At 70.7% G+C, this 57036-nt stretch carries 47 protein-coding genes and 1 tRNA gene (2 of these 48 only partly in view); 34 read left to right on the forward strand and 14 right to left on the reverse strand.

The window, feature by feature from the left end; translation table 11 throughout:
- The 4 genes in view from ACTJI8_RS00810 to ACTJI8_RS00825 are tightly spaced (at most 25 nt apart) and all read left to right on the forward strand, a layout consistent with a single transcriptional unit that may run on beyond the window.
- A protein-coding gene (locus ACTJI8_RS00810) for an ABC transporter substrate-binding protein (protein ID WP_440731527.1) crosses the window boundary here: on the forward strand, positions 1–801 show its final stretch. It extends 825 nt beyond the left edge of the window; 801 of the gene's 1626 nt are visible here — the last part of the coding sequence; its start codon lies off the left edge, out of view; the stop codon is at positions 799–801.
- A 25-nt stretch (positions 802–826) separates the two neighbouring features.
- Positions 827–1843 carry an ABC transporter permease gene (locus ACTJI8_RS00815; RefSeq protein ID WP_440731528.1) on the forward strand — a complete coding sequence of 339 codons (1017 nt, stop codon included), beginning with the start codon at positions 827–829 and terminating at the stop codon, positions 1841–1843.
- The gene (locus tag ACTJI8_RS00820; RefSeq protein ID WP_440731529.1) at positions 1840–2652 is read left to right on the forward strand and encodes an ABC transporter permease; all 813 of its coding nucleotides are present in this window, start codon (positions 1840–1842) and stop codon (positions 2650–2652) included. The genes ACTJI8_RS00815 and ACTJI8_RS00820 overlap by 4 nt, the downstream gene beginning before the upstream one ends.
- Positions 2649–4217: an ATP-binding cassette domain-containing protein gene (locus ACTJI8_RS00825; RefSeq protein WP_440731530.1), complete on the forward strand. Its 1569-nt coding sequence runs from the start codon at positions 2649–2651 to the stop codon at positions 4215–4217. The genes ACTJI8_RS00820 and ACTJI8_RS00825 overlap by 4 nt, the downstream gene beginning before the upstream one ends.
- 13 nt (positions 4218–4230) lie before the next feature.
- Here the strand turns inward: ACTJI8_RS00825 and ACTJI8_RS00830 are convergent, their stop codons facing one another.
- Positions 4231–4875 (reverse strand): pentapeptide repeat-containing protein, encoded by a 645-nt coding sequence (locus ACTJI8_RS00830; protein WP_440731531.1) that lies wholly within the window; start codon positions 4873–4875, stop codon positions 4231–4233.
- 408 nt (positions 4876–5283) lie between these two features.
- Here ACTJI8_RS00830 and ileS point away from each other — a divergent pair, with 408 nt between their 5' ends.
- The 4 genes from ileS to ndk are packed head-to-tail and all read left to right on the forward strand — an operon-like array spanning position 5284 to position 10874.
- On the forward strand, positions 5284–8640 hold the full coding sequence (gene ileS / locus ACTJI8_RS00835) for an isoleucine--tRNA ligase (RefSeq protein ID WP_440731532.1): 3357 nt from the start codon (positions 5284–5286) through the stop codon (positions 8638–8640).
- Positions 8637–9992, forward strand: coding sequence for a bifunctional folylpolyglutamate synthase/dihydrofolate synthase (locus ACTJI8_RS00840; protein ID WP_440731533.1), 1356 nt, complete (start codon positions 8637–8639; stop codon positions 9990–9992). Before ileS ends, ACTJI8_RS00840 begins: the two co-directional genes overlap by 4 nt.
- A complete protein-coding gene (locus ACTJI8_RS00845; RefSeq protein WP_440731534.1) occupies positions 9989–10456 on the forward strand; it encodes a DUF4233 domain-containing protein in 468 nt (155 codons plus the stop codon). The genes ACTJI8_RS00840 and ACTJI8_RS00845 overlap by 4 nt, the downstream gene beginning before the upstream one ends.
- A gap of 1 nt (position 10457) precedes the next feature.
- Positions 10458–10874, forward strand: coding sequence for a nucleoside-diphosphate kinase (gene ndk / locus ACTJI8_RS00850; protein ID WP_045272553.1), 417 nt, complete (start codon positions 10458–10460; stop codon positions 10872–10874).
- A gap of 108 nt (positions 10875–10982) precedes the next feature.
- Here the strand turns inward: ndk and ACTJI8_RS00855 are convergent, their stop codons facing one another.
- Positions 10983–11591, reverse strand: coding sequence for a vitamin K epoxide reductase family protein (locus tag ACTJI8_RS00855; RefSeq protein ID WP_440731535.1), 609 nt, complete (start codon positions 11589–11591; stop codon positions 10983–10985).
- Positions 11592–11853: 262 nt separating this feature from the next.
- Here ACTJI8_RS00855 and ACTJI8_RS00860 point away from each other — a divergent pair, with 262 nt between their 5' ends.
- Positions 11854–14346 (forward strand): Rne/Rng family ribonuclease, encoded by a 2493-nt coding sequence (locus tag ACTJI8_RS00860; protein WP_440731536.1) that lies wholly within the window; start codon positions 11854–11856, stop codon positions 14344–14346.
- Positions 14347–14381: 35 nt separating this feature from the next.
- Here ACTJI8_RS00860 and ACTJI8_RS00865 read toward each other — a convergent pair whose 3' ends face one another.
- Together ACTJI8_RS00865 and ACTJI8_RS00870 are read right to left on the reverse strand one after the other, a co-directional pair.
- Positions 14382–15011, reverse strand: a complete 630-nt coding sequence (locus ACTJI8_RS00865; protein ID WP_440731537.1) for a TMEM175 family protein — start codon at positions 15009–15011, stop codon at positions 14382–14384.
- A complete protein-coding gene (locus ACTJI8_RS00870) occupies positions 15008–15307 on the reverse strand; it encodes a DUF4031 domain-containing protein (RefSeq protein ID WP_440731538.1) in 300 nt (99 codons plus the stop codon). Before ACTJI8_RS00870 ends, ACTJI8_RS00865 begins: the two co-directional genes overlap by 4 nt.
- A gap of 272 nt (positions 15308–15579) precedes the next feature.
- Between ACTJI8_RS00870 and rplU the strand changes: the two genes are divergently transcribed.
- The 11 genes from rplU to ACTJI8_RS00925 all read left to right on the forward strand — a co-directional run bounded on the left by rplU (position 15580) and on the right by ACTJI8_RS00925 (position 26197).
- A complete protein-coding gene (gene rplU, locus ACTJI8_RS00875; RefSeq protein ID WP_233309240.1) occupies positions 15580–15888 on the forward strand; it encodes a 50S ribosomal protein L21 in 309 nt (102 codons plus the stop codon).
- A 20-nt stretch (positions 15889–15908) separates the two neighbouring features.
- The gene (rpmA, locus tag ACTJI8_RS00880) at positions 15909–16166 is read left to right on the forward strand and encodes a 50S ribosomal protein L27 (protein ID WP_159575753.1); all 258 of its coding nucleotides are present in this window, start codon (positions 15909–15911) and stop codon (positions 16164–16166) included.
- A 123-nt stretch (positions 16167–16289) separates the two neighbouring features.
- The gene (gene obgE, locus ACTJI8_RS00885) at positions 16290–17852 is read left to right on the forward strand and encodes a GTPase ObgE (RefSeq protein ID WP_440731539.1); all 1563 of its coding nucleotides are present in this window, start codon (positions 16290–16292) and stop codon (positions 17850–17852) included.
- Complete coding sequence (gene proB, locus ACTJI8_RS00890) at positions 17849–18631, forward strand: glutamate 5-kinase (protein WP_440731540.1); 783 nt, start codon at positions 17849–17851, stop codon at positions 18629–18631. The genes obgE and proB overlap by 4 nt, the downstream gene beginning before the upstream one ends.
- A 126-nt stretch (positions 18632–18757) precedes the next feature.
- On the forward strand, positions 18758–19984 hold the full coding sequence (locus ACTJI8_RS00895; RefSeq protein ID WP_440732416.1) for a glutamate-5-semialdehyde dehydrogenase: 1227 nt from the start codon (positions 18758–18760) through the stop codon (positions 19982–19984).
- 48 nt (positions 19985–20032) lie between these two features.
- Positions 20033–20260, forward strand: coding sequence for a hypothetical protein (locus ACTJI8_RS00900; RefSeq protein WP_440731541.1), 228 nt, complete (start codon positions 20033–20035; stop codon positions 20258–20260).
- Positions 20261–20269: 9 nt separating this feature from the next.
- Positions 20270–20866, forward strand: a complete 597-nt coding sequence (gene nadD / locus ACTJI8_RS00905) for a nicotinate-nucleotide adenylyltransferase (RefSeq protein WP_440731542.1) — start codon at positions 20270–20272, stop codon at positions 20864–20866.
- Positions 20867–21000: 134 nt separating this feature from the next.
- Positions 21001–22395: a hypothetical protein gene (locus ACTJI8_RS00910; RefSeq protein ID WP_440731543.1), complete on the forward strand. Its 1395-nt coding sequence runs from the start codon at positions 21001–21003 to the stop codon at positions 22393–22395.
- The gene (gene rsfS, locus ACTJI8_RS00915; protein WP_440731544.1) at positions 22395–22781 is read left to right on the forward strand and encodes a ribosome silencing factor; all 387 of its coding nucleotides are present in this window, start codon (positions 22395–22397) and stop codon (positions 22779–22781) included. The genes ACTJI8_RS00910 and rsfS overlap by 1 nt, the downstream gene beginning before the upstream one ends.
- A gap of 186 nt (positions 22782–22967) precedes the next feature.
- Entirely contained in the window at positions 22968–23855 is an 888-nt protein-coding gene (fdhD, locus tag ACTJI8_RS00920; protein ID WP_440731545.1) for a formate dehydrogenase accessory sulfurtransferase FdhD, read from the forward strand.
- Positions 23852–26197: an FdhF/YdeP family oxidoreductase gene (locus tag ACTJI8_RS00925; protein WP_440731546.1), complete on the forward strand. Its 2346-nt coding sequence runs from the start codon at positions 23852–23854 to the stop codon at positions 26195–26197. The genes fdhD and ACTJI8_RS00925 overlap by 4 nt, the downstream gene beginning before the upstream one ends.
- A 79-nt stretch (positions 26198–26276) precedes the next feature.
- Here ACTJI8_RS00925 and lysA read toward each other — a convergent pair whose 3' ends face one another.
- From lysA to ACTJI8_RS00945, 4 genes are all read right to left on the reverse strand, one after another.
- Positions 26277–27536: a diaminopimelate decarboxylase gene (gene lysA / locus ACTJI8_RS00930; RefSeq protein WP_440731547.1), complete on the reverse strand. Its 1260-nt coding sequence runs from the start codon at positions 27534–27536 to the stop codon at positions 26277–26279.
- A gap of 76 nt (positions 27537–27612) precedes the next feature.
- The gene (locus ACTJI8_RS00935; RefSeq protein ID WP_440731548.1) at positions 27613–28512 is read right to left on the reverse strand and encodes a universal stress protein; all 900 of its coding nucleotides are present in this window, start codon (positions 28510–28512) and stop codon (positions 27613–27615) included.
- On the reverse strand, positions 28509–30011 hold the full coding sequence (locus tag ACTJI8_RS00940; protein WP_440731549.1) for an amino acid permease: 1503 nt from the start codon (positions 30009–30011) through the stop codon (positions 28509–28511). Before ACTJI8_RS00940 ends, ACTJI8_RS00935 begins: the two co-directional genes overlap by 4 nt.
- 60 nt (positions 30012–30071) lie before the next feature.
- Positions 30072–31628 carry an aminotransferase class I/II-fold pyridoxal phosphate-dependent enzyme gene (locus ACTJI8_RS00945; RefSeq protein WP_440731550.1) on the reverse strand — a complete coding sequence of 519 codons (1557 nt, stop codon included), beginning with the start codon at positions 31626–31628 and terminating at the stop codon, positions 30072–30074.
- A gap of 118 nt (positions 31629–31746) precedes the next feature.
- Between ACTJI8_RS00945 and ACTJI8_RS00950 the strand changes: the two genes are divergently transcribed.
- The 5 genes from ACTJI8_RS00950 (at position 31747) to ACTJI8_RS00970 (ending at position 38489) form a co-directional block, all read left to right on the forward strand.
- Entirely contained in the window at positions 31747–32673 is a 927-nt protein-coding gene (locus ACTJI8_RS00950; protein ID WP_440731551.1) for a LysR family transcriptional regulator, read from the forward strand.
- Positions 32674–32782: 109 nt separating this feature from the next.
- Positions 32783–32858 (forward strand) — tRNA-Ala (locus ACTJI8_RS00955).
- A 98-nt stretch (positions 32859–32956) separates the two neighbouring features.
- Complete coding sequence (locus ACTJI8_RS00960; protein ID WP_440731552.1) at positions 32957–34423, forward strand: DUF3375 domain-containing protein; 1467 nt, start codon at positions 32957–32959, stop codon at positions 34421–34423.
- Positions 34420–35136 (forward strand): DUF4194 domain-containing protein, encoded by a 717-nt coding sequence (locus ACTJI8_RS00965; protein ID WP_440731553.1) that lies wholly within the window; start codon positions 34420–34422, stop codon positions 35134–35136. Before ACTJI8_RS00960 ends, ACTJI8_RS00965 begins: the two co-directional genes overlap by 4 nt.
- Positions 35133–38489, forward strand: coding sequence for an ATP-binding protein (locus tag ACTJI8_RS00970; protein ID WP_440731554.1), 3357 nt, complete (start codon positions 35133–35135; stop codon positions 38487–38489). The genes ACTJI8_RS00965 and ACTJI8_RS00970 overlap by 4 nt, the downstream gene beginning before the upstream one ends.
- Before the next feature lie 48 nt (positions 38490–38537).
- On the opposite strand, the gene ACTJI8_RS00975 is transcribed toward ACTJI8_RS00970, so the two are convergent.
- Positions 38538–38774 (reverse strand): hypothetical protein, encoded by a 237-nt coding sequence (locus ACTJI8_RS00975; RefSeq protein WP_440731555.1) that lies wholly within the window; start codon positions 38772–38774, stop codon positions 38538–38540.
- Positions 38775–38859: 85 nt separating this feature from the next.
- On the opposite strand from ACTJI8_RS00975, the gene ACTJI8_RS00980 reads away from it, so the two are divergent.
- Entirely contained in the window at positions 38860–39876 is a 1017-nt protein-coding gene (locus ACTJI8_RS00980; protein ID WP_440731556.1) for a helix-turn-helix domain-containing protein, read from the forward strand.
- Positions 39877–40015: 139 nt separating this feature from the next.
- Positions 40016–41509, forward strand: coding sequence for a sigma-70 family RNA polymerase sigma factor (locus tag ACTJI8_RS00985; RefSeq protein ID WP_440731557.1), 1494 nt, complete (start codon positions 40016–40018; stop codon positions 41507–41509).
- On the opposite strand, the gene ACTJI8_RS00990 is transcribed toward ACTJI8_RS00985, so the two are convergent.
- Positions 41506–41787 (reverse strand): hypothetical protein, encoded by a 282-nt coding sequence (locus ACTJI8_RS00990; RefSeq protein WP_440731558.1) that lies wholly within the window; start codon positions 41785–41787, stop codon positions 41506–41508. The two genes, ACTJI8_RS00985 and ACTJI8_RS00990, sit on opposite strands and share 4 nt — an antisense overlap.
- 169 nt (positions 41788–41956) lie before the next feature.
- Between ACTJI8_RS00990 and ACTJI8_RS00995 the strand changes: the two genes are divergently transcribed.
- Positions 41957–43030 (forward strand): NAD(P)-binding domain-containing protein, encoded by a 1074-nt coding sequence (locus ACTJI8_RS00995; RefSeq protein ID WP_440731559.1) that lies wholly within the window; start codon positions 41957–41959, stop codon positions 43028–43030.
- A gap of 134 nt (positions 43031–43164) precedes the next feature.
- Here ACTJI8_RS00995 and ACTJI8_RS01000 read toward each other — a convergent pair whose 3' ends face one another.
- Entirely contained in the window at positions 43165–44448 is a 1284-nt protein-coding gene (locus tag ACTJI8_RS01000; RefSeq protein WP_440731560.1) for a threonine/serine exporter family protein, read from the reverse strand.
- A gap of 70 nt (positions 44449–44518) precedes the next feature.
- Here ACTJI8_RS01000 and ACTJI8_RS01005 point away from each other — a divergent pair, with 70 nt between their 5' ends.
- Positions 44519–45730, forward strand: coding sequence for a glycoside hydrolase family 3 N-terminal domain-containing protein (locus ACTJI8_RS01005; protein WP_440731561.1), 1212 nt, complete (start codon positions 44519–44521; stop codon positions 45728–45730).
- 154 nt (positions 45731–45884) lie between these two features.
- On the opposite strand, the gene ACTJI8_RS01010 is transcribed toward ACTJI8_RS01005, so the two are convergent.
- Both ACTJI8_RS01010 and ACTJI8_RS01015 read right to left on the reverse strand, forming a co-directional pair.
- Positions 45885–46826 carry a 3-methyladenine DNA glycosylase gene (locus ACTJI8_RS01010; protein ID WP_440731562.1) on the reverse strand — a complete coding sequence of 314 codons (942 nt, stop codon included), beginning with the start codon at positions 46824–46826 and terminating at the stop codon, positions 45885–45887.
- Entirely contained in the window at positions 46823–47881 is a 1059-nt protein-coding gene (locus tag ACTJI8_RS01015) for an App1 family protein (RefSeq protein ID WP_440731563.1), read from the reverse strand. Before ACTJI8_RS01015 ends, ACTJI8_RS01010 begins: the two co-directional genes overlap by 4 nt.
- Positions 47882–48005: 124 nt before the next feature.
- Between ACTJI8_RS01015 and leuS the strand changes: the two genes are divergently transcribed.
- The gene (leuS, locus tag ACTJI8_RS01020) at positions 48006–50615 is read left to right on the forward strand and encodes a leucine--tRNA ligase (RefSeq protein WP_440731564.1); all 2610 of its coding nucleotides are present in this window, start codon (positions 48006–48008) and stop codon (positions 50613–50615) included.
- Between the two features lie 45 nt (positions 50616–50660).
- Complete coding sequence (locus ACTJI8_RS01025; protein WP_440732417.1) at positions 50661–52403, forward strand: GDSL-type esterase/lipase family protein; 1743 nt, start codon at positions 50661–50663, stop codon at positions 52401–52403.
- Positions 52404–52414: 11 nt separating this feature from the next.
- Here the strand turns inward: ACTJI8_RS01025 and ACTJI8_RS01030 are convergent, their stop codons facing one another.
- Positions 52415–53017, reverse strand: coding sequence for an HD domain-containing protein (locus ACTJI8_RS01030; RefSeq protein WP_440731565.1), 603 nt, complete (start codon positions 53015–53017; stop codon positions 52415–52417).
- A gap of 167 nt (positions 53018–53184) precedes the next feature.
- Here ACTJI8_RS01030 and ACTJI8_RS01035 point away from each other — a divergent pair, with 167 nt between their 5' ends.
- From ACTJI8_RS01035 to holA, 3 genes are all read left to right on the forward strand, one after another.
- On the forward strand, positions 53185–53850 hold the full coding sequence (locus ACTJI8_RS01035; protein WP_440731566.1) for a helix-hairpin-helix domain-containing protein: 666 nt from the start codon (positions 53185–53187) through the stop codon (positions 53848–53850).
- Positions 53851–53960: 110 nt separating this feature from the next.
- Positions 53961–56372, forward strand: coding sequence for a ComEC/Rec2 family competence protein (locus ACTJI8_RS01040; RefSeq protein ID WP_440731567.1), 2412 nt, complete (start codon positions 53961–53963; stop codon positions 56370–56372).
- 29 nt (positions 56373–56401) lie between these two features.
- Positions 56402–57036: the 5' portion of a DNA polymerase III subunit delta gene (holA, locus tag ACTJI8_RS01045; protein WP_440731568.1), read on the forward strand. 418 nt of this gene lie beyond the right edge of the window; only the first 635 of its 1053 coding nucleotides appear in the window; its start codon is at positions 56402–56404; its stop codon lies off the right edge, out of view.

Consider the following 57036-nt stretch of genomic DNA (forward strand, 5'->3'; position numbering starts at 1 on the left):
GTCTCGCAGATCAAGGGATCCGCGACCGTGAAGTCCGTGCAGGTGCCGGGCCTGCCGTACTCGCTCTTCCTCAACGAGAAGAACGGGGTCTTCGCGGATCAGAAGGTGCGCGAGGCGTTCACCCGGGCGATCGACGTCGACGCCGCGGTGGACAAGATCTTCTTCGGGCAGTTCCCGCGGGCGTGGAGCATCCTCGGCCCGACCACGCCCGGTTACGACAAGAGCCTCGAGAAGAGCTGGCCGTTCGACAAGGATCTCGCGAACAAGCTCCTCGACGAGGCGGGTTGGACCCAGCGCGGAGCCGACGGCATCCGCACCAAGGACGGGAAGCGCCTCACAGCGGACTGGATCGCCTGGACTCCCGTCTCCGACGACCACGCGGCCCTCGCGAACGCGATCCAGTCCGATCTCAAGGCGGTCGGGTTCGAGATCACGCGCGAGACGCTGGAACCGGGCGCCTACAACGAGAAGTACGGCCCCAAGACCTTCGACATCACGGACTGGGACTTCTCCGGCGTCGACCCCGATCTGCTGCGCAGCCATCTCGCGACCGACGGCTTCCAGAATGCATCATCGGTGAGCGATCCGAAGCTCGACCAACTGCTCAAGGACGGCATCGCCGCCACTGACGCGTCCACGCGCGCCGACGTCTACGCGCAGATCCAGAAGTGGAACGCGAAGGACGACGCGATCGTGCCGCTCTACGTCACCTCGGCGATCACCGCGGTGGGCGACAAGGTGGCCGGCCTGGGCTTCGACATCTACGGGCGGCCGCTCTTCTTCGGCACCAGCGTGAAGTGAGCACGGTTCGCGATATCGTCCGCTCGTGAGGGATCGACCAGGGCCGCCGGACGCGTCTGTGCGCCGATCCGGCGTCGTCGTGCGCCGGATCGGCGGGGCGGCCGCGTCGATCGTGCTCGTGCTGTGGGGGGCGGCGACGCTGTCCTTCCTCGCCTTCCGGGTGCTGCCCGGTGACCCGGTGAGCGTCATGCTCGGCCCGCAGGCCCAGGTGAGCGAAGCGGTCAAGGATCGGATCCGCGCCGACATGGGGTTGGATCGCCCGCTCTGGCAGCAGTATCTGTCGATGCTCTCCGATCTGCTGCATGGGGATCTCGGTACGTCGTATCAGCTGCGGATGCCGGTGAGCGAGGTGATCGGACGCCAGCTCGGCGCCACGCTGCAGCTCACGGCCCTCGCCCTCGCGATCGCGGTGCTGCTCGCGCTCGCCGGGGTGCTGATCGCTCGCCGGCGGTTCGCTCGCGGGCTCGTCGCGACCGGTGAGCTGATCGTGCTGTCCTCGCCGGTGTTCTGGATCGGCCTGCTGCTGTTGACGGTGTTCGCCTTCGGGCTGGGCTGGTTCCCGGTGGCGGGATCGCGGACCGGGGCGAGCCTGGTGCTGCCGGCGGTCACCTTGGCACTTCCCGTCGCGGCGCTGCTCGGCCAGGTGCTGCGCGACGGTGTGGAGGCGGCCGAGCGGCAGCCATGGGCGCTGACGGTGCTCGCGCGCGGCGCCGACCACGCCCGGCTGACGCTGAGGCACACCCTGCGGCACGGTTCGATCGGAGCGCTGACCCTCAGCGCGTACCTCGTGGGCTCGCTACTGGGCGGTGCGGTGCTCGTGGAGACGGTGTTCGCGCGCCCGGGTCTGGGGCGGGTGACGCTGGCGGCGATCACGGGGCGCGACCTGCCGGTGGTCACCGGGATCATCCTGTTCAGCGCTCTCGTCTTCGTCGTCGTGAACACGCTCGTGGAGTTGGCGGCGCCGTTCCTGGATCCACGGCTGCGGGCCTCGGTCGGACGCCCGGCCGAGGCCGCTCCCGCGCGCCCGGAGGCGGACGCATGAGGCTGCTGAGGCGCGTCCTTCTCGCGCTCGCCGCGGTCGTGCTGGCCGTGGTGGTGCTCGCCGCCGTCGTGCCGGGCCTGCTCGCCCCGGGGGATCCGCTGCAGACCCATGTGCGCGATGCACTGCTGCCGCCCGGTCCGGGGCACCCGTTCGGCACCGACCAGAGCGGGCGCGATGTGTACGCCAGGGTCGTGCACGGGGCCGGGCGCTCGCTCGGCATCGGCGTCCTGGCGACAGGCCTGGCACTCGTGGTCGGCCTGATCGTCGGGTCGCTCGCCGGAGTGGCGCCGCGACCGGTTGACGTCGCGCTGATGCGCACGAACGACGTGCTGATGGCGTTCCCCGAGTTCCTGCTGGCCCTGGTCGTCGTCGCGATCCTCGGCCCCGGTGCCGTGAACGTCGCGATCGGTGTGACGCTCGCTGCGATACCCGTGTACGTGCGGCTCGCCCGCGCGCAGACGCAGGTGCTGCGTCGCGCGGAGCATGTGGAGGCGGCGCGCATCCTCGGCGTCGGGGCGTTCACGACGTTCCGCCGGCACGTCGCGCCGGGTGTGCTCGGCGCGCTCAGCGTGCTCGCCACGATCGGGCTCGGATCCAGCATCCTCGCCGCCGCCGGCCTCAGCTTCCTCGGGCTCGGACCCGCCGAGCCGTCGCCGGAGTGGGGGCTCATGCTCGCAGGCGGCCGCAACGTGCTCGGCCAGGCCTGGTGGATCGCCGTGTTCCCCGGGCTCGCGATCACGCTGACCGTGCTGGCGGCGACCTTCCTCGGACGCGCGCTGCGTGCCCGCGCCGAGGGGAGGCGCGCATGAGCGCCGGGAGTGCCGGAGGGGGTACCCGGTCGACGCCGCAGGCAGTTCCGGGGCCCGGTCTTCCGCCCGCGCTCCGCGTGAAGGGCCTGCGGATCCGCATCGACGGGCGTGCCCTCGTCGACGACGTGTCGTTCACGGTCGCGCCGGGGGAGTGCGTCGCGCTCGTGGGGGAATCGGGGGCGGGCAAGTCCCTCACGGTCCGCGCGCTGCTCGGCCTGCTGCCGGAGCACGCCACGGTCTCGGCGGCGATGCTCGAAGTCGACGGTGTGGATGCCGTGGCGTTGCCCGAGCGCGGCTGGCGGACGCTGCGCGGAGCACGCATCGCCCTGGTCTCGCAGGATGCGCTCGTGTCCCTGGATCCGCTGCGCCGCATCGGCGCCGAGGTCGCCGAGCCGCTGGAGATCCACGGATCCCTCCCGCGTGCGGCGCGGGACGCACGCGTGCTGGAGCTGCTCACGGACGTCGCGATGCCGGATCCCGTGCGGCGCGCTCGGCAGCGGCCGCACGAATTGTCGGGCGGGCTGCGTCAGCGTGCCCTCATCGCGAGCGCGCTCGCAGCCGGGCCCGTGGTGCTGGTCGCGGACGAACCGACCACGGCCCTGGACGCGACCGTACAGGCGCGGGTGCTGGCGCTGCTGCGCCGGATCGCCGATGAGGGGACCGCGGTCGTGTTCGTCAGCCACGACATGGCGGCGGTGCGCCGGGTCGCCGACCGCGTCGTGGTGCTCCGGGACGGACGCGTGGTCGAGCGCGGATCCGCGTCTGAACTGCTCGCCGCACCGAAGGATGCGTACACGCGCGAGTTGGTGCTCGCCTCGACTCCGACGCCGCGAACCCCGACCGTCGTCGACGCGCCGGTGCTCGCCACGGTCACTGCGGTGGGCAAGAGCTTCGACCGCCCGGTGCTGCGCGACATCTCGTTCGTGCTGCAGCGCGGACGCACTCTCGGGGTGGTAGGGGAGTCCGGATCCGGGAAGACGACGCTGGCCCGCGTCCTGATCGGAGTCGAGCGCGCCGATACCGGCACGGTCGCCTGGGCCGGCGGCGGCCGACCGCGGATCCAGCTCGTGCACCAGAACCCGCTGGGCGCCTTCGATCCGCGCTGGACCATCGGGCGCTCGCTGCGGGAGGCGCTCGCGGCCGGGTGTGTTCCTCGCGCGCAGCGGGCGGCACGCGCGGCCGACCTGCTGCGTGAGGTCGGTCTGGCTGCGGCGCTCGCCGCACGGCGCCCCGCCGCGCTGTCAGGCGGTCAGCGACAGCGCGCCGCGATCGCCCGTGCGCTCGCCGCCGAGCCCGAGGTGCTCGTGCTCGACGAACCGGTGTCCGCGCTGGACGTCACTGTGCGGACGCGGATCCTCGCGCTGCTGGACCGACTGCAGCGCGATCGCGGGCTGACCATGCTCCTCGTCTCGCATGACCTCGGGGTGATCGCGTCCGTGGCCGACGATCTGCTGGTCATGCAGGACGGTGCGATCGTCGAACAGGGCCTGGCCGGGCAGGTGCTCGGAGCTCCGCAGCACCCGTTCACGCGGGAGCTGCTGGCGGCCTCGGGCCCCTCCGTCTGACCTTCCCTGAGGGTCAGTCCTGCACGTCGATCCCTGCTGCGCGCGCGAACGCGGGAGCCAGCAGCTCGACCTGTCGTTCGGTCATCGTGGTGCCGCGCAGCGCGGTCACGTCGACGAATGCCACGGCCTCGAGCCCGCGCAGATCGAGGGCGTCGGCCCTCAGGCCTCGGGTGTCGACCTCGTCCGCTCGGCAGCGCTCGAACCGCACCCGGGTGGCCGTGGCGGCGGGGATGTCGACGGTGGCGAGGGTGCAGTCGGTGATGAGCGAATCCTGGATCTTCGTCGCCGCCAGCGAGAGGTAGTCGATGCGGGCGTGTTCGAGCATCAGCTCCGCGACGTGCGCGCCGGACAGATCGAGCGTGCCGATCCGGCCGCCCGCGATGCGCAGCCGCCGGATCGTCGCATCCTTGAGGGACAGCACGGGCGTGCGCGCGTCCACGATCTCGACGTCCAGCAACGTCGCCCCGGTCAGGTCCACACGGTCCGCGGTGCCGGACAGTGAGCACTGCTCGAACTGCGCATGCGCGAGATCCTCGGCGAGCGGGATCCGCTGTCCGATGTGGTCGCCGTGCCGGCGGCCCACCGCGTCATCGAGCTCGTCCGGCAGATCGGGCGGTGAGACGCGGGGCGGCTGGGGACGTTCGGTGCTGCGGGCCATGCCACGACCCTAGGACTGGTCGCCGACAGCGGCCCATGGCGCGATGCCCTACACGCCTGTCGCCCGTCATCCCGGTCGAGCCGCCGAGCCTGCGAGCAGTCGAGGATCCCGGGGCAGGATCCGGGCCGGAGCGGATCCGGATCCGGCGGCGTTAGACTGGAGGGTACGAGCATCGATCCGGCCATCACCGGGGAGCTCTCGGAAGAACGCTTCGACAAGCCCAGCGACCGAAGTCAGTAGAACCGAGCGGGGCAGGCCCGTCACAGCCGCAGTGAGAGTGGCAGTTCGGCCCTTCGACAGGCTCAGGGACCGAACCGCACGCGAGGTGGTACCGCGGTCCCCATTGCCGAACAGCACGGGAATCGTCCTCGCAGCAGCATCCGCCCGCCACCGACACTGCGAGACACGATGACCTACCCGCGCACCTCCTCCGCCGGATCCTTCGGCCCCGCCGCCGACGCTTCGACCGGCTCAGCGACCGTCACCCCGAGCCCGCGCTTCCCCGAGATCGAGCGCGACGTGCTCGCGTTCTGGGAGGCCGACGACACCTTCCGCGCCTCGATCGCCCAGCGCGAGGGCGCCGACGAGTGGGTCTTCTACGACGGCCCTCCGTTCGCCAACGGCCTGCCGCACTACGGACACCTGCTCACGGGCTACGCGAAGGACCTGTTCCCGCGCTTCCAGACCATGCTCGGCAAGAAGGTCGACCGGGTGTTCGGGTGGGACACGCACGGCCTTCCGGCCGAGCTCGAGGCGATGAAGCAGCTCGGGATCACCGAGAAGGACGAGATCGAGCAGATGGGCATCGACGTCTTCAACGCGAAGGCGCGCGAGTCCGTGCTCACGTACACGCACGAGTGGCAGGACTACGTCACCCGTCAGGCGCGTTGGGTGGACTTCGAGCGCGGCTACAAGACGCTCGACCTGAGCTACATGGAGAGCGTGCTCTGGGCCTTCAAGACCCTGCACGAGAAGGGCCTCGCCTACGAAGGCTACCGCGTGCTGCCGTACTGCTGGCGCGACGAGACGCCGCTGAGCGCGCACGAGCTGCGCATGGATGACGACGTGTACAAGGAGCGTCAGGATCCCTCCGTCACCGTGAGCTTCCCGCTGTCGGGGGAGAAGGCCACGGCGCTCGGCCTCGAGGGCGTCCGGGCGCTGGCGTGGACCACGACCCCGTGGACGCTGCCCACGAACCTCGCGCTCGCCGTCGGGCCGGAGATCGTCTACGACGTCGTCCCGGTCGGGCCGAACGGGGCATCCGAGGGCGCTCAGGGCGACCGCTTCCTGATCGCGAAGGACCTTCTCGGCGGATACGCCAAGGACCTCGGCTACGACAGCGTCGAGGACGCGCTCGCCGCGGTCTCCTCGACGGCGACCGGCGCGGACCTGGGCGGCGTCCGCTACGACCGTCTCTTCGACTACTACGCCGACGCCGAGACCTGGGGCACCGAGAACGCCTGGCAGATCCTCGTCGACGACTACGTCACCACCAGCGACGGCACCGGCATCGTGCACCAGGCGCCCGCCTACGGTGAGGACGACCAGCGCGTCGCGGGTGCGGCCGGGATCCCCACCATCCTGTCGCTCGACGAGGGCGGGCGCTTCCTGTCGAACGTCACGGACGTCGCCGGCGAGCTGTGGATGGACGCCAACACCCCGCTCGTCCGGCTGCTCCGCGCGAACGGCCGGCTGCTGCGCCTGCAGAGCTACCTGCACTCGTACCCGCACTGCTGGCGCTGCCGGAACCCCCTCATCTACAAGGCGGTCTCGAGCTGGTTCGTGCGCGTGACCGAGTTCAAGGACGAGATGCTCGCGAACAACGAGCAGATCACCTGGGCGCCGGAGAACGTCAAGCACGGCCAGTTCGGCAAGTGGCTCGAGGGCGCGCGCGACTGGTCGATCAGCCGCAACCGGTACTGGGGATCCCCGATCCCGATCTGGAAGAGCGACGACCCCGAGTACCCGCGTGTCGACGCCTACGGATCCCTTGCCGACATGGAGCGCGACTTCGGGCGCCTGCCGCGCAACGCCGAGGGCGAGGTCGATCTGCACCGCCCGTACATCGACGAGCTGACTCGACCGAACCCCGACGACCCGACCGGGCGGAGCACGATGCGCCGCATCGAGGACGTCTTCGACGTGTGGTTCGACTCCGGATCCATGCCCTTCGCGCAGGTGCACTATCCGTTCGAGAACCAGGAGTGGTTCGACTCGCACTCGCCAGCCGACTTCATCGTCGAGTACATCGGGCAGACCCGGGGCTGGTTCTATGTGATGCACGCGCTGTCGACCGCGCTGTTCGACCGCCCGGCGTTCACGGGCGTGAGCTGCCACGGCATCGTGCTCGGCTCCGACGGGAACAAGATGTCGAAGTCGCTGCGCAACTACCCGGACGTCTCCGAGGTGCTCGAGCGCGACGGATCCGACGCGATGCGCTGGTTCCTGATGTCGAGCTCGGTGCTGCGCGGCGGCAACCTCTCGGTGACGGAGGAGGGGATCCGCGCCGGCGTGCGCGAGTTCATCCTTCCGCTGTGGAACTCGTGGTACTTCTTCGCGACGTACGCGAACGCCGCCGCCGGACCCGACGGATCGGGTTATGAGGCGCGCTGGCGCACGGACTCGACGGACGTGCTCGACCGCTACATCCTGGCGCGTACGGGTGACCTCGTGCGTGGCGTGCAGGAGGACCTCGAGAGCCTCGACTCGACGACGGCCGCCGCGCGTCTGCGCGAGTTCGCCGAGGTGCTCACGAACTGGTACATCCGCCGTTCGCGCGACCGGTTCTGGGTGGGGGTGGATGCGAACGACCCGACGACGACCGAGGCCTTCGACACGCTCTTCACGGTGCTGGAGACGCTGACCCGTGTGGCGGCGCCCCTCGTGCCGCTCATCGGCGAACGCGTGTGGCAGGGCCTCACCGGCGGACGCAGCGTGCACCTGACGGACTGGCCCGACGCCGAACTGTTCCCGCACGCCGACGACGTGCGCGACGCGATGGATGCGGTGCGCGAGCTCTCCAGCGTCGGCAATGCGCTGCGCAAGAAGGAGAAGCTGCGCGTGCGCCTGCCGCTGGCCCGCTTCACCGTCGTCTCACCGCATGCGGCTGCGCTGGCCCCGTTCGAGGACATCCTCCGAGACGAGCTCAACGTCAAGGCGGTCGAGCTCGTGGCCCAGGGCGACGGCACCGCGGCGGAGTACGGCATCAGCCACCGCCTCAGCGTCAACGCCCGAGCCGCCGGTCCGCGCCTCGGCAAGGAGGTGCAGCGCGTCATCCGCGCCGCGAAGGACGGCTTCTGGACCGAGGAGTCCGGCGTGGTGACGGCGGACGGCATCGCGCTGGAGCCGCACGAGTACGAGCTGGCGCTGGAGACCTCCGGGCGTCCCGAGGGCGAGGCGCTGGCCGTCGTCCCGACCGGTGGTTTCGTGCTGCTCGACACCGCCGCCACGCCCGAACTCGAGGCGGAGGGCCTGGCCCGCGACGTGATCCGCGCCGTGCAGGACACCCGCAAGAACGCCGGGTTCGACGTGAGCGACCGCATCCGCCTGCAGCTGCGCTTCACCGACGCCGAGGACGGCGCGGCGGTTCGCAGCGCGTTCGGCGTCGCCGGGGTCGCCGAGGAGACGCTCGCGGTCGAGGCGGACGTCCTGGAAGCGGGCGCGGAGTTCGCCGTGGCGGAGTTCGTGGCCGACATCGAGGCGGGCACCTACGCCAACCGCGGCGGATTCGCCGTCGCCGTGAGCCGGATCGGAGACGCATCGTGACCGACGATCGAGAGCGCGCAGACGCCGTCTACTCCGCGTTGCTGGAGCGCGCGGGGGAACGCTGGGTGCAGCCCCGCAAGGAGCGCACCGCGCGCCTGCTCGAGCTGATGGACGACCCGCAGAAGACGTACCGCGTCGTGCACCTCACGGGCACGAACGGCAAGACGTCGACCGCGCGGATGATCGAGAGCCTGCTGCGCGCGCACGGGCTGCGCACCGGCCTGTTCACGAGTCCGCACCTGGAGCGCTTCACCGAGCGGATCATGATCGATGGCGAACCCATCGCCGACGGCGCCGTGGCCGACGCGTGGGAGGAGATCGAGCCCTTCGTCGGCATCGTCGACGCCGAGCTCGAGGCCTCGGGCGACGCACCCCTGACCTTCTTCGAGCTGCTCACGGTGCTCGCCTTCGTGGCGTGCGCGGATGCGCCCATCGACGTGCTCGTGCTCGAAGTCGGCATGGGCGGATCCTGGGACTCCACGAACACGGCCGACGGCGACGTCGCGGTGTTCACGCCGATCGACCTCGATCACGCCGACCGCCTCGGTGACACCATCGCGAAGATCGCCGAGGTGAAGGCCGGGATCATCAAGGACGGCGCGGCCGTGGTCTCCTCGCGGCAGACACCCGACGCCGAGGCGGTGCTGCGGCGCGTCGCGGCCGAGCGCGGCGCGAGCATCGCGTTCGAAGGCCAGGACTTCGCCCTCGTCGAGCAGCGCCTCGCCGTCGGCGGCCAGCAGATCACAGTGCGGGGCCTGGCGGGGCAGTACTCCGAGGAGTACCTGCCGATGTACGGCGAGCACCAGGGGTTCAACGCGGCTCTCGCGATCGCGGCCGTCGAGTCGCTCATCGGGGGAGCGCAGCATGCGATCGTCGGCGACGTGCTCGCGGAGGGGCTGCAGGGCGCGACCTCACCCGGCCGCCTGCAGTTGCTGGGGATCGCGCCGACCGTGGTCGTGGATGCGGCGCACAACCCGCACGGCGCCCGCGCCCTCGCGGCCGCGCTGAAGGACAGCTTCGATTTCGACGAGTGGGGCCTCGTGCTCGGCGTGCTCGGCGACAAGGACGCGGCGGGCATCGTCGAGACGCTGCTGCCGTCGGTCGAGCACGTTTTCGCGACCGCTCCCGACTCCGAGCGGGCGAGCGAGCCCGACGCCATCGCCGATCTGGTGGAGCGGGCCGGAGGCCGGGCCACGGTGCATCCCACCCTGGCCGATGCCGCGGACGCCGCGCGCGAATGGGCCGCCTCGGCCGACCGCCGCGCGGTGATCATCGCCGGGTCCGTCGTGCTCGCCGGTGAGGCGATCTCGCTCGCGGCCGATGAGGACTGGAAGAGCGGATGGCGCGCGTGACCGACGACTCCGCGACCGCGCCCCGTGCCGCGAGTCCCCGCCGCGCCCGGAAGCCGCGGGGACTCGCGCAGAAGCTCGGGTCGATCATCCTCGCGTTCGAGGCGATCGTCGTGGGCCTGGCAGGCCTCACCGTCTACGGGCTGAAGGCGCTCGGCCCCGACATCGAGCCGTGGTGGGGCATCGTGGGTGGCGCTGTGGTCGGCGTCGCGATGCTCGTCGCTGCGGGGCTGATGGGCAGCAGAGCCGGAATCGTGATGGGATGGATCCTGCAGGTCATCGTCCTGCTGTCCGCCATCCTGGTGCCCGCGATCCTGCTGGTCGCGATCGTCTTCGGCGGCATGTGGGCCTACGCGATGATCGTCGGCGGACGCGCGGACCGTGCCGCCGCCTCTGCCCGCCTCGCGCATCCCACCACCCCCACTTCCTCCACCGACACCGCTGGAAAGACGACAGAGAGTGACTGACATGCCCACCGAAGAGACCCTCGTCCTGGTCAAGCCCGACGGCGTCGCGCGCGGCCTCACCGGCGCGATCCTCGCCCGCATCGAGGCGAAGGGATACGCCCTCGTCGACATCCGCCTGGTCGACCCCGACCGCGACCTCCTCGCCGCGCACTACGCCGAGCACGAGGGCAAGCCGTTCTACGAGCCGCTGCTCGAGTTCATGCTCTCGGGCCCCTCCGTGGCGATCCGCCTCGCCGGCAACCGCGTCATCGAGGGCTTCCGCTCGCTGGCCGGCACCACTGACCCGACCACCGCCGCTCCCGGCACGATCCGCGGCGACTTCGGTCGCGACTGGGGCCTGAAGGTGCAGCAGAACCTCGTGCACGGCTCCGACTCGCCCGAGTCGGCCGCGCGCGAGCTCGGCATCTGGTTCGGCTGACCCCGGCGCATCCATCGACGTGAAAGCCCCGGTCCTCTCCGTGAGAGGGCCGGGGCTTTCTGCGTGAGGGATCGGGGGGCCGCACGGATCCGTGATTCCGGATCCGCCTCAGAACATCCGCACGACCTCGCCGATCAGGTCGACGCCGGCGACCTGGGCGAGCAGCACCACGACCGCGAACGCCAGGATCGACGCGAGCGGCACCCAGGACCCGAGACGGCGCGCGGCATCCTGGGCACTCCGGCTGATCGGGAACGTCCCGTTGGCGAAGAGCTGCTGCATGGTGGCCAGGAACGTGGGGATCACGACCAGATACGTCAGGCCGCACCAGGGGCAGAGCGTGTGCAGGTCGAAGAAGCTCTGTCCGATCAGCCACGCGATGAACACGAAGGCGCCGGTGATGCCCAGGCCGAAGAGCGCCCAGAACCATCGCGGGAACCGGGCGCCGGCGAGGATCGCCACACCGACGACGAGCGGGGCCATCCAGCCGGTGAGCCCGATGAGCGGGTTCGGGAAGCCGAACACCGAGCCCTGCCAGGACTCCAGGTTCTTCCCGCACTGCACGAATACGCTCACGTTGCAGCTGAGGTCGGCGGTCGGGTTCTCCAGAGTGGCGAATTTGTCGAGGGTGAGCTGGAAGGCGGCCCACCACCCGACGACGCTCGCGACGATGAGCCAGATGGCGTAGCCGACGGGACGGGTGCGCTGTGCGGACATGCCGCGATTATGGCAGTCGACGTTCTGTGCGGGATGCATGCGCAGGCATCGATTCGCGTCGAGGCGGGCATATCGTCGCGATGGTGCGATAATGGAGGGGTCGAGTCGCCGTGATGGCGGCCGACGGATACAGACTTCGGGGGCTCCGGCTCCCAGCGATCAGAGCACATGCCGATCGCAGACCGATTGAGTTCGCGGCGCCGAGCGTGTCGCACGAGAGAATTCACGGCGGCCTGGCCGCCGTGCAGGGAGTACGCCAGAGATGGCCGACGAGAACAATGACAACGCCCCTACCCTCGATCTCGACGCGCTGCAGGCGCCGGTAGCTCCCGAGCCCGCGGAGCCGACGCCCGCATCGACCGACGAGGACGCGACATCCGCCGACGCGCCTGTCGAAGACGCGATCGTGGCCGCCGAGGCCGAGAGCCCCGATGAGGCCGTGGCCGCAGCTGACGCAGCGGACAGCGAGCAGCCCGACGCAGCTGACGGCGACCAGGCCGACGCGGAGCTGATCGAGACCGCACCCGCCGAGGCCGAGCCCGCAGCGGACGGCGAGGCCGAGGACTCAGGCGCCGGCGCGCAGCCGACCGCTGGTGCCGCGACCGATTCTGTCGCCGTGGTCGCCGCGGACGTGGAGTCCGTCGTGGATGCCGTGCCGGAGGCCGTCACCGCGGTGAGCCTGGGCCTGCTGCCCGAGGTCTTCGTGTCGCGCGTCTCGACGCAGCTGCACTTCCACGCCCCCACGATCGTCCCGCTCCCGGCCCGTTCCTCCCGCAGCGCGCGCGACGTCCGCGAGTCGCGGGACGACAACGACGCCGAGGACTCCTTCGGACGTCGTTCGCGCGGCCGCGGAGACTCAGAGCAGCCGCGCCAGCGCCAGCGGGTCGTCGAGTACATCACAGAGCCGAAGGCGATCAAGGGATCCACCCGGCTCGAGGCCAAGAAGCAGCGCCGTCGCGACGGTCGCGACGCCGGCCGTCGCCGTCCCGTCGTCACCGAAGCCGAGTTCCTCGCCCGCCGCGAGGCCGTCGACCGCGAGATGATCGTGCGCTCCAAGAACGGCCGCACCCAGATCGCCGTGCTCGAGGACAACGTGCTCGTCGAGCACTACGTCGCTCGCAACCAGGACGCATCCCTCATCGGCAACGTGTACCTGGGCCGCGTGCAGAACGTGCTGCCCAGCATGGAGGCCGCCTTCGTCGACATCGGTCGCGGTCGCAACGCCGTGCTGTACTCCGGCGAGGTGGACTGGGACGGTGTCGAGACCGGCAACCAGCCGCGTCGCATCGAGCTCGCTCTCAAGGCCGGCGACCGGGTCCTCGTGCAGGTGACCAAGGACCCGGTGGGTCACAAGGGCGCCCGCCTCACCAGCCAGATCTCGCTGCCCGGCCGCTACCTCGTGTACGTGCCGAACGGATCCATGAACGGCATCTCGCGCAAGCTGCCCGACACCGAGCGTGCCCGGCTCAAGCGCATCCTCAAGGAGGTGCTCCCGGAGTCCAGCGGTGTGATCGTGCGCACGGCGGCCGAAGGAGCCACCGAGGAGCAGCTCACCAACGACGTGCAGCGCCTCACCGCGCAGTGGAGCTACATCCAGAAGCAGGTCGAGAGCCAGCAGGCACCCGCGCTGCTGCACGCCGAGCCGGACCTCCTGGTCAAGATCGTCCGCGACGTCTTCAACGAGGACTTCACCCGGATGCGGATCCAGGGTGCCGACGCGGGCCACACCATCCGCACGTACCTGGAGAGCGTCGCCCCCGACCTGCTCGACCGGGTCGAGGCGTACGAGGACGTCCGCGATCCGTTCGACGTGTTCCGCGTGACCGAGCAGATCGAGAAGGCACTGGACCGCAAGGTGTGGCTGCCGTCGGGCGGATCGCTCGTGATCGACCGCACCGAGGCCATGACCGTCGTCGACGTCAACACCGGCAAGTTCGTCGGCTCGGGCGGAAACCTCGAGGAGACGGTCACCAAGAACAACCTCGAGGCCGCGGAGGAGATCGTCCGCCAGCTGCGCCTGCGCGACATCGGCGGCATCATCGTCGTCGACTTCATCGATATGGTGCTCGAGTCCAACCGCGACCTCGTGCTGCGGCGCCTCGTGGAGTGCCTGAGCCGCGACCGCACGAAGCACCAGGTGGCCGAGGTCACCTCGCTCGGCCTCGTCCAGATGACCCGCAAGAAGCTCGGCCTCGGCCTGCTGGAGACCTTCAGCGAGCCCTGCGAGGTCTGCGCCGGCCGTGGCGTGATCGTGCACCACGACCCGGTCGTGAAGCACCGTGCGGCGGCCCCCCAGCAGAGCTCCAACCGTCGCCAGCGCGGCGGGAGCGCGGTCTCCAGCGGCGGCGGCAACGGTACCGCCCCGACCGCGTCGGCGGCGCCCGCGAACGGCGGCACGCACGTCATCACGGAGGGCGCGAAGTCCGCTCTCGCACAGATCGCCGCGTCCAGCCGTGCCGCGGGGGAGACGCCCCCGGTCGCCGGTGACGCCACGGCCGAGCCGGCGACGGATGCTTCGGCCGAGCGCACCGGACAGGAGCGGCCCAAGAAGCCGCGCAAGAAGCGCGGTTCCGACCGTGTCAAGGCGCCCAAGACGGAGGCGGAGCAGCTGCTCGACTCGGTGCTGGACGCGCTTCCCGAGCCGAAGGCGCCGGGGCAGGGCCGCAGCCGCCGCCGAGTGAGCACCGCCGGGCTTTCCGCGGGCACCGCGGTCGTGCACACGACCGAGGCCGCGCCGCAGGCGGAACAGGGCTGACCCGCCCCCGCAGGATCACGTGAGAGGACTCGGCGCTACGGCGCCGGGTCCTCTTCGTCTTCGGGGGGCCGGCCTGCGGCGTCGCCCGTGTGCGAGGACAGGTATCGCTCCACGCGCCGGTCCGGCGCCAGCCAGATCAGGGCGACGATGACGTAGGGGATCAGGCCCAGCCACGGCACGACGAACGACAGGCCCAGACCGCTCAGGTAGAGCAGCGGTGAGACGATGCCCTTCACGTCGTGCCCGAATGCCTCGCGGATCCTGTCTCCGCCGGGCTGGCGTGCGATCGTCCGCTGCAGGATCGTGTACGCGAGAGCGGCGCCGAGCAGATTGAGGCCGTAGACGATCGTCGGCACCTGGGCGACGCGGGTCTCGGTCAGCCAGGCGGTCGTGAACGGGTACAGCGACAGCCAGAGCAGCAGGTGCAGGTTGGCCCAGAGCACAGCGCCGTTCACGGCGGGGCGCAGCTGGAAAAGGTGATGGTGGTTGCTCCAGTAGATCCCGACGTAGACGAAGCTCAGCAGGTAGGTGAGCAGGCCCAGGCCGGAGGTGTGCACCAGGTCCGTCCAGGTCGTCCCCTTCGGCACGGCGAGTCCGAGCACCATCACGGTGATGATGATCGCGAGCACCCCGTCGCTGAACGCTTCCAGCCTGCTCGAGGTCATCGTGCGACCCTCGTGCCGTGGTCGTGCCCGCCGGTTCGGTCGCGGGCCGGGACCCTCAGCCCCGAGGCGATCAGCCGGCGGGTGAGCTCCTTGCCGCCCACGCGCTTCGCCCCGCCTGCGACGAGCCGGTCCAGAGCGTCCGCGGGGACGTCGTAATGGTCCAGATCGAACGCCCGGCGGGGGATGTCGTGCCGGGCGGCGAACGCGTGCAGCTCGGCGACGCTGGCGTCGCTGACCATGTGCGCCCACAGGCGGCCGTGCGCCGGCCAGATCGGGTCGTCCACGAAGATCGCCATTCCGCGATCCTAGAGCGCAGGGAGGGTCGTGGAGGCGGATCCGGATCCCACGATCCGATCCGGATCCCGACACGGTCGCGCTCGCTTTGCGAGGGGAGGGCGCATCCGGTAAAGTAGCTCCTTGGTGCACCGCGCCGGACGCCCCACTCGGCCGCCGCGGGATCATGCAACTCGCGCCCGCCACTGCGGATCCCTCTGCTGTGGCGCGATGCACGCACAGTCTTCCCGTGAGATTACGGAGCGGTCCCGCTCCCCAACGAAACAGGTATGAAGTGGTTTACGCAGTAGTGCGCGCCGGTGGACGCCAGGAGAAGGTCGAGGTCGGCACGATCGTTCAGCTCGACCGTCTGAAGGCGGCCCAGGGCGACAAGGTCGAGCTGGCCGCGGTGCTCCTCGTCGACGGTGACAAGATCACCACCGACGCCGACAAGCTCGCGAAGGTCAAGGTCACCGCAGAGGTCGTCAGCCACCTCCGTGGCCCGAAGATCGTCATCCAGAAGTTCAAGAACAAGACCGGTTACAAGAAGCGCCAGGGGCACCGTCAGGACCTCACGCGCGTCAAGATCACCGGCATCAAGTAAGCACGAAGAGGAGCTGAGAAATGGCACACAAAAAGGGTGCGAGCTCGACCCGCAACGGTCGTGACTCCAACGCACAGCGACTCGGCGTGAAGCGCTTCGGCGGCCAGACCGTCAGCGCCGGCGAGATCCTCGTCCGTCAGCGCGGCACGCACTTCCACCCCGGCGTGAACGTCGGCCGTGGCGGCGACGACACGCTGTTCGCCCTCGCCGCCGGTGCGGTCGAGTTCGGCGCGAAGGGCGGCCGCAAGGTCGTCAACATCGTCGCAGCTGCCGAGTAAGACTTCGACAGGCTCAGCCACCGGTTGGGCAGTTTTCGGCAACGGGGCGGGCTTCGGCTCGCCCCGTTTCCATATCCCGGCACGCTTCGGTGAGTGCCCGTCCCGCAACCCAGGAGGATCCGCATGGTCACGTTCGTCGACAGGGTGACGCTGCACCTGCGCGCGGGCAAGGGCGGCAACGGCTGCGTGTCGGTGCACCGGGAGAAGTTCAAGCCTCTCGGCGGGCCTGACGGCGGCAAGGGCGGCGACGGCGGCGACATCGTGCTCGTCGCCGACCCGCAGACCGGCACTCTGCTGTCGTACCACCACTCGCCGCACCGCACGTCGCAGAACGGCGGCTTCGGCATGGGCGACCACCGCGCGGGCTACGACGGCGAGGACCTGGAGCTGCTCGTGCCGGTGGGCACGGTCGTCAAGTCACCGGACGGTGAGGTCCTGGCCGACCTGGTCACTCCGGGCGAGCGCTATGTCGCCGCCGCGGGCGGCCACGGCGGCCTCGGAAACGCCGCGCTGGCGACGCCGAAGCGCAAGGCTCCGGGATTCGCGCTGCTGGGCACCCCCGGTTTCGAGGGCGACGTCGTGCTCGAGCTCAAGACCGTCGCCGACGTCGCGCTGGTCGGCTACCCGTCGGCGGGCAAGTCGAGCCTGATCGCGGCGATCTCCGCCGCGCGGCCGAAGATCGCCGACTACCCGTTCACCACGCTGCATCCCAACCTGGGCGTCGTGCAGGCCGGTGAGTCCCGCTACACCGTGGCGGACGTGCCCGGCCTCATCGAGGGCGCGAGCGAGGGGCGCGGGCTCGGTCTGCAGTTCCTCCGGCACGTCGAGCGGTGTTCCGCGCTGCTGCACGTGCTGGACTGCGCCACGCTCGAGCCGGGCCGCGACCCGATCAGCGATCTCGACGTGATCCTCGCCGAGCTCGCCGCTTACGAGGTGCCCGAAGGGCAGGTTCCGCTGCTGGAGCGCCCGCAGGTGATCGCCCTCAACAAGATCGATGTGCCGGAGGCGCGCGAGCTCGCCGACTTCGTGCGCCCGGAGCTGGAGCAGCGCGGGTTCCGCGTGTTCGAGATCTCCACGGTCTCGCACGAGGGGCTGCGTCCGATGACCTTCGCGCTCGGCGAGATCGTCGACGCGCACCGTGCCGAGCTGGCCGCAGCCGCCGAGGCTCCCAAGGAGCGCATCGTCATCCGCCCCCGGGGTTCGAAGCGCGAGTTCGAGATCCGCGTCGAAGGCGGCAGCTACGGCAACGTGTACCGGATCCTCGGCGACAAGCCGGTGCGCTGGGTGCAGCAGACCGACTTCCAGAACGAGGAGGCGGTGGGCTACCTCGCCGACCGGCTCGAGAAGCTCGGCGTCGAGGACGAGCTGTTCCGCTTGGGCGCGGTGCGGGGATCCACGGTCGTGATCGGCCCGGGCGAGAGCATCGTGTTCGACTGGGAGCCGCAGATGTCCTCCGCGGCCGAACTGATCACGTCACCGCGCGGTCTGGACTCGCGTTTCGATCCGAACACCCGACGCACCACCAACGAGCGGCGCGAGCGGTACCACGAGCGCATGGATGCCAGGGCCGCACTGCGCGCCGAGGACGAGCGCGAGCGCCTGGCGACTCGCACGGCGGCGGACGACGCCGACAGCGAGCGCGCCGAGGACGTCCGCCAGGCGGGAGCCGGCGAGGACGCGCAGTGACGGCGCTGACGCGGGCGGATCTGCCCGCGGCGACGCGGATCGTGGTGAAGGTCGGATCCTCGTCCATCAGCGGTGAGGGAGCCTGGCGCATTCCGCTGCTGGTCGAGGCGCTGGCGCACGCGCACGCACGCGGAACCGAGATCGTGCTGGTCTCCTCCGGTGCGATCGCCACCGGGATCCCGTTCCTGCAGCTCGACGCGCGGCCCACCGACCTCGCCACGCAACAGGCGGCGGCCGCCGTCGGTCAGAACCTGCTCATCTACCGCTACCAAGAGGCCCTGCGACCGCACGGCATCGTGGCGGGGCAGGTGCTGCTGACCACCGGTGATCTGGAGCATCCGACATCGCGCAGCAACGCCCGCCGCGCCATGGAGCGCCTGCTCGGGCTGCGGGTGCTGCCGATCGTGAACGAGAACGACACCGTCGCCACCCAGGAGATCCGCTTCGGCGACAACGACCGGCTCGGCGCGTTGGTGGCGCAGCTGACCGGGGCCGACGCGCTGGTGCTGCTCAGCGACGTGGAGTCGCTGTACACCCGGCCGCCCTCCGACCCCGCGGCCGAGCCGCTCGACGTCGTCGCCGCGGGTGCCGACCTCTCCGGTCTCGAGTTCGGCGCGACCGTCGTGAACGGCGTCGGCACCGGGGGAGCGGCGACCAAGGTCTCCGCCGCGCGCCTCGCAGCGGCGAGCGGGATCGGCGTGCTCGTGACCAGCGCGGATCTGGTCTCCGATGCGCTCTCCGGCGCCGAGATCGGCACCTGGTTCGAACCGGCGGTCTGAATCCGTCATCCGGGTCCCCGGGGTGCGGAGCGTGGGTACACTGACCGCATGTCCACCGTGATCGCCGACTTCGCCGTGCCCGCCGACGCCTCCGCGCAGGACGGGCCGGATTCGCCCGAGACGCGGATGCGCGCCGCCAAGGAGGCGGCCCGCGAGACGGCGCAGCTCACCAGCGATGGCAAGGTCGCGGCGCTGCACGCGATCGCTGCCGCGCTGGTCGCCGCCTCGGACGACATCATCGCCGCAAACTCCCGTGACCTCGCCCGAGGCGTCGCAGAAGCCATCGGCGATGGGCTGCTGGATCGTCTGCGCCTGGACGAGAAGCGCATCGAAGCACTCGCCGCCGCCGTGCGGGAGGTCGCGGCGCTGCCGGATCCGGTCGGTCGCGTCATCGGCGGGCACCGCATGCCCAACGGTGTCGCCCTGGAACAGGTGCGGGTGCCGTTCGGCGTGGTCGGCGCGATCTACGAGGCGCGCCCGAACGTCACCGTCGACATCGCCGCGCTCGCGCTGCGCTCGGGCAACGCCGCGGTGCTGCGCGGTGGCAGCGCCGCCAGGGAGAGCAACACGGTGCTGGTGCGTGTGATGCGCGAGGCGCTGGCCTCGACCGGCGTGACCGCGGAGGCGATCCAGACCGTGGACGACTTCGGCCGAGCCGGCGCCACCGCGATGATGCACGCGCGCGGCCTCATCGACGTGCTCGTGCCGCGCGGCAGCGCAGGGCTCATCGAGACCGTGGTGACCGAGTCGACCGTGCCCGTCATCGAGACCGGCGCAGGCGTGGTGCACATCGTGCTCGACGACACGGCACCGCTGGACTGGGCACGCGACATCGTCGTGAACGCCAAGGTGCAGCGTCCGAGCGTGTGCAACGCGGTGGAGACCGTCCTCGTACTCCGAGGCGCCGCGGACCGGCTGGTCCCCGAGGTCGCGGACGCCCTGATCGCGCAGGGCGTCACGATCCACGGCGACGAGGAGATCCGCCGGCTCGTGCCCGCGGCTGTCCCGACGACGGATGCGGACTGGGGGACCGAGCACATGAGCCTCGATCTGTCCATGCGCGTGGTGGACGATCTCGACGAGGCGCTCGCGCACATCCGGCAGTACAGCACAGGCCACACCGAGTCGATCATCAGCACGGATGCCCTGGCGATCGAGCGATTCCTGGCCGAGGTCGACTCCGCCGTCGTGATGGCGAACGCGTCGACGCGGTTCACCGACGGCGGCGAGTTCGGCTTCGGTGCCGAGGTGGGCATCTCGACGCAGAAGCTGCACGCCAGGGGCCCGATGGGACTCGCCGAGCTGACCAGCACCAAGTGGCTCGCGCGCGGGTCGGGGCAGACCCGCGGCTGAGGGCTAGACTGGGGAGCTGAGATCCACCCTGATCACTCTGGAGAATCGATGAACCTCGTCGCACAGCTCGTGCAGGCCGCAGCCGAGACCCCCGAGCACCACGGCAACGTGGCGCTGGAGACGCTTCCGTTCGGGCTGATCGCCGCCGGCGTGTTCGCGCTCCTCGGCCTGGTCGCTCTCTCCTACCGCAACGTCGCCAACCGTCACAGCCGGAAGGCGGAGGCGTGGGCCGCGGAGCACGGTCATGAAGGAAACGGAGCCGGTCACGGTCACTGAGCTGATCCGATGACGACCACTCCTGCGCCGCGCATCGGCGTGATGGGCGGGACGTTCGACCCCATCCATCACGGGCACCTGGTCGCGGCGAGCGAGGTGGCGCACTCGTTCGGACTGGACGAGGTCGTCTTCGTGCCCACCGGGCAGCCCTGGCAGAAGAGCGGGGTGTCGGACAGCGAGCACCGCTACCTGATGACGGTGATCGCGACGGCGTCGAACCCGTCTTTCACCGTGAGCCGCGTGGACATCGACCGCGACGGGCCCACCTACACGATCGACACGTTGCGGGATCTGAAGGCGCAGCGTCCTGATGCGGAGTTCTTCTTCATCACCGGCGCGGATGCCGTGGCGCAGATTCTCAGCTGGAGGGATCATGATGAACTGTGGGACCTCGCCCACTTCGTCGCCGTATCCCGACCTGGTCATGTGCTGAGCACGGACGGTCTGCCACCGGCTGACGTCAGTCAACTGGAGGTCCCGGCCCTCGCGATCTCGTCGACAGATTGTCGATCCCGCGTCCGCGAGGGGGATCCGGTCTGGTACCTCGTGCCGGATGGAGTGGTCCAGTACATCGCGAAGCATCATCTTTATCGGAGCACGTCATGAGCACATCGGATCAGCACCAGCACATTGCTGATCAGTCATCCGGCAGCAGCCAGCACGTTGCTGATCAGTCATCTGGCAGCGGCCAGCACGTTGCTGATCAGTCATCTGGCAGCGGCCAGCTGACTCGCAAGCAGATGCGCGAGGCCCGCCTCACCGGATCGACCCCGATCGTCACTCCTGAGGAGGCCGAGGCGGCACGTCAGCAGGCCGACGCCGCACCGGCGGCCCCGGCCGCTCCGGAGCCCGTCATCGAGACGACGGCAGCGCCGGTGGCTGAGCCTGTCACCGAGAGCGCGGCCGCGCCGAGCTCCGTCGAATCCCAGGACTCCGTCGCGGGCGAGGAGCCGCTCACCCGCCGCCAGGTGCGGGAGCAGGAGCGGATCCGCACCGGCTCGGTGCCGGTGTCTGATCCGTCATCCCAGAGCGCATCGTCGGCGGCGGAGTCCGCGCCGTCCGCGTCTCAGACTTCTGCCGGCCCGGCGGTTCCTTCGTTCAGCGTGCCGCCGGCACCTGCGCCCGTCACGCCCACGCCCACGCCTGCCGCACCCGCCGCACCCGAGCAGGCGGGGATGATCACGGACGTGCCCCGCCCCAGCTATCCGAGCCGTCGCCGTTCGTACGGATCGGCCGCAACCGCCGCGCCGACCCGGGTTGCCGACGAACAGGACGGCGTCGACGACGCCGAACAGGACGTCGCGCCGGTCTCGGTCTCCTCGGTCATGCGCGCCGAGGAGGAGACCGGACGCACGTGGCACGCCGATCCCGTCTCGGCCGCGCCCCGGGGCGCGGAGAGCGAGCGCCCCGTCGTCCCCGCCCGCCCGGCAGACCCCGCGCCCTCACCGCTGCTGCCTGCGGTGCCCGCCGCGATGCCGGCGGCTGAGCCCGATTCAACACCTGTGGACCTGCCGTTCTCGTCTGAGCAGTCCGCTCTGTGGTCCGCTGCCGAGAACCCCGCACCGGCGGCTCCGGCCACGCCGATGTCGGCCGAAGAGACGCCGCGGCCCCTGCCGAAGTCGGCTCCCGCTGATTCCGGATCGACCCTCAACCCCGGCTTCGGGGAGCGCGTGCTCGCACAGCAGCCTCGGACGCCGCAGGCCGACTCCTTCGATGCGCTCATCGGGGACTCCACAGGGTCGCACCACGCGGCGCCGAACGCCCTGATCTTCCAGCAGGCTCCTGGCGGCCTGTCGCTGTCGGGCCCTGTCGCCTCGACCGGCGAGATCCTCGTCACCGGCAGCTATGAGCTGCCCTCCGGCCTCGGCTCACGCGGTCACGCCGACGGCGTCGCCGACGGCAAGGAGGTCGACGCCGTGCTCGTCGACGGCGAACTCGCCCCTGCCTCGTCGCCCACGCCGATTGCCGCCAGCGCGGCGATCGGAACGATCAAGCCCGCGGGCGAGGTCATCCGCCCGCCCGAGCCCGAAAAGGGCAACAAGCTCATGCTCGCACTGACCATCACCGCCGGCGCCCTCGCCGTCGCCCTGGTCGGCGCGCTCATCGTCGCCATCACCACAGGAGCCTTCTCTTGATGCAGTCGCCCTCCGCCGCAGACATGCTGCAGATCGCCGCCGACGCGGCCCGTTCCAAGGGCGGAGAGGATCTGCTCGCGCTGAACGTGTCCGAGCCGCTGCCGCTTGTGGACATCTTCCTGCTCGTCACCGGCAACAGCGAGCGCAACGTCGCCGCGATCGCCGACGAGGTCGAGGACAAGATGATCGAAGCGGGCTACAAGCGCGTGCGCCGAGAGGGACGCAGCGAAGCCCGCTGGGTGCTGCTCGACTTCGGCGACCTGATCGTGCACGTCTTCCACGAGGAGGAGCGCACGTACTACGGCCTGGAGCGTCTCTGGAAGGACTGCCCCGTGGTGCCTATCGCCGAGCCCGCGCCGCTGGGCGTGCCCTCCGAACAGGACTGACCGAGGCGGGCCTCGGGATCGGTCATCCCGATCCGCCTTCGACCACCGCGGATCGGTGCCGGTCACGCGCCTTCTCGAGCGCGTGCGGGACGGACGATCTGTGCCCGGGCACCGTGTCGTCGCACGGATCGACAAACACCTGGCGTTCGGGACTTCGGACGGCGGATCCGCGAGTAAGGTCGAGCCGTGGGACGGATCACGACGCTGCGGCCGGTCACTCGGATCGCACTGGGAGAGGGCGTGCGTCGTCGCGCCGACACGCTCGCTGTCGAAGAGCCGCTGGAGATCCGCATCGCCGGTGCCCCGCTCGCGGTCACGATGCGCACCCCGGGCCATGACGTCGAACTCGCGATCGGGTTCCTCGTCTCGGAGGGCGTGATCTCCCAGAGCTCCGACTTCCGCACCGCGATCCACTGCGGCGGCCCCGGCACCGGGGGAGCTGCGAACACCTACAACGTGCTGGATACGACGCTCGCACCGGGGGTGCGGCTGCCCAGCGCCGACGAGGCGCGGCGGTTCTACACGACCAGTTCCTGCGGCGTCTGCGGCAAGGCCAGCATCGATGCCGTGCGCACGACGTCCCACTTCGCCCCGTCCTCGCCCGACGAGGTCGCGGTCGACGCCGCATGGATCGCGGAGCTGCCCGGTCGGCTCCGGGCCGAGCAGGCCGCATTCGACAAGACCGGCGGACTGCACGCCGCGGCGCTCTTCCACGCGGTCACGGGCGAGCTTCTGGTCATCCGCGAGGACGTCGGCAGGCACAACGCCGTGGACAAGGTGGTCGGCTGGGCGCTCCAGGAGGAACGGCTGCCGCTGCGGTCCACCGTGCTGCAGGTGTCCGGCCGAGCCAGCTTCGAACTGGTGCAGAAGGCCGTCATGGCGGGGATACCGGTGCTCTCCGCGGTCTCCGCGCCGTCCTCGCTGGCGGTCGAGCTCGCGGACGAGTCGGGGCTGACGCTGATCGGGTTCGTCCGAGGGCAGTCCATGAACGTGTACGCGCACGCACAGCGCGTGCGGATCGATGCAGCGACGCGCGGTGAGTCCTCGGCGCGGGAAGGACAGGCAGAACGATGAGCGACGACGTGGACGCACGTGGAGGGACGGCTTTCGGGCTCATGCCGCGCGAGCCCCGGCAGGGCGGATACGGACCGCGCACGACCGCTTCCTGGTCCCGCAAGCCCTATCGGCACCCAGCCGCGGGCTGGGGTGCCGCGAAGTCCGTCGGCCAGGTGCTGCTCCGCGAGCGCGAGCCGATCGCGGGATCCGGCGCGATGCTCATCATGAACCACGGCAGGTCCGGATACGACTGCCCCGGCTGCGCCTGGCCCGACGACCTCGGCAACCTGCGACTGGACATCTGCGAGAACGGCATCAAGCACGTCACGTGGGAGATGACGCACAAGCGGGTGGACCGGCAGTTCTTCGCGGCGCACACGGTCGCCGAGCTTTCGACGTGGACGGACTTCGACCTCGAGAACGAGGGACGCCTCACCGAGCCGATGAGCTATGACGCCGCGACCGATCGATACGTGCCGATGACGTGGGACGATGCGTTCGCCCTGATCGGGGCGGAGCTGCGCGGCCTGGACAGCCCGGACGAAGCCAGCTTCTACACCTCGGGCCGGCTCAGCAACGAGGCGACGTTCCTGTACCAGCTCATGGTGCGCGAGTACGGCACCAACAACCTGCCGGACTGCTCGAATATGTGCCACGAGGCGTCGGGGCGTGCGCTCACGGCGTCGATCGCGACCGGCAAGGGCACCGCCGACCTCAAGGACTGGGAGGAGTGCGACGCGCTGTTCGTGCTCGGGGTGAACGCGGCGTCGAACGCGCCGCGCATGCTCACGGCCCTGTCCGACGCGGTGCGCCGCGGTGCGCAGGTGGTGCACGTGAACCCGCTGGTCGAGGCGGGCGCGACGCGCACGATCGTGCCGCACGAGTTCGTCGACATGGCGCTGAACCGCAGCACCGACACGAGCACGATGAACCTTCAGGTGCGGCTCGGCGGCGATCTCGCCCTGATCCGCGGCATGGCGAAGGTCGTGTTCGAGGCGGCTCAGGCGGATCCGACCGTGCTCGACGCCGCGTTCCTGCGCGAGTACACCAACGGGCTCGAGGACTACCGCGCGCTCGTCGAAGCGACGCCCTGGGCCGAGCTCGTGCGCCAGTCCGGCCTCAGCGAGGAGCGGATCCGCGAGGCGGCCGCCGTCTACCTCGGCTCGGAGCGCGCGATCATCAGCTGGTGCCTGGGTGTGAGCCAGCACGAGCACGGCGTGGACACGGTGCGCGAGATCGTGAACCTGCTGCTGCTGCGCGGCAACATCGGGCGCCCTGGCACAGGGCCGTCGCCCGTGCGCGGGCACAGCAACGTGCAGGGCAATCGCACCTGCGGCATCGACCACCGCCCGCCCGCGTGGACCGATCGGCTCGCCGAGGTCTGCCGCATCGACCCGCCGCGCCACCAGGGCCTGGACACCGTCAAGACGATCCGCGGCATGCACGACGGCACGGTCAAGGTGTTCGTCGGCATGGGCGGCAACTTCGTGCTCGCGGCGCCCGACACGTCGTACACGGCCGAGGGGCTGAGCCGCTGCGCGCTGACGGTGCAGGTGAGCACCAAGCTCAACCGCAGCCATCTCGTGCACGGGGAGAAGGCGCTGATCCTGCCCTGCCTCGGACGCACCGAGCGCGACCAGCAGGAAGGCGGCCCGCAGGGCGTCACCGTCGAGGACGCCATGAGCATGGTGCACCTCTCGGTGGGGCGCAAGCGCCCCGCGTCCGCGTATCTGCGCTCGGAGCCCGCGATCATCGCGGGGATCGCAAAGGCCACGCTCCCTGAGTCGCAGACGCCCTGGGATGCCTACGTCGCCGACTACGACCGGATCCGCGACGTCATGGCTCAGGTGCTGCCTGGCTTCGAGGGCTTCAACCAGAGGATCCAGAGCCGGCACGGCTTCCGGATCCCGCAGCCCGCCCGGGAGCGCGTGTTCGACACGGAATCCGGTCTGGCGGAGTTCTCGCATGCTCCGCTGCCCGACGTGATCCCGGCCTCCGCGGAGACGCTGGTGCTGCAGACCATGCGCTCGCACGATCAGTGGAACACGACGATCTACTCGAACAACGATCGCTATCGCGGCGTGAAGAACCTGCGCGAGCTGGTCTTCCTGCACACCGACGACATGCGGGCGCGCGGCATCGCCGAGGGGGATCTGGTCGACATCCGCTCGACGTCGAAGGACGGATCCACCCGGACCGTGCACGGCTTCCGCGCGGTGCCGTACGACCTGCCTCAGGGCTGCGCCGCCGGCTACATGCCCGAGCTGAACGTGCTCATCGGACACGCCGACTTCAGCGCGCAGAGCGACCAGCCGCTGATGAAGAGCATCCAGGTCACGGTGACCCGTTCCGCGGCCTGAACCCCTGTCCGGGGCTGTCTCGCTCGGCCTTCGGCCGTGCTCGCTCAACGACCCCGACGTGGAGTTTCCAAATGCCGGCTCAGAGGTCCCGGTCGAAGAGGTCGTCCCAGGTCTCCCGGCGGATCACCGCACGGGCCTGTCCGTCGTGCACGAAGACCACCGGCGGGCGACGGTAGCCGTTGTAGTTGTTGGCCATCGTGTGCGTGTACGCGCCCGTGGCGGGGACGGCGAGGAGGTCGCCCACGTGGACCTCGGGCAGCCGCAGCGGGTCGATGAGCACATCGCCCGACTCGCAGTGCCGCCCGACCACGACGACGTCCTCCACGGCCTCGTCATCGAGGCGGCCGGCGAGGGCGGCCTCGTAACGCTGCGCGAACAGTGCCACTTCGAGGTTGTCGCCCATCCCGCCGTCGACCGCGACGAACGTCCGTGCGTCCCGCTTCACGGTCGTGACCGTGTAGAGCGTCATCGCCGAGCCGTTGACCATGCTGCGGCCGGGCTCGATGATGAGCTCGGCGTCCGCCGGAAGATGCTCTCGGGCGGCGGCGAGCAGCGCTTCGACGTACTCGGCGACGCTCGCCGGATGCTCGTCGTAGGTGTAGCGCGCACCGAGCCCTCCGCCGAGGTCGTACACAGGGAAGGTGCCGAGCTCGGCGAGCGGGGCGACGGCGGCGGCGAGCTCGGACGGATCCATGATCTGCGAGCCGACGTGCGCGTGCACGCCGCGCATCGAGAGCTTCGGGCTGGCCTCGATCCGCGCGATGAGCTCCTTGGCGACCGGGATCGTGAGCCCGAACTTGGATCCCACCTGCCCGGTCTGCACGTGCGGGTGCGTGGAGGACTCGACCTCGGGGATGATCCGCACGAGCACGTCCTGCCGACGGCCCTCCGGCACGATCTGCTCGAGCCGGTCGACGTCGTCGGCGTTGTCGACCACGACCAGGCCGAGGCCCGCGTCCACCGCGATCTGCAGCTCTTCTGTCGACTTGGCGTTGCCGTGCAAGACGAGGAGGGCCGGATCCACCCCGGCGCGGAGGGCGCTGAGGATCTCGCCGCCGCCGGCGACGTCGAGCCCCAGGCCCTCCTCGACCATGACGCGCTGCACCGCGGTCGCCGGGAACGACTTCGACGCGAACACGACACGGGCCTTCGGCCAGCGCGAGGTCAGCTCGGTGCGGTACTCCCTGGCACGCGCCCGCAGTGCGGTCTCGTCGACCACGATCGCGGGCGTGCCGAACTCGCGCGCCAGGTCGTCGACCCGGCACCCCCCGAAGCGCAGGGTGCCGTCGGCATCGACGGTGGTCCCGGCGGGGAACAGGTCGAGGATCTGGTGCGGCATGTTCTGCGTCCTTCGCGTCGGTGCGGTGCGGTGCGGTGCGGTGCGGTGCGGTGCGGTTCGGTTCGGGGTGGCGGCGTCAGGCGGGATCCAGGGCGCGTCGCGGGACGACCACGACAGGCACGGGGGAGTGCCGCACGACCTTGGTCGCGTTGGATCCGAGGAAGACCCGGGCGATCGGCCCGAGACTGCTCGATCCTACGACCAGCACCTCGTCGGCGTCCCACTCCACGTCATCCACGGCGGACTCCCACGTGTCGCCCAGGCCGATCACAGTGCCGGCGAGTTCCGGCGCGTCCGGAAGGGCGGAGACCTCCGAGAGCAGCTGTGCGGTGTGGGCGTGGATGTCGTCGGCCCACTGCTCGGCGATGCTCCGCTCGGCGTCGAACCCCGCCCCGGCCGTGCCGGAGACGTTCGGCACGACGGCGAACGACGCGATCCGCAGGGCCGCACCGACCGACCCGGCCACGGTCGCCGCGCCGAAGACGAGATCCGCCGACGAGTCCGTGCCGCGGTAGGCCGCGGTGACGCGACCGACCCTGGCGTCCCCCTTGGTGCGGAAGCCGCGCGGTGCGATCGCCACCGGTACCGCGGAGGCGTGCAGCAGCGCGTCGCTCTCGGATCCCAGGGCGATCCGTCCCAGCGGAGCGGCGGACGAGGATCCGATCACGATCATGCCCGCGTCGCGGAGCTCGGCGAGCTCGAGCAAGCCGCGCCGGGCGGACGATGCCTCGTGCACGACGAACTGCGCAGGCACCGATCCGCCGAGCACCGCGGCGGCGTGGTCGAGCACGGCGTTCGCGGCGTCGCGGGTGAACGCGTGCCATTCCGCATCGTCGTGTCCCACGGAGCGCGGCCAGGTCTCCGGGATCACCGTGGTGACGATCAGGTCGGTGTCCGCCGACCGCGCCAGCATCGCGGCGAGGTGCAGCACCGACGCCGAGCGGCTCGCGGGGCTCAGGCCGACGAGCAGGCTCATCGGTCGCCGTCCGTCCGGCGTTCGGCGGCGGCCTGGCGCACGGCGTCCGTGCTCGGCTGGGCGACGGCGGTGGTGTACGGGACGTCCGGGGCGGCGACGACCGGATGGCCCACCCCGAGCGCCGAGTGCGTGCGCCCGTAGAACCAGTAGAAGACCAGGAACACTGCCGCCCAGATCACGAAGACCACGATCGTGATCACGCGCAGCTGGGTGATGATCGCGATGCAGCCGATGATCGACAGGATCGGGATCGTCCAGCCGAGCGGCAGGCGGAAGCCCCGCTCGAGCTCGGGTTCGCGCACGCGCAGGATGATCACGCCGATCGACACCACGAGGAAGGCGACGAGCGTGCCGATGCTGGTCATCTCGGCGAGGAAGTTGATCGGGACGACGGCCGCGAGGATGCTCGTCGCTATCACGACGATGATCGTGTTGTTCACGGGGGAGAGGGTGCGCGGGTCGACCTTCGCGAAGACCGGGGGGATCATGCCGTCGCGCGACATCGCGAACAGGATCCTCGTCTGGCCGTAGAGGCAGACCAGGGTGACCGAGAAGATCGAGATGATCGCGCCGATCGCCACGACCGTGCCGGGCCAGGTGGATCCGATGATGTTCTGCAGGATCGCGGACAGGCCTGCGTCCTGGTTCTCGAACTTCGCCGGGGCCTGGGCGCCGAGGGCGGCGAGGCAGGTGAGCACGTACAGCGTGATGATGATGCCGAGGGCGAACATGATCGCGAGCGGCAGGTTGCGCTTCGGGTTCTTCGCCTCGTCACCGGCGGTCGAGACGGCGTCCAGACCGACGAAGGAGAAGAAGATGATGCCGGCGCCGCCGACGATGCCGGCGAAGCCCGCCGGCGCGAAGTTGTGGAAATGGTCGGCGTTCCAGCCGGTGAAGGCGATCGCGCAGAAGAACAGCACGACCGCGATCTTGACGACCACCATGATGCTGTTGACGAGAGTCGACTCACGGGCGCCGCGCATCAGCAGCAGGCCGCACAGCACGATCACGATGACGGCGGGGACGTTGACGATGCCGCCCTGCTCGGGAGCCTGCGACAGCTGCACCGGGATCTGCCAGCCGAACAGATTCTGCAGGAGCTGGTTGACGTACTGGGACCAGCCGACCGCGACCGCCGCGGTCGAGACGCCGTATTCCAGCAGCAGACATGCGCCGACCGCCATCGCCGTGCCCTCGCCGAGAGTCGCGTAGGCGTAGGAGTAGGTGGATCCGGACACCGGCACGGCGCCGGCCATCTCGGCGTAGCAGAGCGCCGTGAGACCTGCCACCACGCCTCCGATCACGAATGACCAGATCACCGCCGGACCGGCGACGGGCACGGCCTGCGACAGGATGAAGAAGATCCCCGTGCCGAGGGTGCCGCCGACGCCGATCATGGTCAGCGAGAACAGCCCGATGCTGCGTTTCAGGTGGACTTCGCCGGCGCCGACCGGCGTGGTCGGCTTCCGGCGCAGCAGTTGCTGGGCGATGGTGGTCATTCCAGTCTCCTTTGATTGGATGTGTGAGCCTGCGCGATCCGGGTTCGGCAGGATCGGGGGTCAGTCTGCTCTCGTCACCCGGAACAAGGCCACGTCGGGATCGACCGCACCGCGGACGTATCCGCTGGGAGACGCGGCCACGGCCTGAAGGAAGGCCACGGTCTGCGCCGTGATCTCCTCGCCCGGGATGACGTTCGGGATCCCCGGAGGATAGGCGGCGAGGGTGTCGGCAGAAATGCGGCCGACCGCCTCCGCGGCGGGGACGAGTTCGGTGCCCGCGAAGTATGCGTCGCGGGGGAGCATGCGCAGCGCACCGGAGGGTGGCAGCGCCGGGAAGCCGGCGGTATCCGCCTGGGCGCGCTCTGCGTGCGCCTCGTCCGAATCGACCGCCGCGGAGAGCACGCGGAGCACGTGTTCGAGGTCGGGGGTCTTGCCGGCGCCGATCAGGGCCACGAGCGCGGTAGCCGTCGAGATCTCGAAGTAGATGCCCTCGACCTCCAGCAGGTGCTGGCGGAGCCAGTGGCCGCTCACGCCTGTGGCGGACACGTCGATCGGCACGCGGAGCGGGTCGGTCGCGACGATGTCGTCGAACGCGTCGAAGCCGTCGCTGACGACGGAGAAGCGCGGATCTTCGCGCAGCGCGGCGCGGAACGCGTTCGCCCCGGCGATCGACTGGCCGATCGTCTCCGTCTCGGTCATGAGCGCGTGCCGCGCGATGTCGAGGGAGGCCGTCAGGAGCGCCGAGGAGGAGGTCGATGACGTGGTGGAGACGGCGCGCTCGATGAGCGGCTCGAGGCGGTCCGCGAAGGGGCCGTCGCCGAGGTGCAGCATGGCGGACTGCGTGAGGGATCCGGCGAGCTTGTGCGTACTCGAGACGACGAGGTCGGCGCCGAGGCGGGTCGGCGACTCCGGGAGCTCGGGGTGGAAGCCGAAATGCGGCCCCCAGGCTCCGTCCACGATCAGCGGGGCGCCGTGCGCGTGCGCGACCTCGGCGAGACCGGCGATGTCGGCCACGGAGCCGAAATAACTGGGCGAGACGACGTAGACGGCGTTCGCCGGCTGACCGCGGTCGGCCGCGGCGGTCAGGGCGTCGTCGAGGGCGGCGGGGGAGACGCCGTGCGCGATCCCGTAGCGGGCATCGACCGAGGGGAGCACGAACGAGGGCGTGAGTCCGGCGGTGAGCACCCCGTCGCTGAAGCTCGAGTGCGCGCTGCGCTGGGAGAGGATGTTCGCGCCGAGGCCGCGCACCGCGAGCGCCGCGATCCGGTTGGCCTGCGAAGCGCCACCGGCGAGGAACCAGGTGCGCCGCGCGCTCCAGGCATCGGCGGCGAGGTCGAGGGCCTGCGAGAGCGGGGAGTTCTCGCCGAGGTCGATGTCGTCGAGGAGCATCGGCACGTCGAGCTGCAGCACGCGCTCGCCGAAGTACTCCGCCAGGCGGGCGCTGATGCCGGTGCTGTTGCCGCTGTGGCCGGGGACCATCAGCTGGATCGGCGATCGGCTCGCGTGGCGCTCGAGCGCGTCGGCGTACGGAGTCTCGCGGTGGCGGGAATCCGCGATCGACGACGCCGACATCGCAGACGTGGACGGGTCGACGGTGAACGAGGCGGAGGACGGCATTGGTCCATGGTGCGGATTTTCCGGCTCGCACGGAATCCCGGAAATTCTCCTGGGCCACATATCCTGTATGTGACTCAGCCGCAAGAGAGGCCTGATCCGACATAGGAGGTTGGTTTCGATGCTCGATCTGCGACAGCTGGAAGCACTCCGCGCCGTGCACGCCGAGGGGTCGGTGACCGCCGCCGCGCGACGGCTCGCCTGGGGGCAGCCGACGGTCGACTATCACCTCAAGAACCTCGAGCGCCTCGTCGGCTCGCCCGTGCTGATCCGCTCGTCGCGCGGCAGCAGGCTGACCCCGGTGGGCACGCTGCTGCTCGAACGGGCGCAGGAGATCCTCACCTTGGGCGAGCGCGCGATCCGGGACGCCAGAGAGCTGACGTCCATGGGGCGGGTGCGTCTGCGCTTCGGGACCTTTCCCACGGCGGGAGCGAAGATCCTGCCGTCGGTCGTGCCCCGGGTCGACGATCTCGGCATCGAGGTCGACGCGATGCTCGAGGAGGTGCCGACGCTCGTGGACCGGATCAACCGCGGAGGACTGGACGCCGCGCTCGTCTATACCGTGCCCGGATACGAGCTGCCGTTCCGGACGCATGTCGCGACTCGGGAGGTGCATCGCGACCCGCTGCTGCTGGCCTTGCCCGCCGGCCATCCGCTCGCGACCCCGAGGCCGATCGACGTGCCGACGCTGCTCACTCTGTGGCAGGAGCGGTGGCTCTTCGCCGCAGCGGGGAACGACCCGATGGACACGATCGTGATCGACGCGTTCGCCGCCCGGGGACACACGCTCGACGTCGCGATCCGCACGGACGATTTCCAGGTCATGCTCGGGATGATCGCGGCCCGACTCGCCGTAGGGCTGCTGCCCAGTCTCGCCGTCGGCGGTTCGCATCCGGGGATCGTGCTGCGTCCGATCGAGGATCCGTCCTTCGTGCGTTCGGTCCTTGTGGCGACATCGGCGGAGGGATCGACGCGCGGCCCGTCCACCGCGGTCCGCCAGCTGGTGCTGGCGATCCGGGACGCCTTCAGCACGCTGCCCTCTGCGTGACCGTGGGCATGACACGCCCGGCGGCTCGCAGCGGCCCTCTCGATTGGCGCGGTGAGACAGCCATGTTGTAGGCTGAATGAGTTGTCGCGGGAAGCCGCGAACAGCGTCTGGGCCTGTGGCGCAGCTGGTAGCGCACCTGCATGGCATGCAGGGGGTCAGGGGTTCGAGTCCCCTCAGGTCCACCATTGAAAGCCCTCGGTTCGCCGGGGGCTTTCGTCGTCTGTCGGATCAGCGGGAGCGAGGGGGCGCGGTACGTGTCGGCGACTGTCGTTGGGGTGCGATCGTGACGGGATCCAGAGCAGAGGGCGCCTATCTGCGCGCGCTCGCGGCGTTCAAGACGCCGACGCTCGATCTGCTGCACGGCCGGTATGCGCCCTTCGTGGTCGCGGTGCTGAGCCAGATGTTCTCCGCCGATCGTCCGACCGTGGCCGTCGCCGACGCGCATGTCGAGGTCGGCGAGATGCTGGACCAACTGCGTGCAGCGGGCTACGAGGGCGACGACCGGCGGCTGCCCGCCACGTCGGGGCGAGAAGTCTGCCGGTACTGGGTCAAGGTCGGTTGGCTCGGTCAGCAGATCGATGGTGACAACGAGGTCTATCGGCTGACCGCGCATGCCGTGCGCGCACTCGAGATCGCCGATCTCACGGGCGGCGGCTCGCGCGTCTCCAACTCCCGCGTGCGGACCCTGCTCGAGGCCGTGGAGCGTCTCGCCGGAGACGCGGACGGCGACCCGGCGCGACGCCTCGCGCGGCTGCGTGCCGAGCGAGCGGAGCTCGACGCCCGGATCGTGGCGCTCGAGGACGGTTCGGCGGATCCCGTCCCCGACGATGAGCTGCTCGAAGAGGCCGAGAACGTGCTGCACCTCTCCCGGGGTCTGCCCGCGGACTTCACCCGCGTCGCGGAGTCGATCAAGGCCATGCAGCGCGATGTCATCCGCGATCTGCGCCGCGACGAGCGTCCGACCGGCGAGGTGCTGCGGGAATACCTGCTGCGTGGTCAGCAGGTCATGCAGTCCACGCGCGAGGGGCAGGCGTTCGCCGGAGCGCTGCGCCTCATCGGCGATCCTGAGCGGATCGACGCGCTGGCCGATCAGCTGCACGGGCTGCTCGCGCGCCCGTTCGCCCAGCTGCTGGATGTCACCCAGCGAACGGAACTCGACATGATCGGGCGGCGCATGGAACTCGGCGTGCAGGAGGTCCTGACAGCCCAGCGCCGTGCCTCGCACGTCATCGCCGGCCAGGTGCGCACGCATGATCCCGCCCGGGACCGCCAGGTCGACGAACTGCTGCGCGATGTGATCGCCGGCCTGCAGGCGTGGACGCAGACCCGCACCCCTGAGACGCCCGTGGATCCGCTGCGTCGTCTGCCCGTGACGAGCATCGGTCACCTGCGCCAGTCGCTCGGCGACATCCGCCCGCCAGGAGCGCCGGCGGCCCTGGCGACGCAGGGCCAGGAAGTCGAGTTCGTCGATGCCGACACCCGCGCCTGGGGCGGCCCGCACTATGCGGAGCTCGAGGAGTACGTCGCCGGGCTCGGCGACGCGTTCGATCTGGGGGAGGCGTTCCAGGCGATCGGCGAGGGTGCCCGCCGCCCGGTCGACCTGCTCGGCCTGCTCGAGATCGCCCACCGCAACGGACTCTCCGACGGGGAAGGCGTCTCGATCGTGGAAGCCGTGCGCCCCGACGGCACGGCACGGCGGTTCGCGTTCGGATCCGTGACCGTGCAGGCGAGGAAGGAAGAGCAATCATGACCGATGACCGGACCGGAGCCTCCGGGTTCATCGAGCCCGTCGCGATGGAGGAAGACCTCGCCGAACTGTTCCCGGGCGACCGCGGAGTGCTCGATCCCGAGGTGCGGCGCACTCTCGCGCTGATCCTGCATCGGCGCTTCCTGCTCGCGGACCGCAACCGCACGGAATGGCGCACTCTCCTGGACCACCAGAGCGTGATCGAATCGCGTCTCAACGACGTCTACATCCGGCTGGTCGTGGACCACGCGCGCGGACTCGCCTACAAGCAGCAGGTCCGCATCGACGAGCTCGACATCCCGATCCTGCTGCGGGACACGCCCTACACGCGCTCCGAGACCCTCGTGCTCGTCCACCTGCGCACCGTCTACGAGCGCGAGAACGCCTCGGGCGAGGCGGCTCCCCGCATCGACATCGAGGACGTCGAGGCGACGGTGCTCAGCTACTTCACGGACGCGGACGGTGACATCTCGCGTCGCCAGAAAGCCGTGCGCGACGCGATGCGCAAACTCTCGAACGACGGGATCATCAGCGAGGAGACCACCGGCCGCTATCGGATCGGACCTCTCGTGGAGGTCGTGCTGAGCGCGGAGAAGCTCACCGAGCTGCGCGACTGGCTGCGTGAGACCGCCGCCGCCCGCCTGTCCGGCGCCGAGAGCGTCGCGTTCGACGTCGTCTCGGACGCCGAGGAAGTCCTGGAGGACGCCCTGTCATGACGATGATCGACACGCTCTTCGGACTGATCCCCACCGCCTCCCGCGGACAGCAGTGGGTCGCGGAGGACCTGCAGCTCGTGAACTGGGGCGGCTACGACGGCGGACCCCACCGCGTGCGGTTCTCGCCCGCGGCCACGCTGCTCTGCGGCGGATCCGGATCCGGCAAGTCGACGCTCATGGACGCGTACATCGCACTGATGATGCCGCACACCACCCCGTTCAACGGCGCGTCGAACGGCGGTGTCACCGGGCGCCCGCGCGGCGACGAGCAGCGCAACGTGCTCTCCTATGGTCGCGGCAAGCTCGACGAAACACGCACCGAGGAGGGCACGAAGGTGCAGGTGCTCCGCGGCGACGGGGAGGACACCTGGACCGCGATCGCGATGACGTGGCTCGACCACGACGGCTCGCGCTTCACCGCGGTGCGCGCCTGGTACATCCCGGCCGGCGCACGCGTGCTTGAGGACACGGTGCGCGTGCGCGCCACCACGAACGCCGCGTTCGACCTGGCCGTGCTCGAGCGGGCCGCTGCGCAGCGCCTCACCGATGCCTCCGTGCGCGCCGCAGGCCTGGAGCCGGTGGGCACGGACCGCGAGTTCTCGGCGCGGCTGCACTCGGTGCTGGGCATCGGCGCTGCAGGGTCCGGATCGAATGCGATGAGCCTGCTCGCGCGTATTCAGGCGGGACAGCAGATCACCACGGTCGACGACCTGTACAAGCGACTGGTGCTCGAAGAGCCCGAGACCATGCGCACCGCGGACGCCGTGACGCAGCACTTCGACGAGCTGGAGAGCACGAAGCAGCGGATGCTCGTCGCACGACAGCAGGTTGCCGCTCTCGAGCCGATCCGCGACCTGCGTCACCGCATCGATGCGGCAGCCGTGCGGATGGCGCTCATCGACGAGGTCGGCGTGTTCGAGGATCCGGACTCGATCGCCTCCCTGTGGCGTGCCGAGCGGCGCATGGACTTGCTCCGCGATGTCGAGGACGAGCTGCGCGATCGCACGCGCACTCTCGATGTGCTCGTGCGCGAGAAGCGCGTGCAGGCGGAGGCGGCGGAGGCCGAGCACGACGGACTGCGCGACCTGCTGCGCGAACGGGGCGGTGACAGGCTCGAGACCGCCCAGCGCGAGCTCCGCGGCGTGGAACGTCGCCTCGACGAGGCGCGGACGCTCCGTGCCAGGTTCGACGAGGACGCACGCGCACTCGGCGCCGAGGTGCACGGCCGGACGCAGTTCGAGAAGCTCGTGGCGCGCGCCCGTACGGTGCTCTCCGACGTGGGCGCGAAGGGCCGGGCTCGCGACGCCTGGGCCGATGCACGGCGCGCGCGGGACGCGCTGAAAGCCGAGTTCGTCCAGCGCGAGCGCGCGCTGGACGAGGCCTCGGGGTTCTCGGGAAACATCCCCGGTGACCTGTACCGCTCGCGCGAGCTGCTCGCCGCGGCTGCCGGGCTCGAGCCGCACCAGCTGCCGTTCGTGGGGGAGCTGATCGAGGTCCGCACGGAGTACGAGCCGTGGCGGGAGGCGTTCAACCTCGCCCTCGGAGGCTTCGCGACCACGGTGCTCCTCGACGTCGCCGACCTCGACCGGTTCCGCACCGCGATCGACGGCGTGCGCACACCGCGCCGGCTCACCTACCACGGCGTGCATACAGGCCTCCGCGCGAGCGGCGGGGGAGCGGACGACCGGCTGCCGGGCCGGCTCGATTACGCCGACACCCCGTTCACGGGCTGGCTGCAGGTGCGGCTCGCCGAGCGGTTCGGCTTCGTGTGCGTGCCCACCGCGGCAGATCTCGTACAGCATGAGCAGGCGCTCACCATCGCCGGCCAGATCTCCCGCGGCGATCAGGGTGCGCATGGCGGCCACGGCCGCACGAACGTGCTCGGATTCTCCAACCGCACGCGGCTGCGCGAACTGGAACACGCGGTGAGCGAGCTGCGGCCGGCCCTCGATCGCGCCGAGGAGGCGGTCGCCGCGGCCGAGGCGGCACTGGACGGGTTCGATGCTGAGCGCGCTGCCTTCGCGCGCGTCGTGGACGTCATCTGGGATCGGGTCGATGTCGACGCACTGGTCGCCGAGCAGGAGCGCTGGCGCGGAGTGGAGGCCGAGGTCGCCGAGAAGAACCCGGACATCGCCGGGATCGGTGCGCAGATCGAGAAGGCCAAGCGGCTTGCCGGGCAGCTGCGGGAGGAGATCGGCGCAGCCGTCGCGGAACGTCAGCACGTCGAGCAGCGCTGGGGGGAGATCACCGACGATGTGGATGCCGGGCAGACCCTCATCGAGGCGGCGGCCGGATCCGGTCGTGCGGTCGACGCCGAGCAGGCGCAGTATCTCGATGCCCGTTTCGCCACGCCCGCATCGGCCAAGGCGGCCCCGTCGGTGCTGCTGGAGCGTTTCGACGGCGCCCTGCAGACCGCCGGCGCGCGGCTGACCGAGGACCGCACGGCGGCGTTCGAGGCCCATCACGAGCAGCGCGAGGCCATGCGCCGCCTGATGACCGGCTTCCTGGAGCGCTGGGAGAACCCGAACCTGCTCGCGGATCCGGATCTGTATGTCGACGACTTCGAGAGCATCCTCACCGCCCTCGAGACAAGCGGTCTGCATCAGCTCGAGAGCGAATGGCGGGACAGCCTGGTGCACCTGTCCGGCAACGACCTGACGAACCTCGACTCCACGCTCGGACGGGCGCTGCGGGAGATCCGCGAGCGGATCGAGCCGATCAACCGGATCATGCAGGACCTGCCGTTCTACGACGATCACCACCGCCTGCAGATCACCACCCGCGAGAGTCAGTCCGAAGCGCGAAAGCGCTTCCGTCGTGATCTGCGCGAAGTGCGCGGGCTCATCGAAGCAGCCTCGACCGATCAGGAGCGAGAACACGCCTATCGCCGGATGTCTCGGCTCATCGGGCACCTGCGGCGCTCGGCGCCGGATTTCGCCGATCTCATCGACGTGCGCAATCACGTGCGGGTGAGCGCCGAGCGGGTCACCGCCGACACCAAGGCGCATGTCGCGCTCTACGACCACATCGGCGAGAAGTCCGGTGGCGAGTCGCAGGAGCTCATCGCGTTCATCGTCGGCGCAGCTCTGCGGTATCAGCTCGGGGATGCCGGGGCTGAACGCCCGCGGTACGCCCCGGTGTTCATGGACGAGGCCCTCATCAAGGCGGACGCGCACTTCACCAAGCGCGCGATCGGCGCGTGGCGTGGGCTCGGGTTCCAGCTGGTCATCGGGGCACCGAACGACAAGTACAGCGCGATCGAGCCGCATGTCGACGTCGAATACGACATCCTGAAGGACACCCAGGGCCGCTCCTGGGCGAAGCTCAAGGTCGCGATGCCGGAGGTTCGCTGAGCGACCGGCGCGTCGGCTCGATGGCGGCGCCCACGAGAGGGAGCGCCGTCACCAGTCGCTGCGGTCCTGCACGGCACGCAGGTCGTGCAGCGCGCGCGCGTCCTCGCGGGTGGGAGTCGCGCCGCGGCGCAGGACCGCGCGGGGCAGCCACGCGGGCAGGGCCAGGCGCACACGACGGCGTGACGACGGTGTGATCGGTGCGGTTCCCGCGTCGCGGCGCGTCAAGGCGTCCGTGCGGGGTCGCGGGATCCGGAGAGTAGTGGGGGTTGCGCTGGTCTCGGTCATGGCTCTAAAGCTATGACCGCCCGAATCCTGCCACCAGATGGCGGAAAGACTTTCGCCATAAAGATCCAGCCAGTACAATCGCCCCATGCTGCACAGCGTCACTCTCCCCGTGATCGACGGCCTCGCCGTGTTCGAGTTCGGCCTCCTCACCGAGGTGTTCGGGCTCGACCGCAGCGTCTATTCGGACGTGCCGGCCTTCGACTTCCGCGTGTGCGGGCTCGAGGCCGGGCGGCCCGTGAGTACGCAGGTGGGCGCCCAGGTCATCCCGGAACACGGACTCGAGGCGATGGAGCACGCGGACGTGATCGCGGTGCCCGCGGTCCGGGTGCGCCCGGAGGAGGAGTATCCGGTCGAACTGCTCGACGCGCTCCGCCGGGCGTCGGCACGCGGCGCCATCCTGCTGAGCGCGTGCTCCGGGGCTTTCCTGCTGGGTGCCGCGGGGCTGCTCGACGGGCGGCCGTGCACGACGCACTGGCGATATGCGGAGGAGCTGCAGCGCCGCTATCCCAGTGCCCGCATCGATCCCGATGTGCTCTTCGTGGATGACGGCGATCTGATCACGAGCGCGGGCACTGCGGCGGGCATCGACGCGAGCCTGCACCTGGTGCGACGCGAGCTCGGCAGCGGGATCGCTAACGTGATCGCGCGCAACATGGTCGTGCCGCCGCAGCGCGACGGCGGGCAGCGGCAGTACATCAGCCGGCCGGTGCCGGAAGCCGAGTGCGATGCGCTGGTCGACGTCCTCGCCTTCATGAACGCCCGGCTCGCCGAGCAGCACTCTGTGGGGTCGCTCGCACAGCGCGCCCACATGTCCACCCGCACGTTCGCGCGGAGGTTCGTGGCAGAGACCGGCGTCACGCCCATGCAGTGGCTGATCTCTCAGCGCGTGCTGCACGCCCGGCTGGTCCTCGAGACGAGCGATGCGTCGATCGAGGAGATCGCCGCGAGCTGCGGGTTCGGCAGCGCGACGCTGTTCCGGCATCACTTCACGCGTGAGGTCGGGATCGCGCCGACGGCCTACCGCCGCACCTTCGCCTGCGATGCGCCGGATGCCGAGGCCGCCGGTGAGCGAGCCGGACGCGAATTGCTGTCCCTCGGCTAGAGTCGGCCCGCTGGTCCCGCCGGACAGCCGGCACCTCAACAGAGCGAGCCTGAGCGCGCCACGCGCACGAGCACCAAGACGAGGATCCGGCGACGGGATGACAGACTGAAGTCGGTCCGCACGTCTTCGGGAGGAACCCATGCACGAGGTTCGCAGCGATGCGGAGCTGCTTCGTGCGGTGCGGGACGGCGACGGCGGCGCTTACGAGGTGCTGTGGCAGCGGCATTTCGACGCAGCTCTGCGCTACGCCGGGCACCTGTATCCGTCCCGGGCAGAGGACCTCGTGTCGGAGTCCTTCCTCGCGATCTATCAGCAGGTGCGTACCAGTCGGAAGGGTCCGGATTTCGCGTTCCGGCTGTACCTGCGGTCGGTGATCCGCAACACGTCCATCCGGTGGCGCAGAGACGCCGCTCGCGTGCTCGATGCGGAGGATCTCGACGTGGCGGATCCGCGGGATGGTCTCCGCCACGTCGAGCGCGAGTCCGACTCCGCGGAAGTGCTCGCCGCGTTCGGCGCGCTTCCTGATCGCTGGCAGCGCGTGCTCTGGCTCTCCGAGGTCGATCAAGCGCGCCGCCCCGAGATCGCCCGAGCGCTGGGGATCAAGCCGAACGCGGTGTCCGCGCTGCAGCGTCGTGCCCGTGCGGGGATGAAGCACCAATGGCTGCTCCAGCAGGTTCCGGTGTCGCTGCGGGGCGATCACGCGCACGTCGCGCGGCTGCTCCCTCGGCACGTGGCGCAACCCCGGAACGCGGCCCTCGCCGCGGAGGTCGCCGCGCACCTGATCACCTGCGTGCTCTGCGAAGACCTGCTCGTCGGCATGCGCTCGTCCGTCGCGCGGGCGCAGGGCGGGGCGCTGGCCGCAGTCCTGGTGGGTGCAGCCGGCGCCGGACTGCCGATCACCGCCTCGCTCAGCGGTGGCACGGCCGCCGCGGCAGCCACCACCGCCACCGGCGGGGCGGGCGTGCTCGCGTGGATCTTCGGCGGGGGCGTCAGCGCGGCCACCGTCGGGAGCCTTGTACTGACGGCGCTCTTCACCGTGGCGCCACCGGTCGCGCCACTGATCGACGCGCAAGTCAGTCCCATGCCCGCGCTCACGGCCCCGCCTGGGCCTTCCGCGCCTGCGCAGGCGATGCGCGCCGTCCCCGCGGTCGACACGCCCTCGGCTTCCGTCGACGTCCCGCAGGATCCCGGTCCGGGCCCGGCCCTCGCACCGTCTCCGATCCCCGTACCGGTGACGCCGCCTGCAGCTGTGGCGCCGAGTCCGCCGATCACGGAGCTGCCGATCACGGAGCTGCCGGGCGCGGGGGTGCGGGTCGCCGGGACGGTGTCCGCCGAGGTGGCGCCGATGACGGTCGCGGCCGCCTGCGCCGTGGAGTTCTCGTCCGGAACGGACGAACCCGCCGTGACTGCGACGGCCGAGCCGGCCGCCGCAGCCGACATGTCCGCCGCGTTCGACGCGACTGCGACGACGGACGTGGCCACGACGTCCGACGCGACTGCCCCCACTGCGACGACCGCTGCGGTCGGGGTGGGCATCGTCGTGCTGCCGATCGGCGCGGGTGGTGGCGAGTTCTCGGCGTCGGCGGACGCCTGGAGCGGGCTCTCGCTCGGACTGAGCGTGGTGCTTCCCTAGGCGCGGACCGAGCCGATCGCCCTGCGAGCGATCGGGTGAGGATGCTCGGCGGCGCGAGGGCCGCTCCTCGTGCAGGACGGCATCGGACTCGCTGCCGCAGCCTCGGCCATGTCGTCGGCAGCCGCGGCCGCCATGATGACGGCCAGATCCCACGCAGCGCCGAGTCGCACCGGCCTCTGGTCGATCGTCCGCTCGACCGGTTCGACCGATCCACCCGGTTCGACCGATCCATCCGGTTCGGGGTCGGATCCGTCAGCCGGCATCTCGGGGTTGCGCATTTCATCCTCCCTCGTGGTCGGCCCATGGGAGCCCACCTTCGGGCCCGAACGGGCCATCGACCAAGAGAGTCCGTCGCGCGCGGAAAGTGACGCGTCCCGGCGAGGATCCCGGTGAAGTCGGAGGATCGGCGCAGGGAACAGCGGAAGCGCTCGGGACGTTGCACACGCCGTGGACATCCTCGACAGCATCGTGATCGGCGCCGGTCAGGCCGGCCTGTCGAGCTCCCACCACCTGCGCCGGCTCGGTATCGAGCACGTGGTCCTGGACGCGGACGAGGCGGCGGGCGGGGCCTGGCAGCACCGCTGGGACGCTCTCACGATGCAGGACGTGCACGGCGTGGCTGAGCTTCCCGGATCCGTTCCGCCTCCGCGCACGAGCGAGCAGGCGAACCTCGCGGTGCCGTCGTACTTCGCCGCGTACGAGCGCGCCCATGATCTGCCGGTGATCCGGCCGGTGCACGTCGAGCGCGTGACGGACGAGGACGGGATCCTCGTGGTGCACGCCGGCGACCGCCCCTGGCGCTCGCGCACCCTCGTCAACGCCACAGGCACCTGGACGCAGCCGTTCCTGCCGCACTACCCGGGCATGGAGACGTTTCTCGGCGAGCAGTTGCACACCGTCGACTACCCGGGGCCGGAGCATTTCCGCGGAAAGCGGGTACTCGTGGTCGGAGGCGGAGCCTCGGCCGTGCAGTTCCTGGGGGCCCTCGCCCCGATCACCGACGTGCTGTGGGCCACACGTCGCCCTCCGGTGTGGCGCATCGACGACTTCACTCCCGAGGCGGGAGCTGCCGCGGTGGCGCTCGTCGAGCAGCGTGTCGCGCAGGGGCTGGCTCCGCAGAGCGTGGTCAGCGTGACCGGCCTCATGCTGCGACCGCAGGAGCAGGCGGCGGCGCGGCTCGGCGTCTACGACGCGCGCCGGCCCATGTTCGAGCGCGTGGAGCCGGACGGCGTGCGCTGGGCGGACGGTTCGTTCGAACCCGTGGACGTGATCCTGTGGGCCACCGGCTTCCGGCCCGCGATCGGCCACCTCGCCCCGCTGCATCTGCGCAGCGAGCGCGGCGGTATTCAGCTCGATCGCAACGGGCGGGGCACGACAGCGGTGAAGGACCCGCGGATCCAGCTCGTGGGTTACGGACCCTCCGCCAGCACCATCGGCGCGAACCGCGCGGGCCGGACCGCGGCACGAGGCGTGCAGCGGTATCTCGCGCGAGCGCGAGCGGAGCAGGTCCCGGTTCCCTGACGCGACGCGATTCCGGGAACGGGATCTCGGATCTCGGATCCGCTCAGTGGTCGCGAATTGCGGCATAGAACCCGGCAGAACCGCACTTTACGACCAGTGAGCCTCAAGGGAGCGACCAGTGAGCCTCGAGGGGATCAGCGGATGATGCGGATCGAACCCGTCATGGTGGTCGCCGAGACGGGGCGCGTGATCCGCAGCAGATCGGCGAGCAGCGCGCCGACCTTGGTCCCGATGCACAGGCTGATGAAGATCATCGGCGCGGCGGCGAGCGCTGCGGCGTCGAACGACGCGAGGGCGACGAGCCCGACCGTGCCCGGGACCAGCAGCAGGAACGCCGGCTGGAACGACACCGTCGCGGGAACCGCCAGCGTCACCCGCTCCAGCACGCGCGCGGCGAGGAACAGCAGCCCGGCGGTGATCCCCGTGGCGATCGTGCTTCCCGTGAACGGGCTCAGCAGCATGAGCGCCGCGTAGGTGCAGATCATCACGATCACGGTGGCGATCGTGAGGCGGAATCCGGATCCGAAGCTCAGCCCGATCCCGATCGCGAGCACCACCACGCCGACCCAGCTCCAGGCGAGCGGTGGGACGGCCTCCCAGCCTCCGTGCCCGGTGACCAGCGACGTCTCGCCGACGAGGGCGGCGGACCGCGGGTCCACCCTGAGCCCGGTCGCCGCGGCGCCCGTGAAGATCCCTGCGGCCATGAACGTGAGCATGATCAGGCCGTACACCAGGCGGGATGCCCCGGTGACGATGTCCGCCGCGGTGAGCTCGAGCAGCGCGTTCGTGATGAGAGCGCCGGGCACGAGCAGGGCCACCGGCGCGCACACCGCGAACAGCGGCACCGCGCCGAAGTCGAGCCGATCGGCGACCACGCCGACGACGAGGGTGGAGATGAGCGAGGCGACGAAGGGCACCACGGCCGCCGCCGCCCGGATGCGCTCCGTCGCCATCACGATCGCGGCGACCAGCCCGCCGACGAGCAGGGCCAGCACGACCGCCCACCACGGGCAGCGGAACAGCACGGCGAGCCCCGCCGCCAGCAGCCCACCGCCGAGCGTCGTCTGCAGCACAGGGTGGCGGCGTTCCAGGCCGCGGATGTGCGCGATGTGCGCCGGCACCTGGTCCAGCGTGACGCGACCCGCCTCCAGCCGCCGCGCGAGGCGTGAGGCGTGCGCAGTCTGACGGAACGTCAGCACGGGTCCTCCGCCGGCCGAGATCGTCGTGGCCCCCGGAACTCCGGGGCGACTGACGAAGACATGCTCGGGGAGGACGGCGAATGCCAGGTCGGTACCGGGTGCGGTCGCGTCGCGGGCGCGTTCGAGCGTGCCGCGCACATCGGTCACGGACACGCCGGTGTCCAGTAGCAGCGCGCCGAGATCGCCGAGTGCGACGTCGGGGGAGATCGGGTCTGACATCACCTGAAATCGTAGGACCTGCGCCGCCCGCACGACGAAGGCGCTCAGAGGGGCGGCCTAGTCTGGAGGCATGCGGTTGTCCTCGACCCGAGCACACGAGCCGCACCAGGCCCGCCGACGCGGGGGTGTCGTGCTCCTGCTGCTCTCGACTCTGCTCGCCGGCGTGGCGTGCGCGCCCGGTGGCTCCTCGCACCGACCCGCCGCCCCGACCACCTCGGCCGCGTCGGCCGCGACTCCCGCACCGTCGTCCTCGGCTGACAATCGATCCCGAGCCCAGGAGATCCTGAGCCGGATGGATCTCGCTCAGCAGGCGGCCTGTGTGGTGATGGGGAACGTGCCGGGCACGGATCCGGCTCCGATGCGAGCGATGATGGGCGGCGGCTTCAGCGGGTTCATCCTGATGGGCTCCAACATGCCCGCCACTCCCGACGAGCTGCACGCGATGACCGCGGCGCTCACGGTCGATCCGGGGCTGCCGCCATTGATCGCCACGGACGAGGAGGGCGGCGACGTCGTGCGGCTGCCCTGGGACGACCAGCCGGGCGCGGACGTGCTCAAGGCACAACCTGCGGACGCCACCAGGGTCGCGTTCGCCCAGCGCGGGACGCTGCTTGCGCAATCGGGGGTGACGGTCAACTTCGGCGTGGTCGCGGATGTTGCGCAATCGCCGGAGTCGTTCATCTACGCCCGTTCGTTCGGGACGGACCCGGCCGCGGCCGCCGAACGGGTCGACGCCGCCGTGCGCGGGCAGGCGCCCTGGGTCTCGGCCACGCTCAAGCACTTCCCCGGGCACGGCGCCGCCGAAGGGGACTCGCACCGCATGATCCCGAGCACCGGGATGGACCTGGCGACGTGGCGGGCACAGGTCGCGCCGCCGTTCCTCTCCGGAATCAGGGCGGGTGCGCCGATCGTCATGATGGGGCATCTCGCGTACACCGCCGTCGATGCACAGCCCGCATCCCTGTCGCCACGCTGGCATCAGATCCTGCGCGATGACCTCGGCTTCCGGGGTGTCATCGTCACCGACGACCTCGACATGCTGGTCGACTCCGGTGAGCCCGCCTATGCCGATGAGGTGGCGGATGCCGTGCAGTCGGTCGCGGCCGGGAGCGATCTCGTGCTGGCGCTCGACGGCGCGGGGCCGGACACCGCGCAGAAGATCGCGGACGGGCTGGTTGCGGCCGTGCGCAGCGGCGCACTCCCCGCCGAGCGCCTGCGCGAGGCCGCCTCCCGGGTGGTCGCCCTCCGGCTGGACATTGCGGATCGCAGCAGGGGGCGTTGAGCGACGGCACGCCGGGGCCGAGTGCACCTCGCTCGCTGGTCGCAGATTGCGGCTCAGCGTCGAGGAGAACGACAATTCGCGACAAGTGAGCAGGGGAGAAGACCGAGGGAGCACTCCTGCGGGGGTGCGGGTGAAGGAGCTGAGCGGGAAGGCGTCAGCCCAGCCAGGCCTCGAGGATCCGTGCGCGCAGCGTGTTGCCGCGCTCGGCGAACTCGCGCTGCCGGCGCACGTACTCGGCCTTGCCCTCCGCCGTCTCGATCCGCACCGGCTCGACGCCCCAGTCGCTCAGGTCGTACGGGGCGGCCTCCATGTCCAGGATCCGGATGTCGCGGGCCAGCTCGAACGCGTCCAGCAGGATCTCGCCCTCCACGAGCGGTCCGAGCTTCATGGCCCACTTGTAGACGTCCATGCCCGCATGAAGGCATCCGGGCTGCTCGAGGAGCGGCTGTGTCTTGCGGGTCGGGGCGAGCCGGTTGCGCGGCACCGCCTCCGGCGTGAAGAACCGGTACGCGTCGATGTGCGTGCAGCGCAGTTCGCCCTGCTCCACAACCGCATCGGTGCCGGCCTGGCCCAGACGCAGCGGCACCTCATGCCGGTGCTCCGGCGTGCGATAGACCATTGCCCATTCGTGCAGGCCGAAGCAGCCGAACTGGCCGGCACGGGCGGCGGTACGCGCGAGCATCGCGTGCACGAGACGCGCGAGCTCAGGCTTCTCCGCGGCGAAGGCCGCCGCGTCGGGCATGACCGCAGATCCGGGAACCGCCGCCGGTGCAGGGGAGTACCAGCGCCACTCCGCACGCTCGGAGGCATCCTCCAGCACGACGCCCGCCCCGGGGTGCCACCGGCGCAGCTGTCCCGGTTTGTAGCCGTAATACGTGAACAGGAAGTCGTGGACCGGGTGCTTCTCGCGGCGCGCCTGGCGGGCGCGGTGCTCCGCCGTCAGCGCGTCGGCGCGCTCGGCATGGGCATCTGCGCGGGCGGACCAGGTCCCGCGGTCGAGACGGGCGCGCACGACCGTGGCGGCGATCGCGCTCTCCGAAGTCGGGGGAGCCGAAGTCGGGGGAGCAAGGGCCGGTGTCCCGGCGGCGCGGCTCATGACTCGGAATGCACGACGCCGACGTCGATGAGCTCGTCGAGGATCCCGGCGCCGTCCTCCGCGCTCACCCAGGGGGCGAGGTCCTCGTCGCGCGCCTCGGCATCGGCCGCGTCACCGTCGGCGCGAGCCGCGGCGCGGCGGCCGGCGAGCACGCCTTCGGCCGGAAGCAGCCGACGGATCGCGACCGCGGCGACGTTCTCGGGGTGGTCGACGAGGAACTGCCCGTAGATCGCCTCGTCGTGCTGCCCGTCGTCGCCGATCAGCAGCCAGCGCATGTGCGGGAACTCCTCGGCGAGTCGCCCGAGGTTCTGCAGCTTGTGCTCGCGCCCGCTGCGGAACCAGCGCTCGTGGGTGGGGCCCCAGTCGGTGAGCAGCATGGATCCGGCCGGGAACAGATGCCGGGAGAGGAAGCGGTTCAGCGTCGGCGCCACGTTCCAGGCGCCCGTGGAGAGGTAGATCATCGGCGAGCCGGGGTTGTCCCGCATGAGCCGTTCGAGCAGCACCGCCATGCCGGGGACCGGGGTGCGGGCGTGCTCGTCGACCACGAAGGAGTTCCACGCCGCGATCAGCGGACGCGGCAGAGCGGTCACCATGACCGTGTCGTCGACATCGGAGACCACGCCGAAGCGCACGTCCTCTGCGACGACGAAGATCCGCGCGGGGGTCGCTTCCTGCCCTTCGACCGACATCGTCACCTGCTGCCACCCGCTGGGCAGGTCGGCCTCGATCCGGCAGTCGATGACCCCGCCGCGATCGGCCGTGACCTCGTGCGTGCGTCCCGCCACGGTGATCGTGACGGTGGCGAAACTCACCGGGATGCCCATGAAGCTGCGCCAGCCGCGCACGCTCGCATCCTTGCCGCGCCCACGCGTCTTCGGCAGGATCAGCACCCGGCCGACCACCCGGATCCAGCCGGGTCCGCCGTAGCCCGGGAACGGCACCACCGTGGCGGTGCGGCCGCGCTTGCGGGCGCGCCGTTCGCGCCACGCGTGGAAGCGGTGCTCCAGGCGGGCGAACCAGTGGATCCGCACCGGTCGTGATGAGGGCGAGGGCATAGCGCGTCTAGTCTTTCACGTCCGCACCCCGATGCAGGCTCCGGGCGCGGAACGCCGCCCCTCACGGGCTGGGATAACCTGGAGGTTGCCCTGTTCGGGGCATTCTTTTCCCCTGCCGCAGAGAATGGTCGTCGCGTTGTCTGAGAACCCGTCCCACACCGCATCCCCGTCGAACGACGGCGAGCCGCTGTCGGCCGCGGAGCAGGCACACGCGCTTCAGGCCAAATGGCAGAAGTACTGGGCGGAGAACGAGACCTTCCAGGCCGGCGGGGCCGAAGACGTGCGCCCGCGCAAGTACGTGCTGGCGATGTTCCCGTATCCCTCGGGCGACCTGCACATGGGCCACGCCGAGAACTACCTCTACTCCGACATCGTGGCGCGATTCTGGCGGCACCGCGGGCACAACGTCCTCAACCCGATCGGCTGGGACTCGTTCGGCCTGCCGGCCGAGAACGCCGCGATCCGTCGCGGAGCGGATCCGCGCGAGTGGACGTACCAGAACATCGCGCAGCAGAAGGCGGGCTTCCAGGCCTACGGGGTCTCGTTCGACTGGAGCCGTGTGCTGCACACCTCCGACGAGGAGTACTACCGCTGGAACCAGTGGCTGTTCCTGAAGCTCTACGAGCGGGGCCTGGCCTACCGCAAGAAGAGTCCGGTGAACTGGTGCCCGAACGACCAGACGGTGCTCGCGAACGAGCAGGTCGTCGACGGGCGCTGCGAGCGGTGCGGTGCGGAGGTCGTGAAGAAGAACCTCACGCAGTGGTACTTCAAGATCACCGACTACGCCGATCGTCTGCTCGACGACCTGAACCAGCTCGAGGGCTTCTGGCCGCACAAGGTGCTGCAGATGCAGCGCAACTGGATCGGCCGCTCCGTGGGCGCCGACGTCGACTTCGCGATCGAGGGGCGCGAGGGCGTCGTCACCGTGTTCTCCACGCGTCCTGACACCCTGCACGGCGCCACCTTCATGGTCGTCGCGCCCGACTCGGACCTGGCCGCGGAGCTGGCCGCCGGGTCGTCGGCGGAGGTGCAGAAGCGCTTCTCCGAGTACCTCGCGCAGGTGCAGAAGACCAGCGAGATCGACCGGCAGGCGACCGACCGGCCGAAGACCGGCGTGTTCCTCGACCGCTTCGCGATCAACCCCGTGAACGGCGAGCGGCTGCCGATCTGGGCCGCCGACTACGTGCTGGCCGACTACGGACACGGCGCGGTCATGGCCGTGCCCGCGCACGACCAGCGCGACCTCGACTTCGCCCGCGCCTTCGATCTGCCGGTGCGGGTCGTGGTCGACACGACCGCCCCGATCACCGGCGCGCTGCCCGTGATCGAGGTGGACGAGGACGGCGTGCCGATCGAGCCGCTGGAGTCGCTGGACGACCAGCACCCGGCGAAGACCGGCATCGCCCTGACCGGCGACGGCCGCATGATCAATTCCGGCGAGCTGAACGGCCTGTCCAAGCGCAACGCGATCGCCCGTGCGATCGAGCAGCTGGAGGCCGCGGGTCGAGGCCGTGCCGCCAAGAACTACCGCCTCCGCGACTGGCTGATCTCGCGCCAGCGGTTCTGGGGCACCCCGATCCCGATGCTGCACACGCAGGACGGCGAGATCGTCCCCGTGCCGGAGGAGCAGCTGCCGGTGCGCCTGCCCAGCGTCGAGGGGCTGGATCTGTCGCCGAAGGGATCCTCCCCGCTCGGAGCCGCGACCAGCTGGGTGCAGACGACCGTGCCCGGCACCGGGGAGCCGGCGCTGCGCGACCCGGACACCATGGACACCTTCGTGGACAGCTCCTGGTACTACCTGCGGTTCCTGTCGCCGCAGAGCGACACGGTGGCCTTCGATGTGGACGAGGCGCGCCGCTGGGCGCCCATCGACTCCTACGTCGGCGGCGTCGAGCACGCGATCCTGCACCTGCTGTACGCGCGGTTCATCACCAAGGTCCTCTTCGACATGGGCCTGATCGACTTCACCGAGCCGTTCTCGAGCCTCATCAACCAGGGCATGGTGATCCTGGACGGCGCGAAGATGTCGAAGAGCAAGGGCAACCTGGTGCTCTTCCAGGAGGAGCTCGACGCCTACGGCGCCGACGCGCTGCGTGTGGCCCTGGCCTTCGCAGGGCCCGTGGAGGACGACAAGGACTGGAAGGACGTCTCGACCACCGGCGCCCAGAAGTTCCTGGCCCGCGCGCTGCGTGCGGCGCACGATGTCGCGAGCCCGGTCGACGTCGTCTTCGCCGGCGGCGATGCGGCGCTGCGCCGCGCCACCCACCATCTGCTGGCCGATGCGCCGGCGCTCGTGGAGCAGACCAAGTTCAACGTGCTGGTCGCACGCCTGATGGAGTTGGTGAACGCGGTCCGCAAGACGATCGACACCGGAGCCGGTCCCGCCGACCCCGCCGTGCGCGAGGCCGCCGAGACCGTCGCCGTCATGCTCGATCTGGTCGCTCCGCACACGGCCGAGGAGATGTGGGAGATCCTCGGGCACGAGCCGTCCGTGGGCCTCGTCACCTGGCGTCAGGCCGACCCGGTGCTGCTCGTCGAGGACACCGCCACCTGCGCCGTGCAGGTCAACGGCAAGGTTCGTGCGACGCTCGAGGTGCCGGCCAAGATCGGCGACGCGGACCTCGAGACGCTGGCCCGCGCCGACGAGAAGGTGCAGCGCGCCCTGGACGGCAAGGAGATCGTGCGGGTCATCGTGCGGGCGCCGAAGATCGTGAACTTCGCCGTCAAGGGCTGAGATCCATTGCGCTCCGGGGGGAAGGGAGCGCGCGCCCTCAGGGTGATGCGGCGCGTGCTCGGCACGGTGGCTCTGGTCGCTGTGCTCGCCGGTGCGGGCCTGCTGCTGGCGTGGCAGCTTCCGCGACCGGTGAGCGACACCAGCGCGATCGGCGTGCTCTGGCACCAGCACGACGCTGAGCTCGGCGCTGCATGGAACCGCGAAACGTGCACAGGCGGAGTGTGCCGGCAGGATTTCCGTGCGGGCACGATCTACGCGGCCGCGAACGGCTCTGCGCATGTCGTGCGTGCGAACGCGGTCGGCGGGGCCTTCGACGAGTTCGGCGGCGTGGCGTCGCTCGGCCTGCCGATCGCGGAGCAGAGCGGATCCGCCGACCGGCCGTGGCAGGCGTTCCAGCGGGCGGGGATCTTCGCGGACGGCGATGGCGATCCGATCCTGGTGCGCGGCGCGTTGTGGCGGTCGTGGTTGCGCTACTCGCAGGAACGCGGCGGACTCGGCTTCCCGAAGGGCGCCGAGCACGCGGATCGGCGCGGCACCGTCGTGCAGGAGTTCGTGAACGGCACGATCTATGTGCGCGACGGCAAGGCGGTGCCGACCGTCTCGGACATCGCAGAGGCCCATCGTCGCGCAGCGGGGGCCTTCGGACCGCTCGGGTACCCGAAGGGCATCCAGCGAGCGGTCGGCGATCGCCTGGTGCAGGAGTTCGACGGCGGCGAGGTGTGGTGGTCCGACGGCACCGGGGCAGCATCGGTGCAGCCGCCGTTCCTCGCGGCGTACCACGATCGCGGCGGAGCGGGCGGCGCGCTCGGCCTGCCGACGGCCGAGGCGTCGAAGCTCGCGGGCGGCGCCATGCAGTCGTTCCAGGGCGGCGCCCTGTACCGCTCGGACAGCGATGGGGCGATCCTCGCGACCACGGCGGGCGACATCCAGAACCGGTACGAGGAGCTGGGCGGCCCCACGGGCGAGCTCGGCCTGCCGGCGGGAGAGAAGGTCGACGTCACGGGCGGTCGCTATCAGGCCTTCGCCGGTGGCGTGCTGCTGTGGCATGAGGGCGTCGGGGTATTCCGTCTCGATGCGGAGGACTTCGCGATCTGGGCTGCGGATCCGGCCCGTTTCGGCTGGCCGATCAAGGACTCCTGGACGGATGACCGCGGCGCGCATCAGGACTGGGAGAAGGCGCAGACGGTGCTGCGGGCGGGCCGTCTTCTCACCGTCCCTGGGACGCCGGTCGACGGATCCACGGCCGTGCTCATCTGCGACTCCCAATGCTCGGGCGACTCATGGATCGACCAGGGTGCGCGGGGCGCAGGCTTCTCGAACATCGCGAAGTTCGGGTATCCGGGATCCGGATACCTGGCTCCGATCGGGGGCAGTGCGGCGGGGGTCGTGGAGAGCGTGGCCCGCAACCGCGTGCTGCTGCCCGAAGGGGACCCGGGGGTCGTGATCGTCACCCTGGGCGGCAACGACACCGCGCAGAAGCGCCCCACGGCAGAGGTCACCGCTGCGGAGGGCCAGCTGATCGGCCTGCTGCGGCAGGCGTACCCGAACACTCCGATCGTCGTGAACGGCGTGATGAGTCGCAGCGATGCGGCGCACGCGGCACGACGGGCGATGGATGCGGCGGTCACCGAGGAAGCGCGGACCCAGGGCGTCTCGGCGATCTCGGTCGCGGGCTGGGTCAGTGACTACTCGGCGCCCCAGGCGGACGCGGTGCACCTGACGCCGGCGGGGCATGCGAAGATCGCGCCGCACTACGCGGAGGCCCTGCGCGCGGTGCTCGGGCGCTGACCGACTGCGGGTCAGATCCGCTCGAGCGGGTTGTCGGTGAGCTTGCCCAGCAGCCCGCCGTCGACGAGGCGGCGCGCGTGGCTGTGCGGCTTGCGCGCCGACTGCTGCTGCACGCAGTCGCCGAACTCCGCGGCGAGGCTGAGTCGGGGGTAGGCGGCGAGCACCTCGCGGCGGAACTCGAGGGGGATCTCCTCGTCGCGGCGCCCAGAGATGTCGAGGCCGGTCGAGGTCTCCAACAGGTACCCCTCGACGTCGTCGGCCGGATCCACGGACGGCCAGTTGTGTCGCACGATGATCTCGTTGACGCGGCGCTGACGGCCGGCGGACCATCCGGCGCCCGCCGTCAACGCCTCGCCGACGAAGCCGCCCGCCTCCTCATAGCCGAGGATGTGATTGTCGTACGCAGGAGCGAGTCCGATGTCGTGCAGCACGGCGCCTGTGTAGAGCAGCTCGTGGTCGATGCCGCGGTGCCCCTCCACGAGCGCGAACGCCTCCGCCCACAACCAGCTGCGCAGCACGTGGTTGACCAGCGCGGGGGACTGGAACCGTGTGACGATCTCGCGCGCTCCGCGGGCTGCGGCGGTGTCGGGCGGGAGGAAGTCGTGCAGGCGCATGGCGGCTCCGGGTCGTTCGGACGGTGGGATCAGCGTATCGGTCGGGGCGGCTCGAGGTCGCCGCGTTGCGGTCGTCCTTGTCCTCCACAGCGTCGGGGCGCCCCGGGTTGTGCACGGATTGCGCGGAGCCGGATCTGCGCGTCCGCCTGTGCGCCTAGCGTCGGCGTGTGAGCGAGCACGTGGAGTCTGAGGGCGTCGCGCCGACGGTCGTCGTGCGTGCGCCCCGACGGCTCCGCCTCGGACTCGGCGCGGCCGTGGTGGTGGCGCTCGTCGCCGTCTCCGTCACCGTCGGCATCGGCCTGCTGAGCCGGTCCACGGCGCCGGAGAGCATCTCCGTGATGCCGGAGCCCAGCGCGAGCGGATCCGTGATCTCCGCCGGCTCGGTCTACGTGCACGTGCTGGGCGAGGTGGCGAAGCCGGGGCTGTACGTGCTCGACGACGGCGCGAGGGTCGCCGAAGGGCTCGCCGCGGCCGGCGGCACGCTGCCGACCGCGGATCTGACCGCGGTGAACCTCGCCCGGCCGGTCACCGACGGGGAGCAGATCCTGGTCCCCGCCGTCGGTGCCGCAGCCACCGCCCCCGGCGCGGCTGCCGGCGGATCCGGTCCGGCGGGCGGGGGAGCCGCGGACCAGGGACCCGGAGGCCTCATCGACCTCAACACCGCGGATGCCACCACGCTCGAGGAGCTGCCGCGGGTGGGTCCGGCGCTCGCGCAGCGCATCATCGAATGGCGTACGACCAACGGGCGGTTCACGAGCGTGGACGACCTCCTCGGTGTCTCCGGCATCGGCGAGAAGATGCTGGCCGGGATCCGCGACCTGGTGCGGGTATGAGCCCGCCCGAGCACGGCACTCCGGCAGCGGCCCGGAGCGGCGTCGTTCCTCCGGAGAGCAGCTCGGCGGACCCGGCTCCGCCCATCCGGCGTCGGCTCAGGGACGTGCGCATGGTGCCGGTCGCCGTCACCGCCTGGGCGATCGCGCTGCTGGTCTCGTTCCTGCCCGGAGTCGCCGGAATCGTGATCGCCCTGGCGGTGCTGGGCGTCGTGGTCGTTCTCGTCGCCCGCCGTTCGTCGCCTGCCGTGCCCGTGTTCGCATCGCCGAGTGGTGTGCCGTCGCTTGGCGTGCTGTCGCGTGGTCCGAGAACGCTCGACGCGCTGGCCCGAGCGGCGCCCCTCGCGATCGTGTGCCTCGCCGTCGCGGCCGCGATCGCCGGCGCTGCAGCGGCGACGGCACCGGCCCGCGATCAGGCTGCGGCGCTGGCCGGACATGCGGTGACCGCGGAGGTGAGCGTGCGGTCGCTGCCCTCGCTCGGCGCGGACGGTCGGCTCTGGGCCGATGCAGACACGTCCCGGCTCGGGCCGGGCGACGATCCCCGGCCGCTGCGGGTGCCGGTGCGGATCGGGATCCCTCCCGATGCGCACGCCGCTACGCTCGGCCCCGGGACCGTGCTGCGGCTCATGGCAGAGGCGAAGGGCACCGACCCCGGGGAGCGTGCCGCCCTCGTGCTGTTCGCGAAGGGCGCTGCCGAGCAGCTGTCGCGCGGCGGCCCGGTCGAGCGTCTCGCGGGGGATGTGCGGGCGGCCTTCATCGAGCGCACTCAGCGCCTGCCCGAGCCCGGTTCCGAGCTGCTCCCGGGACTCGCTGTGGGAGACGTGCGCGCGGTGAGTGACGACCTAGACACGGCGATGAAGGCCAGCGGGCTCTCGCATCTGACGGCCGTGTCCGGCAGCAACCTCGCCCTCGTGGCCGCGGCTGCCTTCGGTATCGTCGCGCTCTGCGGCGGTGGCAGAGTGTTCCGCATCACGGTCGCGGTGCTCGCTCTCGCCGGGTTCGTGGTGCTGGTGACACCGCAGCCGAGCGTCATCAGGGCCGCGGCCATGGCCGGGGTGGCCATGGCGGCACTGCTGCTCGGGCGCCCGCGCGCCGGCCTCTCGGTGCTGCTGCTCGCGATCACGGTGCTGCTGCTCGCGGATCCGCGTCTCGCCGCGGCCCCCGGCTTCGCACTGTCGGCCGCCGCCACAGCGGGCCTCATCGTGCTCGCTCCGCCGCTTGCCGCCGGGCTCGGACGACGGCTTCCGAGGCCGGTGGCGCTGGCGATCGCCGTCCCGCTGTCGGCGCAGCTCGCCTGCGGGCCGATCATCGCCCTGTTCGCGACACAGCAGTCGCTGGTCTCCGTGGTCGCGAATCTCCTGGCCGAGCCCGCCTCGCCGATCGCGACGATACTGGGTCTGCTCGCGTGCCTGGCCATGCCCGTCCCCGCGCTCGCCGACCTGTTCGCCGCCGCGGCCTGGCTGCCCTCCGCGTGGATCGCGCAGACCGCCGTGACCACGGCCGCACTGCCGCTGGCCACGATCGAGACCCCGGCCGGCATCGGCTCGGCCCTCGCCGTGGCGGCGCTCAGCGCGTGCGCCTTCTGGGTGATCGCGCCGCATCGCCCGCTGCGCGCTGGGTGGCGGGCGATCGTGGGGGGTCTTGGGGCGGTCGTGATCGGCACGGCGGCGGGCTGGGGCATCGTCACCGGACCGGTCTCCCTGCTGCAGCGCCCCGCGGACTGGGGGATCGCGATGTGCGACATCGGACAGGGCGATGCGGTGCTGGTGCGGTCCGCCGGGCGGACCATGCTCATCGACACCGGGCCGGATCCGGATCCGCTGCGGCGCTGTCTCGACGACCTCGGCATCACGCGACTCGATCTGCTGGTGCTCACCCATTTCGATCACGACCACGCCGGCGCATCCGACGCGCTCGTGGGCCGAGCGGACGTCGTGCTGCACGGACCCGTGGACACGGCGGCACACCAGCACCAGCTCGATCGACTCGAGCGCGGAGGTGCGCAGATCATGGATGCCGCTGCGGGCATGACCGGGCGACTGGGTGGAGCGGACTGGCGCGTGCTCTGGCCTCGCCGCGATGAGAAGGTCTTCCCGCCGGGCAACGACGCCGGGGTGATCCTGCAGGTCACCGGCGGCGGCGTGCCGCGGAGCCTGTTCCTGGCCGATCTGTCGGCCGAGTCGCAGGGCATACTACGACGGCTCGCGCACCCGCACGACGAGACCGTCGTCAAGGTCGCGCATCACGGCAGTGCCGATCAGGATCCGCAGCTCTACGCCGACCTGGCTCCCGCCCTGGCCCTGATCTCGGTGGGCGAGGGGAACGACTACGGGCATCCGCGAGTGCAGACTCTGGACATGCTGCAGGCCCTGCGCACGCCGATCCTGCGGACCGACCAGCGTGGCACTATCCTCGTGTCCGAGGGGGAGGAGGGGCTGCGCGTCTGGACCGAGCGCCCGGTCCCGGCAGCCGATGGGCGTTCGACGCCGCACCCCCTGCCGACGTCGACGGCACGGGCGCCGTGAACGTCCGCACCCGCCGGTACGCTGGTGGTATGCCCGCACCGCGCTCCACCTCCGCCGCACGACGTGGAGGGAAGGCGACGAACATCCCGCAGGTGTCCTGGCGCGAGCCGCGGCCGGCGCCGATCGTGCTGGTGTCCGGGCCTGAGGAGATCTGCGCGGAGCGTGCGATCGCGGGAGTGCGCGCCTACCTGCGGGCGGAGGATCCGGCGCTCGAGGTCAGCGACCTGCGCGCCGATGACTACGAGTCGGGCAGCCTGCTCGGCCTGGCCTCGCCGTCGCTGTTCGGCGAGCCGCGCCTGCTGCGTATTTCGGGCGTCGAGCGCTGCACGGACGCGTTCCTCGCCGAAGCCGTCGCGTACCTCGAGCATCCACAGGAGGGCGCGACCGTCGTGCTCCGCCACACCGGTGCGACCGTGCGCGGCAAGAAGCTGCTCGACGCGATCCGCGCCGGCACCGGCGGGGGGATCGAGATCGCCTGCCCGGCCATCAAGCGCGACGACGAGAAGGCCGACTTCGCCGCGGGGGAGTTCCGTGCCGCCGGTCGGCGTATCCAGCCGCAGGCGTTGCGCGCACTGGTCTCCGCCTTCTCCGACGACATCACCGAACTCGCCGCCGCCTGTCAACAGCTCATCAACGACGTGCAAGGCGATGTCACGCCCGACCT

This window comes from Microbacterium sp. 22303 (assembly GCF_052045265.1).
Classification (GTDB): Bacteria; Actinomycetota; Actinomycetes; order Actinomycetales; family Microbacteriaceae; genus Microbacterium.

What these genes read in the sequence shown, in the direction of transcription:
- ACTJI8_RS00820 (WP_440731529.1), top strand. Translation starts at nt 1,840, where the DNA reads ATGAGGCTGCTGAGGCGCGTCCTTCTCGCGCTCGCCGCGGTCGTGCTG.
- ACTJI8_RS00825 (WP_440731530.1), top strand. Translation starts at nt 2,649, where the DNA reads ATGAGCGCCGGGAGTGCCGGAGGGGGTACCCGGTCGACGCCGCAGGCA.
- ACTJI8_RS00830 (WP_440731531.1), bottom strand. Translation starts at nt 4,875, where the DNA reads ATGGCCCGCAGCACCGAACGTCCCCAGCCGCCCCGCGTCTCACCGCCC.
- ileS (WP_440731532.1), top strand. Translation starts at nt 5,284, where the DNA reads ATGACCTACCCGCGCACCTCCTCCGCCGGATCCTTCGGCCCCGCCGCC.
- ndk (WP_045272553.1), top strand. Translation starts at nt 10,458, where the DNA reads ATGCCCACCGAAGAGACCCTCGTCCTGGTCAAGCCCGACGGCGTCGCG.
- ACTJI8_RS00855 (WP_440731535.1), bottom strand. Translation starts at nt 11,591, where the DNA reads ATGTCCGCACAGCGCACCCGTCCCGTCGGCTACGCCATCTGGCTCATC.
- ACTJI8_RS00860 (WP_440731536.1), top strand. Translation starts at nt 11,854, where the DNA reads ATGGCCGACGAGAACAATGACAACGCCCCTACCCTCGATCTCGACGCG.
- ACTJI8_RS00865 (WP_440731537.1), bottom strand. Translation starts at nt 15,011, where the DNA reads ATGACCTCGAGCAGGCTGGAAGCGTTCAGCGACGGGGTGCTCGCGATC.
- ACTJI8_RS00870 (WP_440731538.1), bottom strand. Translation starts at nt 15,307, where the DNA reads ATGGCGATCTTCGTGGACGACCCGATCTGGCCGGCGCACGGCCGCCTG.
- rpmA (WP_159575753.1), top strand. Translation starts at nt 15,909, where the DNA reads ATGGCACACAAAAAGGGTGCGAGCTCGACCCGCAACGGTCGTGACTCC.
- obgE (WP_440731539.1), top strand. Translation starts at nt 16,290, where the DNA reads ATGGTCACGTTCGTCGACAGGGTGACGCTGCACCTGCGCGCGGGCAAG.
- ACTJI8_RS00895 (WP_440732416.1), top strand. Translation starts at nt 18,758, where the DNA reads ATGCGCGCCGCCAAGGAGGCGGCCCGCGAGACGGCGCAGCTCACCAGC.
- ACTJI8_RS00900 (WP_440731541.1), top strand. Translation starts at nt 20,033, where the DNA reads ATGAACCTCGTCGCACAGCTCGTGCAGGCCGCAGCCGAGACCCCCGAG.
- nadD (WP_440731542.1), top strand. Translation starts at nt 20,270, where the DNA reads ATGACGACCACTCCTGCGCCGCGCATCGGCGTGATGGGCGGGACGTTC.
- ACTJI8_RS00910 (WP_440731543.1), top strand. Translation starts at nt 21,001, where the DNA reads ATGCGCGAGGCCCGCCTCACCGGATCGACCCCGATCGTCACTCCTGAG.
- rsfS (WP_440731544.1), top strand. Translation starts at nt 22,395, where the DNA reads ATGCAGTCGCCCTCCGCCGCAGACATGCTGCAGATCGCCGCCGACGCG.
- ACTJI8_RS00925 (WP_440731546.1), top strand. Translation starts at nt 23,852, where the DNA reads ATGAGCGACGACGTGGACGCACGTGGAGGGACGGCTTTCGGGCTCATG.
- lysA (WP_440731547.1), bottom strand. Translation starts at nt 27,536, where the DNA reads ATGCCGCACCAGATCCTCGACCTGTTCCCCGCCGGGACCACCGTCGAT.
- ACTJI8_RS00935 (WP_440731548.1), bottom strand. Translation starts at nt 28,512, where the DNA reads ATGAGCCTGCTCGTCGGCCTGAGCCCCGCGAGCCGCTCGGCGTCGGTG.
- ACTJI8_RS00940 (WP_440731549.1), bottom strand. Translation starts at nt 30,011, where the DNA reads ATGACCACCATCGCCCAGCAACTGCTGCGCCGGAAGCCGACCACGCCG.
- ACTJI8_RS00945 (WP_440731550.1), bottom strand. Translation starts at nt 31,628, where the DNA reads ATGCCGTCCTCCGCCTCGTTCACCGTCGACCCGTCCACGTCTGCGATG.
- ACTJI8_RS00950 (WP_440731551.1), top strand. Translation starts at nt 31,747, where the DNA reads ATGCTCGATCTGCGACAGCTGGAAGCACTCCGCGCCGTGCACGCCGAG.
- ACTJI8_RS00965 (WP_440731553.1), top strand. Translation starts at nt 34,420, where the DNA reads ATGACCGATGACCGGACCGGAGCCTCCGGGTTCATCGAGCCCGTCGCG.
- ACTJI8_RS00970 (WP_440731554.1), top strand. Translation starts at nt 35,133, where the DNA reads ATGACGATGATCGACACGCTCTTCGGACTGATCCCCACCGCCTCCCGC.
- ACTJI8_RS00975 (WP_440731555.1), bottom strand. Translation starts at nt 38,774, where the DNA reads ATGACCGAGACCAGCGCAACCCCCACTACTCTCCGGATCCCGCGACCC.
- ACTJI8_RS00980 (WP_440731556.1), top strand. Translation starts at nt 38,860, where the DNA reads ATGCTGCACAGCGTCACTCTCCCCGTGATCGACGGCCTCGCCGTGTTC.
- ACTJI8_RS00985 (WP_440731557.1), top strand. Translation starts at nt 40,016, where the DNA reads ATGCACGAGGTTCGCAGCGATGCGGAGCTGCTTCGTGCGGTGCGGGAC.
- ACTJI8_RS00990 (WP_440731558.1), bottom strand. Translation starts at nt 41,787, where the DNA reads ATGCGCAACCCCGAGATGCCGGCTGACGGATCCGACCCCGAACCGGAT.
- ACTJI8_RS01000 (WP_440731560.1), bottom strand. Translation starts at nt 44,448, where the DNA reads ATGTCAGACCCGATCTCCCCCGACGTCGCACTCGGCGATCTCGGCGCG.
- ACTJI8_RS01005 (WP_440731561.1), top strand. Translation starts at nt 44,519, where the DNA reads ATGCGGTTGTCCTCGACCCGAGCACACGAGCCGCACCAGGCCCGCCGA.
- ACTJI8_RS01010 (WP_440731562.1), bottom strand. Translation starts at nt 46,826, where the DNA reads ATGAGCCGCGCCGCCGGGACACCGGCCCTTGCTCCCCCGACTTCGGCT.
- ACTJI8_RS01015 (WP_440731563.1), bottom strand. Translation starts at nt 47,881, where the DNA reads ATGCCCTCGCCCTCATCACGACCGGTGCGGATCCACTGGTTCGCCCGC.
- leuS (WP_440731564.1), top strand. Translation starts at nt 48,006, where the DNA reads ATGGTCGTCGCGTTGTCTGAGAACCCGTCCCACACCGCATCCCCGTCG.
- ACTJI8_RS01025 (WP_440732417.1), top strand. Translation starts at nt 50,661, where the DNA reads ATGCGGCGCGTGCTCGGCACGGTGGCTCTGGTCGCTGTGCTCGCCGGT.
- ACTJI8_RS01030 (WP_440731565.1), bottom strand. Translation starts at nt 53,017, where the DNA reads ATGCGCCTGCACGACTTCCTCCCGCCCGACACCGCCGCAGCCCGCGGA.
- ACTJI8_RS01040 (WP_440731567.1), top strand. Translation starts at nt 53,961, where the DNA reads ATGGTGCCGGTCGCCGTCACCGCCTGGGCGATCGCGCTGCTGGTCTCG.